General features: G+C 62.8%; 57 protein-coding genes and 1 other RNA gene (2 of these 58 cut by a window edge). 39 read left to right on the top strand and 19 right to left on the bottom strand.

Annotation, left to right across the window (positions count from 1 at the left end; genetic code table 11):
* The 3 genes in view from MUU55_RS19410 to MUU55_RS19400 are tightly spaced (at most 51 nt apart) and all read right to left on the bottom strand, a layout consistent with a single transcriptional unit that may run on beyond the window.
* A protein-coding gene (locus MUU55_RS19410; protein WP_244762417.1) for a 5-(carboxyamino)imidazole ribonucleotide synthase crosses the window boundary here: on the bottom strand, positions 1–188 show its 5' portion. 871 nt of this gene lie to the left of the window's left edge; only the first 188 of its 1,059 coding nucleotides appear in the window; its start codon is at positions 186–188; its stop codon lies beyond the left edge, outside the window.
* Positions 185–652, bottom strand: coding sequence for a 5-(carboxyamino)imidazole ribonucleotide mutase (purE, locus tag MUU55_RS19405; RefSeq protein ID WP_244762686.1), 468 nt, complete (start codon positions 650–652; stop codon positions 185–187). The genes MUU55_RS19410 and purE overlap by 4 nt, the downstream gene beginning before the upstream one ends.
* 51 nt (positions 653–703) lie before the next feature.
* The gene (locus MUU55_RS19400) at positions 704–907 is read right to left on the bottom strand and encodes a YdcH family protein (RefSeq protein ID WP_117370536.1); all 204 of its coding nucleotides are present in this window, start codon (positions 905–907) and stop codon (positions 704–706) included.
* A gap of 214 nt (positions 908–1,121) precedes the next feature.
* On the opposite strand from MUU55_RS19400, the gene MUU55_RS19395 reads away from it, so the two are divergent.
* Positions 1,122–1,295, top strand: coding sequence for a YdcH family protein (locus MUU55_RS19395; RefSeq protein ID WP_244762416.1), 174 nt, complete (start codon positions 1,122–1,124; stop codon positions 1,293–1,295).
* 187 nt (positions 1,296–1,482) lie between these two features.
* On the opposite strand, the gene MUU55_RS19390 is transcribed toward MUU55_RS19395, so the two are convergent.
* Both MUU55_RS19390 and MUU55_RS19385 read right to left on the bottom strand, forming a co-directional pair.
* The gene (locus MUU55_RS19390; RefSeq protein ID WP_117370534.1) at positions 1,483–1,743 is read right to left on the bottom strand and encodes an ArsR/SmtB family transcription factor; all 261 of its coding nucleotides are present in this window, start codon (positions 1,741–1,743) and stop codon (positions 1,483–1,485) included.
* Between the two features lie 60 nt (positions 1,744–1,803).
* Positions 1,804–2,574, bottom strand: coding sequence for a sulfite exporter TauE/SafE family protein (locus tag MUU55_RS19385; protein ID WP_244762415.1), 771 nt, complete (start codon positions 2,572–2,574; stop codon positions 1,804–1,806).
* Positions 2,575–2,665: 91 nt separating this feature from the next.
* On the opposite strand from MUU55_RS19385, the gene MUU55_RS19380 reads away from it, so the two are divergent.
* The 6 genes from MUU55_RS19380 to MUU55_RS19355 all read left to right on the top strand — a co-directional run bounded on the left by MUU55_RS19380 (position 2,666) and on the right by MUU55_RS19355 (position 9,444).
* Positions 2,666–3,319 carry a thiamine phosphate synthase gene (locus MUU55_RS19380; RefSeq protein ID WP_244762414.1) on the top strand — a complete coding sequence of 218 codons (654 nt, stop codon included), beginning with the start codon at positions 2,666–2,668 and terminating at the stop codon, positions 3,317–3,319.
* A gap of 9 nt (positions 3,320–3,328) precedes the next feature.
* A complete protein-coding gene (locus tag MUU55_RS19375; protein ID WP_244762413.1) occupies positions 3,329–4,471 on the top strand; it encodes a tetratricopeptide repeat protein in 1,143 nt (380 codons plus the stop codon).
* Positions 4,472–4,652: 181 nt separating this feature from the next.
* A complete protein-coding gene (locus MUU55_RS19370; protein ID WP_244762412.1) occupies positions 4,653–5,453 on the top strand; it encodes an inositol monophosphatase family protein in 801 nt (266 codons plus the stop codon).
* Between the two features lie 112 nt (positions 5,454–5,565).
* A complete protein-coding gene (locus tag MUU55_RS19365; RefSeq protein WP_244762411.1) occupies positions 5,566–6,648 on the top strand; it encodes a flagellar motor protein MotA in 1,083 nt (360 codons plus the stop codon).
* A 2-nt stretch (positions 6,649–6,650) separates the two neighbouring features.
* Positions 6,651–7,682, top strand: a complete 1,032-nt coding sequence (locus tag MUU55_RS19360; RefSeq protein ID WP_244762410.1) for a peptidoglycan -binding protein — start codon at positions 6,651–6,653, stop codon at positions 7,680–7,682.
* Between the two features lie 118 nt (positions 7,683–7,800).
* The gene (locus MUU55_RS19355) at positions 7,801–9,444 is read left to right on the top strand and encodes an FAD-binding dehydrogenase (protein ID WP_244762409.1); all 1,644 of its coding nucleotides are present in this window, start codon (positions 7,801–7,803) and stop codon (positions 9,442–9,444) included.
* A gap of 19 nt (positions 9,445–9,463) precedes the next feature.
* On the opposite strand, the gene MUU55_RS19350 is transcribed toward MUU55_RS19355, so the two are convergent.
* Together MUU55_RS19350 and MUU55_RS19345 are read right to left on the bottom strand one after the other, a co-directional pair.
* Positions 9,464–10,423, bottom strand: a complete 960-nt coding sequence (locus MUU55_RS19350; protein ID WP_280519044.1) for a Bug family tripartite tricarboxylate transporter substrate binding protein — start codon at positions 10,421–10,423, stop codon at positions 9,464–9,466.
* A gap of 110 nt (positions 10,424–10,533) precedes the next feature.
* Positions 10,534–12,360, bottom strand: coding sequence for an ABC transporter transmembrane domain-containing protein (locus MUU55_RS19345; protein WP_244762407.1), 1,827 nt, complete (start codon positions 12,358–12,360; stop codon positions 10,534–10,536).
* A 190-nt stretch (positions 12,361–12,550) separates the two neighbouring features.
* On the opposite strand from MUU55_RS19345, the gene rpmE reads away from it, so the two are divergent.
* A complete protein-coding gene (rpmE, locus tag MUU55_RS19340; protein WP_117370525.1) occupies positions 12,551–12,772 on the top strand; it encodes a 50S ribosomal protein L31 in 222 nt (73 codons plus the stop codon).
* A gap of 131 nt (positions 12,773–12,903) precedes the next feature.
* Here rpmE and rcdA read toward each other — a convergent pair whose 3' ends face one another.
* The 3 genes from rcdA to MUU55_RS19325 form a co-directional block, all read right to left on the bottom strand.
* Complete coding sequence (gene rcdA / locus MUU55_RS19335) at positions 12,904–13,422, bottom strand: protease adaptor protein RcdA (RefSeq protein ID WP_244762406.1); 519 nt, start codon at positions 13,420–13,422, stop codon at positions 12,904–12,906.
* Positions 13,423–13,852: 430 nt separating this feature from the next.
* On the bottom strand, positions 13,853–14,041 hold the full coding sequence (locus MUU55_RS19330) for a DUF1192 domain-containing protein (RefSeq protein ID WP_244762405.1): 189 nt from the start codon (positions 14,039–14,041) through the stop codon (positions 13,853–13,855).
* Positions 14,038–15,318 carry an MFS transporter gene (locus tag MUU55_RS19325; RefSeq protein ID WP_244762404.1) on the bottom strand — a complete coding sequence of 427 codons (1,281 nt, stop codon included), beginning with the start codon at positions 15,316–15,318 and terminating at the stop codon, positions 14,038–14,040. The genes MUU55_RS19330 and MUU55_RS19325 overlap by 4 nt, the downstream gene beginning before the upstream one ends.
* A gap of 152 nt (positions 15,319–15,470) precedes the next feature.
* Here MUU55_RS19325 and MUU55_RS19320 point away from each other — a divergent pair, with 152 nt between their 5' ends.
* Entirely contained in the window at positions 15,471–15,626 is a 156-nt protein-coding gene (locus MUU55_RS19320; protein ID WP_244762403.1) for a hypothetical protein, read from the top strand.
* Positions 15,627–16,003: 377 nt separating this feature from the next.
* Here the strand turns inward: MUU55_RS19320 and MUU55_RS19315 are convergent, their stop codons facing one another.
* From MUU55_RS19315 to MUU55_RS19300, 4 genes are all read right to left on the bottom strand, one after another.
* Positions 16,004–17,203: a phosphoglycerate kinase gene (locus MUU55_RS19315; RefSeq protein ID WP_244762402.1), complete on the bottom strand. Its 1,200-nt coding sequence runs from the start codon at positions 17,201–17,203 to the stop codon at positions 16,004–16,006.
* Between the two features lie 76 nt (positions 17,204–17,279).
* Positions 17,280–18,281 (bottom strand): type I glyceraldehyde-3-phosphate dehydrogenase, encoded by a 1,002-nt coding sequence (gene gap, locus MUU55_RS19310; protein ID WP_244762401.1) that lies wholly within the window; start codon positions 18,279–18,281, stop codon positions 17,280–17,282.
* 85 nt (positions 18,282–18,366) lie between these two features.
* On the bottom strand, positions 18,367–20,349 hold the full coding sequence (gene tkt, locus MUU55_RS19305) for a transketolase (protein ID WP_244762400.1): 1,983 nt from the start codon (positions 20,347–20,349) through the stop codon (positions 18,367–18,369).
* Complete coding sequence (locus MUU55_RS19300; protein ID WP_244762399.1) at positions 20,346–20,594, bottom strand: hypothetical protein; 249 nt, start codon at positions 20,592–20,594, stop codon at positions 20,346–20,348. Before MUU55_RS19300 ends, tkt begins: the two co-directional genes overlap by 4 nt.
* An 84-nt stretch (positions 20,595–20,678) precedes the next feature.
* Here MUU55_RS19300 and MUU55_RS19295 point away from each other — a divergent pair, with 84 nt between their 5' ends.
* The 4 genes from MUU55_RS19295 (at position 20,679) to MUU55_RS19280 (ending at position 24,982) form a co-directional block, all read left to right on the top strand.
* Entirely contained in the window at positions 20,679–20,951 is a 273-nt protein-coding gene (locus tag MUU55_RS19295) for a DUF4164 domain-containing protein (protein WP_244762398.1), read from the top strand.
* A gap of 18 nt (positions 20,952–20,969) precedes the next feature.
* Positions 20,970–21,341 (top strand): cell division protein ZapA, encoded by a 372-nt coding sequence (locus MUU55_RS19290; protein WP_244762397.1) that lies wholly within the window; start codon positions 20,970–20,972, stop codon positions 21,339–21,341.
* Between the two features lie 98 nt (positions 21,342–21,439).
* Positions 21,440–21,598, top strand: a non-coding RNA gene (gene ssrS, locus MUU55_RS19285) — 6S RNA.
* Between the two features lie 261 nt (positions 21,599–21,859).
* Entirely contained in the window at positions 21,860–24,982 is a 3,123-nt protein-coding gene (locus tag MUU55_RS19280) for a putative Ig domain-containing protein (RefSeq protein WP_244762396.1), read from the top strand.
* 174 nt (positions 24,983–25,156) lie between these two features.
* On the opposite strand, the gene tal is transcribed toward MUU55_RS19280, so the two are convergent.
* The gene (gene tal / locus MUU55_RS19275) at positions 25,157–26,119 is read right to left on the bottom strand and encodes a transaldolase (protein ID WP_244762395.1); all 963 of its coding nucleotides are present in this window, start codon (positions 26,117–26,119) and stop codon (positions 25,157–25,159) included.
* 288 nt (positions 26,120–26,407) lie between these two features.
* Between tal and MUU55_RS19270 the strand changes: the two genes are divergently transcribed.
* A complete protein-coding gene (locus tag MUU55_RS19270; RefSeq protein ID WP_244762394.1) occupies positions 26,408–27,394 on the top strand; it encodes a sugar-binding transcriptional regulator in 987 nt (328 codons plus the stop codon).
* Between the two features lie 6 nt (positions 27,395–27,400).
* On the opposite strand, the gene MUU55_RS19265 is transcribed toward MUU55_RS19270, so the two are convergent.
* Positions 27,401–27,622: a helix-turn-helix domain-containing protein gene (locus tag MUU55_RS19265; RefSeq protein ID WP_244762393.1), complete on the bottom strand. Its 222-nt coding sequence runs from the start codon at positions 27,620–27,622 to the stop codon at positions 27,401–27,403.
* Positions 27,623–27,809: 187 nt separating this feature from the next.
* On the opposite strand from MUU55_RS19265, the gene MUU55_RS19260 reads away from it, so the two are divergent.
* The gene (locus MUU55_RS19260; RefSeq protein WP_244762392.1) at positions 27,810–28,394 is read left to right on the top strand and encodes a 5-formyltetrahydrofolate cyclo-ligase; all 585 of its coding nucleotides are present in this window, start codon (positions 27,810–27,812) and stop codon (positions 28,392–28,394) included.
* A gap of 9 nt (positions 28,395–28,403) precedes the next feature.
* Positions 28,404–29,228 carry a TIGR00282 family metallophosphoesterase gene (locus MUU55_RS19255; protein WP_244762391.1) on the top strand — a complete coding sequence of 275 codons (825 nt, stop codon included), beginning with the start codon at positions 28,404–28,406 and terminating at the stop codon, positions 29,226–29,228.
* Between the two features lie 14 nt (positions 29,229–29,242).
* Here MUU55_RS19255 and MUU55_RS19250 read toward each other — a convergent pair whose 3' ends face one another.
* On the bottom strand, positions 29,243–29,779 hold the full coding sequence (locus tag MUU55_RS19250; RefSeq protein ID WP_244762390.1) for a pyridoxamine 5'-phosphate oxidase family protein: 537 nt from the start codon (positions 29,777–29,779) through the stop codon (positions 29,243–29,245).
* Between the two features lie 168 nt (positions 29,780–29,947).
* On the opposite strand from MUU55_RS19250, the gene MUU55_RS19245 reads away from it, so the two are divergent.
* The 3 genes from MUU55_RS19245 to MUU55_RS19235 all read left to right on the top strand — a co-directional run bounded on the left by MUU55_RS19245 (position 29,948) and on the right by MUU55_RS19235 (position 32,187).
* Positions 29,948–30,784, top strand: a complete 837-nt coding sequence (locus MUU55_RS19245; RefSeq protein ID WP_244762389.1) for an MBL fold metallo-hydrolase — start codon at positions 29,948–29,950, stop codon at positions 30,782–30,784.
* 13 nt (positions 30,785–30,797) lie between these two features.
* A complete protein-coding gene (locus MUU55_RS19240; protein WP_244762388.1) occupies positions 30,798–31,298 on the top strand; it encodes a hypothetical protein in 501 nt (166 codons plus the stop codon).
* A 142-nt stretch (positions 31,299–31,440) separates the two neighbouring features.
* Positions 31,441–32,187, top strand: a complete 747-nt coding sequence (locus MUU55_RS19235) for a YebC/PmpR family DNA-binding transcriptional regulator (protein ID WP_244762387.1) — start codon at positions 31,441–31,443, stop codon at positions 32,185–32,187.
* Positions 32,188–32,247: 60 nt separating this feature from the next.
* Here MUU55_RS19235 and MUU55_RS19230 read toward each other — a convergent pair whose 3' ends face one another.
* On the bottom strand, positions 32,248–33,249 hold the full coding sequence (locus MUU55_RS19230; RefSeq protein WP_244762386.1) for an LLM class flavin-dependent oxidoreductase: 1,002 nt from the start codon (positions 33,247–33,249) through the stop codon (positions 32,248–32,250).
* Between the two features lie 159 nt (positions 33,250–33,408).
* Between MUU55_RS19230 and ruvC the strand changes: the two genes are divergently transcribed.
* The 20 genes from ruvC (at position 33,409) to serA (ending at position 53,557) form a co-directional block, all read left to right on the top strand.
* Positions 33,409–33,921 (top strand): crossover junction endodeoxyribonuclease RuvC, encoded by a 513-nt coding sequence (gene ruvC, locus MUU55_RS19225; protein WP_244762385.1) that lies wholly within the window; start codon positions 33,409–33,411, stop codon positions 33,919–33,921.
* A 55-nt stretch (positions 33,922–33,976) separates the two neighbouring features.
* Complete coding sequence (locus tag MUU55_RS19220) at positions 33,977–34,225, top strand: AbrB/MazE/SpoVT family DNA-binding domain-containing protein (RefSeq protein ID WP_244762384.1); 249 nt, start codon at positions 33,977–33,979, stop codon at positions 34,223–34,225.
* Positions 34,225–34,638, top strand: a complete 414-nt coding sequence (locus MUU55_RS19215) for a type II toxin-antitoxin system VapC family toxin (RefSeq protein WP_244762383.1) — start codon at positions 34,225–34,227, stop codon at positions 34,636–34,638. The genes MUU55_RS19220 and MUU55_RS19215 overlap by 1 nt, the downstream gene beginning before the upstream one ends.
* Positions 34,639–34,649: 11 nt before the next feature.
* Positions 34,650–35,267, top strand: coding sequence for a Holliday junction branch migration protein RuvA (gene ruvA, locus MUU55_RS19210; RefSeq protein ID WP_244762382.1), 618 nt, complete (start codon positions 34,650–34,652; stop codon positions 35,265–35,267).
* Between the two features lie 40 nt (positions 35,268–35,307).
* A complete protein-coding gene (gene ruvB, locus MUU55_RS19205; RefSeq protein WP_244762381.1) occupies positions 35,308–36,348 on the top strand; it encodes a Holliday junction branch migration DNA helicase RuvB in 1,041 nt (346 codons plus the stop codon).
* Between the two features lie 13 nt (positions 36,349–36,361).
* Positions 36,362–36,871 (top strand): NUDIX hydrolase, encoded by a 510-nt coding sequence (locus tag MUU55_RS19200; RefSeq protein ID WP_244762380.1) that lies wholly within the window; start codon positions 36,362–36,364, stop codon positions 36,869–36,871.
* A complete protein-coding gene (ybgC, locus tag MUU55_RS19195; RefSeq protein WP_244762379.1) occupies positions 36,868–37,338 on the top strand; it encodes a tol-pal system-associated acyl-CoA thioesterase in 471 nt (156 codons plus the stop codon). The genes MUU55_RS19200 and ybgC overlap by 4 nt, the downstream gene beginning before the upstream one ends.
* A gap of 313 nt (positions 37,339–37,651) precedes the next feature.
* A complete protein-coding gene (gene tolQ, locus MUU55_RS19190) occupies positions 37,652–38,368 on the top strand; it encodes a protein TolQ (protein WP_244762378.1) in 717 nt (238 codons plus the stop codon).
* Between the two features lie 30 nt (positions 38,369–38,398).
* On the top strand, positions 38,399–38,851 hold the full coding sequence (tolR, locus tag MUU55_RS19185) for a protein TolR (protein WP_244762377.1): 453 nt from the start codon (positions 38,399–38,401) through the stop codon (positions 38,849–38,851).
* 9 nt (positions 38,852–38,860) lie between these two features.
* Entirely contained in the window at positions 38,861–39,973 is a 1,113-nt protein-coding gene (locus tag MUU55_RS19180) for a hypothetical protein (protein WP_244762376.1), read from the top strand.
* Positions 39,974–39,995: 22 nt separating this feature from the next.
* Positions 39,996–41,300 (top strand): Tol-Pal system beta propeller repeat protein TolB, encoded by a 1,305-nt coding sequence (gene tolB, locus MUU55_RS19175; RefSeq protein WP_244762375.1) that lies wholly within the window; start codon positions 39,996–39,998, stop codon positions 41,298–41,300.
* 301 nt (positions 41,301–41,601) lie between these two features.
* A complete protein-coding gene (gene pal, locus MUU55_RS19170; protein ID WP_244762374.1) occupies positions 41,602–42,135 on the top strand; it encodes a peptidoglycan-associated lipoprotein Pal in 534 nt (177 codons plus the stop codon).
* Positions 42,136–42,288: 153 nt separating this feature from the next.
* A complete protein-coding gene (ybgF, locus tag MUU55_RS19165; RefSeq protein WP_244762373.1) occupies positions 42,289–43,302 on the top strand; it encodes a tol-pal system protein YbgF in 1,014 nt (337 codons plus the stop codon).
* A gap of 20 nt (positions 43,303–43,322) precedes the next feature.
* Positions 43,323–44,612, top strand: a complete 1,290-nt coding sequence (tilS, locus tag MUU55_RS19160; RefSeq protein WP_244762372.1) for a tRNA lysidine(34) synthetase TilS — start codon at positions 43,323–43,325, stop codon at positions 44,610–44,612.
* A gap of 199 nt (positions 44,613–44,811) precedes the next feature.
* On the top strand, positions 44,812–46,734 hold the full coding sequence (gene ftsH / locus MUU55_RS19155; protein ID WP_244762371.1) for an ATP-dependent zinc metalloprotease FtsH: 1,923 nt from the start codon (positions 44,812–44,814) through the stop codon (positions 46,732–46,734).
* Between the two features lie 289 nt (positions 46,735–47,023).
* The gene (glmM, locus tag MUU55_RS19150; protein WP_244762370.1) at positions 47,024–48,376 is read left to right on the top strand and encodes a phosphoglucosamine mutase; all 1,353 of its coding nucleotides are present in this window, start codon (positions 47,024–47,026) and stop codon (positions 48,374–48,376) included.
* Positions 48,377–48,638: 262 nt separating this feature from the next.
* The gene (locus tag MUU55_RS19145) at positions 48,639–49,472 is read left to right on the top strand and encodes an outer membrane protein (protein WP_244762369.1); all 834 of its coding nucleotides are present in this window, start codon (positions 48,639–48,641) and stop codon (positions 49,470–49,472) included.
* Positions 49,473–49,683: 211 nt separating this feature from the next.
* Positions 49,684–50,523 (top strand): outer membrane protein, encoded by an 840-nt coding sequence (locus tag MUU55_RS19140; RefSeq protein ID WP_244762368.1) that lies wholly within the window; start codon positions 49,684–49,686, stop codon positions 50,521–50,523.
* Between the two features lie 178 nt (positions 50,524–50,701).
* Positions 50,702–51,883 carry a phosphoserine transaminase gene (locus MUU55_RS19135; protein WP_244762367.1) on the top strand — a complete coding sequence of 394 codons (1,182 nt, stop codon included), beginning with the start codon at positions 50,702–50,704 and terminating at the stop codon, positions 51,881–51,883.
* Positions 51,884–51,961: 78 nt separating this feature from the next.
* A complete protein-coding gene (gene serA, locus MUU55_RS19130) occupies positions 51,962–53,557 on the top strand; it encodes a phosphoglycerate dehydrogenase (protein WP_244762366.1) in 1,596 nt (531 codons plus the stop codon).
* A gap of 85 nt (positions 53,558–53,642) precedes the next feature.
* Here serA and MUU55_RS19125 read toward each other — a convergent pair whose 3' ends face one another.
* Positions 53,643–55,183, bottom strand: partial view of a methyl-accepting chemotaxis protein gene (locus tag MUU55_RS19125; RefSeq protein ID WP_244762365.1) — the 3' portion only. The gene runs 271 nt beyond the window's last position; 1,541 of the gene's 1,812 nt are visible here — the last part of the coding sequence; the start codon falls outside the window, past its right edge — the gene reads right to left on this strand; its stop codon occupies positions 53,643–53,645.

Below are 55,183 nucleotides of genomic sequence, written 5' to 3'. Positions count from 1 at the left end.
CGGGCAAGCTCGGCGAGCGCCTCGGCATCGTCATAGGCGGCGACGATCTGGGCGTTGGCGACCTGGGCTGCCGGACAATCGGCCTGCGGCTCGAGGATGACGGTGCGCAGATTGAGGCGCGCGGCTGCCATGGCGAGCATGCGGCCGAGCTGGCCGCCGCCGATGATGCCGATGGTGCGGGCGCTCATAGCGGGCCGTCCACGGGATATTCGGCAATCGCGTTGGACTGGTTTTCGCGCCATTCATCAAGGCGATGGGCAAGTTCCGGATCGTTGAGCGCCAGCACGGCGACGGCAAGCAGCGCGGCATTGACCGCGCCGGCCCGGCCGATGGCGAGCGTGCCGACGGGAATGCCGGCCGGCATCTGCACGATGGAGAGAAGGCTGTCCTGGCCGGAAAGGGCCTTCGACTGGACCGGCACGCCGAAGACCGGCAGCGGCGTCATGGCCGCGGCCATGCCGGGCAGATGCGCCGCGCCGCCCGCGCCGGCGATGATGATCTTGAACCCTTCCGCCTTGGCGCCACGGGCGAAGCTGTAGAGCCTGTCGGGCGTGCGGTGCGCCGAAATGATGCGGGCCTCGTAGTCGACGCCCAGCGCATCGAGCGTATCGGCGGCGTTCTTCATGGTCTCCCAGTCGGACTGGCTTCCCATGATGATGGCGACGGGGGGCGTTTCTGTGGTGTCCAAGGCGTCTCGTCCGGTTCAGGCGATGATATCGGGAATGATCTGGTCTTCCAGCTTGGAAAGCTTGTCCTTGAGGATCAGCTTCTTCTTCTTCATGCGCTGGATTTTGAGGGCTTCGCAGCCGACCTGGATCATGGCGTTGATCGCGGCATCGTAGTCTTCATGCTCCTGGCGAAGCCGTGCGGCGGCAAGCCGCAATTCAGCCTGTTCCTGATCTGCCATGCTCTATTCCCCGTCGTCGGAAACAGCGGTTCGCCCGCCTGTCCCAGTCTGTATAAGCCTGCTCCTATCACGAAAGCCCCGGTAACGGGAAGTTATCCCTTGCCACGTTTTCGCCTTCGACAAATGAAAAATGACATGGCACACTCGAACTGTTGCAACCTGGATCATCCGGCACGCAAGTGACCGGGTGCAAGCAAAAGGAAGGAACTGTCACATGACGATTGAGGCCCACCTGGCTACGCTGGAAAAGAAGCATTTTGCTCTTGAAGAAGAGCTGCATGCTGCGATCAAAAGGCCCTCTTCGGAGGATGAGACGATTGCAGACATCAAGCGTCGCAAGCTGCGCATCAAGGACGAGATCGAGCGCATTCGCTCCTCAGCTCACTGAAACGACAGGGATTTTTCCAAAGGGATTATAGGGAGGCAAGTCGCGGAACAGCTGGTCCGTATGGGAGGACCGGGTTAGGAGCCCATTTCGCGAAACCGCTTCCGAAAACGAAATCATAGATGTCGTGACGCCCTGGCAAACCGGAAGGTCTGCCGGGGCGTTCTATTTCAAAATGACACAGTGGGGTTCACGACCAGAATTGATCGAGCCAGAGATTGAGCCTGTCGAAACCCTTGGCATTGATGGCATAGATGCGTTTCGTGCCTTCGGCCTTCACGCTGACCAGGTTGGAATCGAGCAGCGCTTTCAGGTGCTGGGAGACCGCCGGGCGGCTGATCGGCAGGCCTTCGGAGAGTTCGTTGACCGTGCGCGGAGCGCGACGCAGCTCCTCCAGCAGGAACCTGCGGTTGGGATCGGCAATCGCAGCAAAGGGGTCCGGGTGCGCCATGGCCGAACGCTAGGGCAAAGCAGCAGGTGCGGCAAGTATTTTGTGCGGTGCGAAGTATCCTCAGAGAAAGGCCAGCACGCCGTCATAGACGAGCTTCATCCCGGCAATCAGCGCCATGGAATACATGAAGGGATAGAAGACATCCGGCTTCATGCGTTTGACCATGAAACCGCCGAAGGCGGTCGCGATGATGGCAAGCGGCACGAGCGTCGCCGAGATGGTGAGGTTCGTCGTGTCCAGCTGTCCCAGCGCGAAATAGGGGCCAAGCTTGATGAAATTGAGAATGGCGAAGAAGCGGACGGCCGCGCCGGTATAGTCGCGCGGCGGCAGCTTCAGCGGCAGGCCGTAGACCTGGAACGGCGCGCCGCCGGCATGGGCCACGAAGCTGCCATAGCCGGACAGCGTGCCGAAAAAGGCGGCGGGAATGAGCCGGTGCGGTTTCGGCTCGATGATATAACCATGCCGGACGCGCCAGCTGTTGTAGAAGTAGCGCAGCACGAAGAGTACGGTAATGAGGCCGATGATGAGGCGCAGCGCATCACGCGGCACATAGGCCGAGGTTGCCCAGCCGATGGCAATGCCGATGAGCGCACCAGGCAGCAGCATTTTCAGGAGGGTGCGGTTGTTGTGTTCGCGCCAGATCCAGAGCGACACGCAGTCCATCACCACCAGGATCGGCAGAAGAATGGCGGCGGCTTGCACCGGCGGCACGGCCATGGCCAGCAGGGGCACGCCCATTAATGCCAGCGCCTCGCCCATGCCGCCCTTTGTCAGGCCGACCAGCAGCACGGCGGGGATCGCGGCGTAATAAATCGAGGGGTCTATGGACATGGAAGACGATTGATCCTGTTCGTCCTTCCGTCTATCCGCTTTGATCTGTTATGACGAGACCAAGTGCCGCAATTCAAGGAAGTGCCCATCCATGTCCAACGCCGATAACCGCTGCCGTCTCGTGCTGATCCTCCCAGAGGGAGAGGACCTGTCCGCGCGGACCGCCATGCTCGAGGGCGCTCTGAAGGGCGGCGATGTCGCCTCGGTGATCATTCCGCAATACGGGCTCGACGACGGCGTGTTCCAGAAGCATGCCGAAGCGCTCGTCCAGATCGTCCAGGATGCCGGCGCTGCAGCTCTTGTCGCCGGCGATACGCGCGTGGCCGGCCGGGCGAAGGCCGACGGTATCCATGTGACCGGCGGGCTTGAGGAATTTGCCGAGGCGGTGGAAAAGTTCACGCCGAAACTCATCGTCGGCGGCGGCAATGCCACGGATCGCCACAAGGCGCTGGAGATCGGCGATATCCAGCCGGACTATATCTTCTTCGGCAAGATCGGCGGCGACATAAAGCCGGAAGCGCATCCGAAGAACCTGGCGCTTGCCGAATGGTGGGCCTCGATGGTGGAAATTCCCTGCATCGTGCTCGGCGGCAGCGATCCGGACTCCGCTCTTGCCGTTGCCGAGACCGGCGCGGAGTTCGTGGCGCTGGACAAGGCGGTGTTTGCCGACCCCGCGCAGGCGCCGCATGTGATTGCTGCGGTCAATGCTCTTCTTGACGAAAAAGCGCCACGGTTTGAGCAATAGTAGGCGCTCATGATCAGGGCCCTTCGTTCACAAGCTTGCCGTATCGCGCCGGTGGCGTTTCTCGCCACGGGCGTTCTCGTCGCCGTGCCGTCTCTTGCCGAGACGGCCAAGAAGGGACCGTCCGTCACCCTCGACGATGCGAAGGTTGATGAAAAGAAACCGGTCGAGGAGGTGAAGCCCGCCGCGCTCGACGAGCAGCCCGACGAGGCCAAGAAGGACGAGAAGAAGCCGGTCGATGGTCCATCCACGGGGCTCTCGGTGCTCGATCGCATGGGGGCCGACCTGCCGGCACTGCCGGCCGAAAAGCCGTTCACCGGCAAGGTGGACGACGCTTACGGCGCCTTCCAGCGCGGCCACTACCTGACGGCGATGGAACTGGCTTTGCCGCGCGCGCAGCTGGGCGATCCCGCCGCGCAGACCCTGGTCGCCGAAATTCTCGACCGTGGCCTCGGCGTGAAGCGCGATCGCAAGCAGGCACTGTTCTGGTATGAGCAGGCCGCCAATGGCGGCGATCCGACCGGCATGTTCAAATATGCGATCCTTCTCATGGAGCGCTCGGCGTCGCCGACGGATCGCAAGAAGGCCGACGAGCTGATGAAGAAATCGGCTGATCTCGGCAATGCCTCCGCGCAGTTCAACTACGCGCAGGTGCTGGTGGCCGATAGCCCGGGCGACAAGGGGCTGCGTGACGCGCTGCCCTATTACGAGAAGTCCGCCGAGCAGGGCATCGCGGATGCGCAATACGCCGTGGCCCAGATCTATGTGAACCTGAAGGACCTGCCGGAAGAAAAGACCAAGCGCGCTCGTGAATGGCTTGTGCGGGCTGCCCGCGCGGGCTTCGATACGGCTCAGCTCGATCTCGGCATGTGGCTGGTGAACGGCACGGCGGGCGATCGTGACTACGATACGGGTTTTAAATGGATGAAGCGCGCCGCCGATGGCGGCAATGTCGTTGCCCAGAGCAAGCTCGCGCAGCTTTATATCCACGCCATCGGCACACGGCCCGATCCGATCGAGGCAGGCAAGTGGTTCGTTCTGGTCCGACGTGCAGGTCTGAATGATCCGTCGCTTGAGGACTTCTACCTCGGCCTGACGGACGAACAGCAGAAGGCGGCGATCACGGCGGCGAACAAGTACCGCTCGGGCTCGTAGGGCGCCGTATTTACCCTGTTGCACGATCGCGGCCCCTGCATTGCAGCCGACGCAGGGGCTGAAGGCTTGAAACTTCGCTGGATTTGTGGTCTTGAAGCCCGCACATCCGGTCCCCGTGCATTTGCGCGCCGCGGCTTTTGCCGTCCCGATGCGCCGGACATTCCCGAAGGACATTCATTTCATGGCTCGTTCAGCTCTTCTCAACGTTATGGTTCAGGCCGCCTTCAAGGCCGGCAAGTCGCTCTCGCGTGATTTCGGCGAAGTGCAGAACCTCCAGGTTTCGCTCAAGGGCCCGGCCGAATATGTCGCGCAGGCCCACCGCAAGGCCGAGAAGATCGTCCGCGAAGAACTGATGAAGGCCCGTCCGACCTATGGCTTCCTCAGCGACGAAGCCGACGAAGTCATCGGCACGGATGGTGCGCACCGCTGGATCGTCAACGCCCTCGACGGCACCACGAATTTCCTGCACGGCATCCCGCTCTTTGCCAGCACCATTGCGCTGGAACGCAACGGCGAGATCGTCGCCGCCGTCGTTCTCAACGCGGCGACGGACGAACTCTTCACCGCCGAGCGTGGCGGTGGCGCCTTCCTCAACGATCGCCGCCTGCGCGTGGCCGCCCGAAAGGCCCTGTCGGATGCCGTCATCGGTTGCAGCGTGCCGCATCTCGGCCGCGGCAACCATGGCAAGTTCCTCATCGAGCTGCGCCATGTGATGGGCGAAGTCGCCGGCATGCGCCGTCTCGGTTCCACCGCGCTCGATCTCGCCTATGTCGCCGCCGGCCGTTTCGACGGTTTCTGGGAGCGTGACCTGGCCGAATGGGACATGGCGACCGGTGTTCTCCTGATTCGCGAAGCCGGCGGTTATGCAACCGACTTCGACGGCGGCAATGACATGTTCAATGCCGGCGAAGTGGTTGCCGGTAACGAATATATCCACAAGGCGTTGCGCGACGTGCTGCACCGCCCGGTTCCGACGCGCTGAGGCAGGCTGAGGATGGCGGCGCATCAAAGCGCCGCTGTTGCTGCTAAGCCCTTCAATTCCTCACAATCTTCCTCTAGTCTCCGCCCCGACGAGAAAGCGGAGATGCGACTACATGGCTAAGCTGGCGCTGTCGGGCTGGGGAGGGTCGTCCGAGACCGGGGACGACTACCCGCACAAACTTTCGAGCCCCATGGCGTTCTTCTGGACGATGGTGATCTTCCTCATCATCGTCGGCTTCGTCGCCGCCATCCTCTTTCGCCAGGCGCAGACGGCGTTTCTCTCCAATCCCGGCCTCAATGGCCTGATCCTCGGTGTGCTATTGATCGGCATACTGCTGGTCTTCAACCATGTTCTGGCGCTGCGGCCCGAAGTGCGCTGGTTCAACTCGTTCCGCGCGGCCGGCAGCGCCGAAAAGGTCGGGCGCGATCCCGTGCTGCTCGCGCCGATGCGCGCGCTGATCGGCCGGCGCCATTCGCTGGCGCTGTCGACCGCGACGCTGCGGTCAATCCTCGATTCCATCGCCACGCGCCTCGACGAATCGCGCGATACATCCCGCTACCTGATCGGCCTCCTGGTCTTTCTCGGCCTGCTGGGCACCTTCTGGGGCCTGCTCGGCACGATCGGTTCGATCAGCGCGGTCATCCAGTCGCTGGATGCCGGCGGCGGCACGGCGAATGATATTCTTACGGCGCTGAAGCAAGGCCTTTACGCCCCGCTGGAAGGTATGGGTACGGCCTTCTCGACCTCGCTGTTCGGTCTCGCCTCCTCGCTCATCCTCGGCTTCCTCGACTTGCAGGCCGGCCGTGCGCAGAACCGCTTCTACACGGAGCTGGAAAACTGGCTGTCTTCCGTGACGGATGTAGGGTCGGAGCTTCAGCCGACCGCGGAACTCGCAACGACATCTTCGGCCGACGTGCAGGCGCTCGCCGAGCAGATCCTGAAACTCGCGCAACATGAAGGTGGCGGCCAACGCTCGACGGCAGCGATGGCGAGCCTTGCAGAAGGTATTCAGGGCCTTGTGAAAAACATGCGCAGCGAGCAGCAGATGCTGCGCGACTGGATCGAGGCGCAGCAGGAGGAGGCCAAGGCGCTTCGCCGCACGCTCGACCGTCTTGCAGCGCGTTCGGGTGAGCGCTCGGTCGAAAAGCTGCCGGAACGCGCGGCCGAGAAGGCCCACAAGGCCGGGGGCGAATAGAGATGGCGCTCGCCCGCAACCGGCGCAGCCAGCGCTCGGTCGATTACTGGCCGGGCTTCGTCGATGCGTTGTCGACGCTGCTGCTTGCGATCATGTTCCTGCTCACGGTCTTCGTGCTGGCGCAGTTCTTTCTGAGCCGCGAAATCTCCGGCAAGGACGACGTGCTGAATCGGCTGACCAGCCAGATCAACGAACTCACGCAATTGCTGGCGCTGGAAAAGAGCGGCAAGCAGGATCTCGAGGACACGCTCGCCAATCTCCAGGCCTCGCTTGCGCAATCCGAAAGCGACCGCACGCGTCTTCAACAGCTACTGGACAGCGGTTCCGGTGCCTCCGATGCCGCCAATGCCCGCGTGACGACGCTGGAAGGCGAACTGGATTCGGAAAAGCAGGTGAGCGCGCGGGCTGCAAGCCAGATCGAGCTGCTCAACCAGCAGATCGCCGCGCTGCGTAGCCAGATCGCCGCCGTGGAAGAGGCGCTCCAGGCCTCCGAGGCCAAGGACAAGTCCTCGCAGACGAAGATCGCCGATCTCGGCCGCCGCCTCAATGTCGCGCTGGCGCAGCGTGTGCAGGAGCTCAACCGCTACCGTTCCGACTTCTTCGGCCGGCTGCGCGAAATCCTGTCCGACCGCGAAAACATCCGCATCGTCGGCGACCGCTTCGTCTTCCAGTCGGAAGTGCTCTTCCCCTCCGGCGGCAACGAGCTGAACGAGGCGGGGCAGGCGGAGATGAAGAAGCTCGCTACAGCCCTGCTCGATCTCGCCAAGGAAATTCCCGCCGAGATCAACTGGGTGCTGCGCGTCGATGGCCATACCGACAATGTGCCGCTGTCCGGCACCGGCCGCTACCGCGACAACTGGGAGCTTTCCTCGGCGCGCGCAACGTCGGTCGTCAAATTCCTTATCGCCAATGGCGTGCCGGCCAACCGGCTCGTCGCAGCCGGCTTCGGCGAATTCCAGCCGATTGCCGAGGGCAATGACGATGCGGCAAAGGCGACTAACCGCCGTATCGAACTGAAGCTGACCGAACGATAGGTTTCGTGACTTGGGGAGCGCGCCAGTGTTGCGCCTTCCCGCCACGGACATTTCTCCATCTATTGATCTGACGTGAACGTCAGCGTAAGTTTTGCAACTTGCGACGGGAGGCGTTGGGATGGATTGCGATCTTCTTGTCATCGGCGCGGGTCTTGCCGGCCTCGTCGCAGCGACGGAGGCGGCCGGGCGCGGGCTCAGGGTGATCGTGCTCGACCAGGAGGGAGAGCAGAGCCTGGGCGGGCAGGCCTTCTGGTCGCTGGGTGGTCTGTTCTTCATCGATAGTCCCGAGCAGCGCCGCATGCGCATCCGTGACAGCCTCGCATTGGCGCGGCAGGACTGGATGGGCTCTGCCGGTTTCGACCGGCCGGAGGACCATTGGCCGCGTTATTGGGCAGAGGCCTATCTCGACTTTGCCAGCGGTGAGAAGCAGGCCTGGCTGCATGCAATGGGTATGCGCTGGTTTCCCGTCGTTGGCTGGGCGGAGCGGGGCGGTGGGCTGGCGACGGGGCATGGCAATTCCGTGCCGCGCTTCCATGTGACATGGGGCACCGGCCCCGGTGTGCTGGCGCCGTTTTTGCGGCGTGCCGAGCAGCTTCGGGCCGAAAACGCGATTGCCTTCCGTTTCCGCCATCGTGTCGATGGGGTGATCGTCGAGAATGGTGTGGTTGTCGGTGCCCATGGCGCGGTGCTGGCGCCGGATCATGCGGCGCGCGGTCGATCGACGTCGCGGGAGATCGTCGGCGATTTCCGGTTTCGCGCGGGTGCAGTTCTGGTGTCGTCGGGCGGCATTGGCGGCAATCAGGACCTGGTGCGTGAAAGCTGGCCGCGCGACCGCCTCGGCGAACCGCCCGCTTTCATGGTGAGCGGCGTGCCCGCCCATGTCGACGGACGCATGCTGGGCATCGCGCAACGAGCTGGCGGTTCGGTCATCAATGGCGACCGCATGTGGCACTACACCGAGGGCCTGCGGAACTGGGATCCGATCTGGCCGGGTCACGGCATCCGGATCCTGCCCGGCCCGTCGTCGCTCTGGCTCGATGCCCACGGCCGCCGCTTTCCCGCGCCGGCCATGCCGGGTTTCGATACGCTGGCGACACTGAAAGCCATTCGCGCGAGCGGCCACGACCACAGCTGGTTCATCCTGACGCGGGCGATCATCAAGAAGGAATTCGCGCTGTCCGGATCCGAGCAGAACCCGGACCTGACGGGCAAGGACATCCCGCTCTTGCTGAGGCGGCTCGGCAAGAACCCGCCCGGCCCGGTGCAGGCTTTCATGGACAAGGGGGCGGATTTCGTCGTTCGCGACACGCTCGACGATCTCGTCGCGGCCATGAATGGGCTGACCGATGCGCCCCTGCTCAATGCGGAGCGCGTGCGTGCCGAGGTGGAGGCGCGCGACCGCGAGATCGACAATCCGTTCTCGAAGGATGCGCAGGTCACGGCCATCCACGGCGCGCGCAACTATCTCGGCGACAAGCTGATGCGCACGGCGCGGCCGCACCGCCTGCTCGATCCCAAGTCCGGGCCGCTGATCGCGGTGCGCCTCAACATCCTCACGCGCAAGACACTCGGTGGCCTCCAGACGGATCCGTCTGGGCGGGTGCTGGAACTGTCAGGCAAGCCGGTGCCGGGCCTCTATGCGGCCGGCGAGGCCGCCGGCTTCGGTGGCGGCGGCCTGCATGGCTACAATGCGCTGGAGGGCACATTCCTCGGTGGCTGCCTGTTTTCCGGGCGCATTGCGGGCAGGGCAATCGGCGCCTGAGGCGCCGGCCTGACGCTGATCAATCCATCTGGATTTTTGCACCCTCGACGACGGGTTTCCATTTGGCGAGTTCTGCCGTCACGTGTTTGCCGAGTTCTTCCGACGTTGAGCCGACGATGGTGGCGCTGAATTCCTTCATGCGCTCCATCACTGCAGGATCCTTCAGGGCGGTGTTGGCGGCTTCATTGAGTTTATCGACAACCTCCTTCGGCGTGCCGGCCGGCGCGAAGAGCGCGTTCCACGTATAGGTCTCGTAGCCGGGAATGCCGGATTCGGCGATCGTCGGCACATCCGGGAAGGACGCGGCGCGTTCCTTGGTGGTGACGGCAAGCGCGCGCAGCGTGCCGGCCTTGATGTGGCCGGAGGAGGAGGGCAGGTTGTCGAACATGATCGGGATCTGGTTGCCAATCACGTCGTTGAGTGCCGGGCCGGAGCCCTTGTAGGGCACATGCTGCATGCTGACGCCGGCCATCGACTTGAAGAGTTCGCCGGAGAGGTGCAGCGGCGTGCCATTGCCGGACGAGGCATAGCTGTAGCCTTCCGGATCGGCCTTCAGCAAGGCGAGCAGCTCCTCGACACTTTTGGCGGGCAGCTCGGGATTGACCACCAGCACGTTCGGCACGATCACCAGCAGCGAAACCGGCGCAAAATCCTTTTCCGCATCATAGGGCTTCGTCTTCAGGATGAGCGGGTTGAGCGCATGGGTGGCGACGGTCGCCATCAGGATCGTGTAGCCGTCCGGTTCCGCCCGCGCCACGCGATCTGCGCCCAGGCTGCCGCCGGCCCCGCCGACATTCTCGACGATGATCTGCTGGCCGATATTCTCCGACATCTTCTGCGCGATGATGCGGGCCACCACATCCGTCGAGCCGCCGGCCGCGAAGGGCACAACGAGCGTGATGGTGCGGTCGGGAAACTGCTGGGCGCTGGCGGACGTGCCCAGCGTCAGCGCTGCAAGCGCTGTAGCGCCGAGCGCCATCAGGGTCCGGCGGGTGATCGTCGAAAATGCCACGGTGGTCTCCTCCCAGAGTGACGTTGGTTACGACACTCAGGATAGGGCGCTACCTCCTCATGACAAGGGCGAACCCGTCAGCCCGCAGCCCGGTTTTCACCGAGGAAAGCCTGGCCGCCATGGTCGAACTGCAGCCGGGCGAGGCGGGCATAGAGACCGCCCTGCTGGATCAGCGACTGGTGAGTGCCTTCCTCAACGATCCGCCCAGCTTCCATGACAAGGATACGGTCTGCCTTCAGCACGGTCGCAAGCCGGTGGGCGATGACGATCGTCGTGCGTTTGCCCATCTGGCCATCCAGCGCCGTCTGCACCAGCGTTTCGCTCTCGGCATCGAGGGCCGAGGTCGCCTCGTCGAGCAGCAGCAGCGGCGCATCCTTGAGGATGGCGCGTGCGATGGCGATGCGCTGGCGCTGGCCGCCGGAGAGCGTCACGCCACGCTCGCCGACCATGGTGTCATAGCCCTTGTCGAGGCGCGCGATGAATTCTTCCGCCTGCGCGGCGCGGGCGGCGGCGCGGATCGCCTCGTCGCTGACACCAGCCATGCCGAAGGCGATGTTGTCGCGGATCGTCGCGGCGAAGATGGTGACATCCTGCGGCACCAGCGCGATGCGGCGGCGAAGCTCTTCAGGATCCGTGGTGCGCAGATCGACGCCATCGAGCCGCACGGTGCCGGCATCGGGATCGTAGAAGCGCTCGACCAGCGACAGGATCGTGCTCTTGCCGGCACCCGACGGGCCGACGACAGCGACCGTTTCTCCCTGCTTCACGGCAAAGGACAGGCCGTTGATGCTGCGATAGCCGGGGCGGGCGGGATAGGAGAAGTGCACATCCTCGAAGGTCAGCTCGCCGCGCGACGGTACGGGTAATGCGACCGGATTGGCAGGGGGGGGGGCGATGGCGGGCTTTTCGGCCAGTAGCTCGGTGAGGCGTTCGGCGGCACCGGCGGCCTGCGAGAGTTCGCCCCAGACCTCGGAGAGCGCACCGAGGCTGCCGGCGGCAAAGACGGCATAGAGCAGGAACTGGCCGAGCGTTCCGGCTGAGATCGTGCCCGACAGCACGTCCTGCGCGCCGAACCAGAGCACGGCGACGACCGAACCGAAGATCATGGCGATGGCGAAACCGGTCAGCAGCGAGCGGGCGCGAATGGCGGAGCGCGCGGCCTCATAGGCGCTTTCGACTGCGCCGAAGAAGCGGGCGCGGGCGGCCTCTTCCGCATTGAAGGCCTGAAGCGTGCGTGTGGCGCCGATCGCCTCGCCGGCATAGGCGGACGCCGCCGCGAGCGTATCCTGCGCCTCGCGCGAGCGACGGCGCACGGAGCGGCCGAAGGCGACGAGCGGAAAGACGATGATCGGGATGGCACCGATGACGAGGCTGGAGAGCTTGGGGCTGGTATAGACCATCATGACGATGGCGCCGAGACACAGGATAAGGTTGCGCAGCGCCACGGAGGCGGTGGCGCCGACGGCGGACTTGATCTGCGTCGTATCGGCCGTCAGCCGCGAGACGATCTCGCCGGATTGGTTGACGTCGAAGAACGCCGGCGACAACCGCGTCACATGGGCGAAGACCTCGCGCCTGATATCCGCGACGATGCGCTCGCCGAGCGTGATGACGAAGTAGTAGCGCATGGCGCTCGCCAGCGCGAGCAGGCCGGCCAACACGAAGAGCATGGTGAAATAGGTGTTGATGAAGCCGGCATCGGCACCGGAGAAGCCGTGGTCGATCATGCGGCGCACGGCGATAGGCAGAACGAGCGTTGTGACGGCGGCCATGATGAGCGCCACGAGCGCGCCGCAGACGAGACCTCGATAGCGGCTTACATAGGGAGTGAGCTTGCCGAGCGGGCGAATGGTCCTGCGTGCGGGCTTTTCCTGCGCGGCTTGTTCTCTGTCTGTGGACACCATACCCCCGTTTCCAGCGCCTTGCGGCACGATTTGTCTTTCGGCTCTTGTTATCCAGACGGCCTTCATGTATAGGCTCGCCATCGAATTGGGAAGCCGCAGGTCCGACCGGCCGCGGCTTCATTTACGTCTTTGGCCTCGCTGCCGCAATGCGTTGCGACAAATGGCCCCCGGAACAAGCAGGAAGAGTGTCATGAAGGCTGATATCCATCCCGACTACCACGTCATCAAGGTCGTCATGACCGACGGCACCGAGTACGAAACCCGCTCGACCTGGGGTTCGGAAGGCGCAACGATGAACCTCGAAATCGATCCGAAGTCGCACCCGGCCTGGACCGGCGGCAACCAGCAGATGCTGGACCGTGGCGGCCGCGTTTCGAAGTTCAAGAAGCGCTTCGAAGGCCTCGGCCTCTAATCTGCCTTTCGCAGACAGTTTTGAAGAACCCGGCTTCGGCCGGGTTTTTTATTGCCTTGATTTCCCTTGAGAGCAGATAACAAAAAACCCGGCCGGAGCCGGGTTGGTGTCGTCATGGTCCTGCGTGCCGTTCAGTTGTTGCCAAAGGCGGTCTGCAGCAGGTTGATCTGGGCCTGGACGCTGTTCTGATTGTCGGGCGCAAATGTCTGGACGTCCTGCGGGCGATAGATTTCGCGGTCGAGCAAGGCGATGCGGTTCTGCAGGCGCAGCGACCGTTCGATGAGGTCGCGGAAGGCTTCCGGCAGGTCGTTCCAGCCGGGCGCGGTCTTGTCGACGTTGAAGCTGTCGAGGCGGACCTTGTTCTTTTCCGACAGCACCTGATCGCGGCTCATTTCGCCATTGTTGACAGCGCGCTGCAGGAGAAGCCAGGAGGCCATCTGCATCAGGCGGGTGGTGAGGCGCATCGATTCTGCTGCGTAAAGCACCGAGGCCATGCGCGGCAGGACCTTGGAAGCCTGGCGGCCGACGCCATCGAGATAGCTCGCGGTCTCCTCAACGAGACCCATGCCCTCAGCGTACAGGGCCTTGAATTGCGCCGACGACGCAACGTGGCCAGCGAAGCTGACGGTATTCAATCCTCTTTCGGACATGGTTTGATCCCTGTTGAACGCGCGACTTGCAGGTAACGGAGGGTCGGCTCATTCGGTTCCAGCCGCCTTCTATGTCTTGAGGATGATCCCATAACCTAATTCGCGCAAGGGCATTCTTAATAAAGGGTTAATCTCCACAATTCTTTCGGGACAGTGCACAGGAGGATGGGGGCGCAAATAAAAAAAGAGCCGCGGAAAGCGGCTCTCAAGGTAAAACAGGGAGAAAAATCAGACCGATACCCCGGAGGGAGAAAATGTCTGAATCCGGAAGGACCGGATAGGCAAGTAATAACGTGTAAGGCTTAATGGCCGGTTAACTCTATTGTCGTTTCGCCGGCTCCTGTGTTTTTTTGGCAAGGCTGCGACAATAGGCGCTGGTTGTTTTCGCATTATCCGACGCCGAAGCGATTCCGCTTCGGCTGGAAATGCCCTAGCGGAATAGGCTTTCCGCAGCCGAGCGGCTGGCGCCCTTTTGTGCCTTCTCCGATTCGAGACGTGCGATTTCGGCCTTGAGGAGGTCGATTCGCGCGGAAAGCTCATCCACGGACAGCAGGGAGAGGTCGCTGCCGATGTCATGGACCGTCTTCTTCTGCGTGCGATCATCATCGAAAAGGCTCATGCGGTTTCCCCCTCCTGTTGCTCGTCGGCAGTGGCCTGTTGCTGGGGCAGGGCACGCGGAGAAAGCTGAAGGCTTTCCGGCGTCATCAGCGTGCCGGGGTTGATCGTCGTATAGGCATCGCGCATCTCGGCCGGCTTAGCGGCGCGGCGCTGACTGCGGAAGATCGCGTAGGCGGTGATCAGGATATGCGCCCAGCAGGTGACGAGGAACAGCGCATAGGGGCCGATAGCCGACATGATCGGGCCGCCGAGCGTGGGGCCGATGATCGTGCCGATGCCGTACAGGAGAAGCAGGCCGCCGGACACCTTCACGAAGTCCTCGGGACTTGCGAAGTCATTGGCATGCGACACGGCGATCGGGTAGAGGGCATTGGCCATCGCGCCATAGAGGGCGGTCAGCACCAGAAGCACGGTCACGTTAGCCGGCTGAAAGACGAAGAGGGCAAGGCCGGCGGCGGCGGCCACCGCCGAGAGCGCGGCAAGCACGATGCGCCGGTCGATGCGGTCGGACATGCGGCCGGCCGGCAGCTGCATGACGGCGCCGGCGAAGATCGCCACGCTCATCATGGTGGCAATCATGCTGGACGTAAGCCCCACCTGCGCGCCGAAGACGGCGCCGAGCGTTCCGAAGGCGCCGTTGGAAATGCCGATCAGCACGATGCCGACGCAGGCGATCGGCGAGGTGCGGAAGAGGGCGGGAATATCGAGGCGCACCTGCTTCAGCGGTTGCGGCGAGGCGGCCGTGGAGAGTGTGGTCGGCAGCATGGCGAAGCAGTAGAGGATGCCGGCGAACATGAACAGGATCGGTGTCGTCACATCGCCGAGCGCCACCGTCATCTGGCCACCGACGGTGCCGATCAGCGTGATGGCGATGTAAAGGGAAAAGATCAGGCCGCGGCTCTCGTTGGTGGCGCGTTCGTTCAGCCAGCTTTCGATGATCATCGATGTGCCGGCGATCGAAAAACCGGTGACGGCACGCAGCACGATCCACCAGATGGGATCGACGAGGATGCCGGTCAAAAGCGCGATGATGGCGATGAGCGAGGCGAAGCCCGAGAAGGCACGCACATGGCCGATGCGCTTGACGATAGCAGGCGCCAGTAGGCAGCCGAGCACGAAGCCCGACGCCCAGGACGTGCCGAGCAAGCCGAGCATCGTCGTCTCATAACCTTCGAAGGCGCCGCGCATGGGAAGCAGCAGGCCGTGCAGGCCATTCCCGAGGAACAGGAACAGCGTGCCCATGAGCAGCGCGAAGACGGATATGAGATTATTGCGCATGTGATTTCCGCAGGTTCGCCGATGCAATAGGAATAGCGCGCCGCACGACGATTGCCAGATGCAAAGGCGACATGGCGCAGGATTTTCACCCCTTGCGCTGATCGCTTGGAAAAATGTCCCGGGTGTGACAGGAAGGGCGAGGAAAGGCCATCATGTCGAAAATCCTCCCCGTCCTCCTGCTTGCCGTCATGCTGCTGCATCTGATCCGGCCCATTGGCCTGCCGGGACTGCGCCGGCGCGCGGATTTCTGGAAGATCGCTGTCGTCGCCATCGCGCTGATGATGCTGACGGTGCTGATACGGCCGTAGTGGAGGAACAACAACCTCCTCCGTCATGCTCGGGCTTGACCCGAGCATCCATCCACACGGTACGTCCTCGCTTGCGGCTGTGGATCCTCGGGTCAAGCCCGAGGATGACCTTGGAGAGGAGGCGGGCTGCTTACTGTCACCTCAAACGCAAAAGGGCCACCCGAAGGTGGCCCCCATGAGGTTTGGTCCGGTGCGGACCCGGGTCTTAGGACCCGAAGGAAGGCGGGGTCAGAACGAGGGCTGCCTCGTTTCATTCACCACAATTCCCATGCCCGAAGCCAAGACCGAAATCTCATTAGACATTGGATCACCTTCCTTTCCGTTGTTGACGTTACAGAGAATGTAGGCGATCCCGCGCCAAGCGCAAGGGGCGGCCGTTATTTCTGCTGATGCAGGATATCGACGCCCGGCAGCGGCTTGCCTTCCATCCATTCGAGGAACGCGCCGCCGGCGGTCGAGACATAGGTGAAATCGTCGGCGACACCGGCATGGTTGAGGGCCGCGACCGTATCGCCGCCACCGGCGACGGAGACGAGCTTGCCGGCTTTGGTCTGTTCGGCCGCATGCTTGGCAGCCGCGACCGTCGCGGTGTCGAAGGGGGCGATTTCGAAGGCGCCGAGCGGGCCGTTCCAGACGAGCGTCGAAGCGCGCGAAATCCAGGCATTCACGGCCTCGATGGTCTTCGGACCGACGTCGAGCATCATGGCGTCGGCCGGAATGGCGTTGACATCGACCACTTCGTTTTCGGCATTGGCCTTGAACTCACGGGCGACGACGCCGTCTTCCGGCAGCACGATGGCGCAGGTCGCGGTGGCGGCCTCGATCATGATCTGCTTGGCGGTGTCGGCGAGGTCATGTTCGCAGAGCGACTTTCCGACATTGGTGCCGCGGGCGGCAAGGAAGGTGTTCGCCATGCCGCCGCCGATGACCAGCGCGTCTACCTTTTTCACGAGGTTCATGAGCAGGTCGATCTTGGTGGAGACTTTTGCGCCGCCGACGATGGCGACGACCGGGCGGTTCGGATTGCCGAGGCCCTTTTCCAGCGCTTCGAGTTCCGCCTGCATGGTGCGGCCGGCATAGGCGGGCAGGAGATGGGCGAGGCCTTCGGTCGAGGCGTGTGCGCGGTGCGCGGCCGAGAAGGCGTCGTTGACATAGAGGTCGCCGTTTGCGGCGAGCGCTGCGGTGAAGTCCGGGTTGTTCTTCTCTTCGCCTTTGTGGAAGCGGGTGTTTTCGAGAAGCAGGATGCCGCCATTGTCGAGCGCGGCGATGGCGGCAGCGGCGGTATCGCCGATGCAATCGGCGGCGAAATGCACCTTCGTGCCGAGAACGTCGTTCACCGCGGGCAGAATCTGCTCCAGCGACATGTCGGCGACGACCTCACCCTTCGGGCGGCCGAAATGGGCGAGCAGGATGACCTTGGCGCCCTTCTTGGAGAGTTCCTGGATGGTCGGGGCGACGCGCTCGATGCGTGTCGCATCGGTGACCTTGCCGTCCTTGACGGGCACGTTGAGATCGACGCGGACGAGCACGCGCTTGCCGGCGATGTCGGTGAGATTGTCGAGGGTCTTGAAGGTCATGGCACGGCTCCTGAAAGTGTCGTCTGGTCAAGAAAAAACACCCGGACATCGCTGCCCGGGTGTTTCGTGTTGCTGCTTAGATCAGCTTGCCGAAGGCCACAGCCGTGTCGGACATGCGGTTCGAGAAGCCCCATTCGTTGTCGTACCAGGACAGGATGCGAACGAGGTTGCCGTCGAGAACCTTGGTCTGGTCGGCGGCGAAGTTCGACGAGTTGCTGTCGTGGTTGAAGTCGATCGAGACGAGCGGGCCCGTGACGTAGTCGAGGATGCCCTTGAGTTCGCCTTCCGCGGCTTCCTTGATGGCAGCGTTGACTTCTTCAGCCGTGACGTTGCGCGACGGTACGAACTTCAGGTCGACGACCGAGACGTTCGGGGTCGGCACGCGGATGGCCGAACCGTCGAGCTTGCCCTTGAGCTGCGGCAGCACGAGGCCGACGGCCTTTGCAGCACCCGTCGAGGTCGGGATCATGGAGAGCGCTGCCGCGCGGGCGCGGTAGAGGTCCTTGTGCATCGTGTCGAGCGTCGGCTGATCACCCGTGTAGGAGTGGATCGTCGTCATGTAGCCCTTCTCGATGCCGAAGGCCTTGTCGAGAATGTAGGCGACGGGCGCCAGGCAGTTCGTCGTGCACGATGCGTTCGAAATGACGCGGTCGTCCTTGGTCAGCGTGTTGTGGTTCACGCCATAGACGATGGTCTTATCGGCATTGTCGCACGGTGCGGAGACGATGACGCGCTTGGAGCCGTTGGCGAGATGCGCGCCGGCCTTTTCCTTCGTCGTGAACAGGCCGGTGCATTCCAGCGCGATGTCGACGTCGCCCCAGGGCAGTTCCTTCGGGTCGCGGATGGCGGTGACGCGGATCGGGCCGCGGCCGACGTCGATCGTGTCGCCGGAAACGGTGACGGTGCCCGGGAACTTGCCGTGGACGGAATCGTAGCGAACGAGATGCGCATTGGTCTCGACCGGGCCGAGGTCGTTGACGGCGACAACTTCGATGTCGGTGCGGCCGGATTCGACGATGGCGCGAAGCACGTTACGGCCGATGCGGCCAAAACCGTTGATGGCAACTTTCACAGTCATGTGGGGTCTCTCCCTATGGATAAACTGGGCCCTATGGATAAACTTTGGGCGGTGTGAGGCGCGGCCGGGGCCGCGCCGTCAGGCATTAACCGAGCTTTGCTTCCGCAGCGGCGACGACAGCCTCCGGCGTGATGCCGAAATGCTTGTAGAGTTCCTTGTACGGGCCGGAGGCGCCGAACGAGGACATGCCGACGAAGATGCCGTCCGAACCGATGAAGTGGTCCCAGCCCTGGCGGATGCCGGCTTCGACGGCGATCTTGACCGGCGAGTTGCCGATGACGGCCTTCTGGTAGGCTTCCGGCTGTTCGGCGAAGAGTTCGACGCAGGGTACGGAAACGACGCGGGTCGAGATGCCCTTGGCCGACAGCGCCTGCTGGGCCTTCACGGCGATTTCGATTTCCGAGCCGGAGGCGAAGATCGTGACCTTGGCGTCGCTGGCCGAAACCAGATCGTAGGCGCCGCGAGCCGAGAGGTTTTCTTCCTCGTATTCCAGGCGAACCGGCATCAGGTTCTGGCGGGTCAGCGCGATGGCCGACGGACGGTTGTGGCTTTCGAGCGCCAGCTGCCAGACTTCTGCGGTTTCCGTGGCGTCGGCCGGGCGGAAGACGAGCAGGTTCGGAATGGCGCGGAGCGCCGCCATGTGTTCGACCGGCTGGTGCGTCGGGCCGTCTTCACCAAGACCGATGGAATCGTGCGTCAGGACATGGATGACGCGGATACCCATCAGTGCGGCAAGGCGGATCGACGGACGGCAATAGTCCGAGAAGATCAGGAAGCCGCCGGAATAGGGGATCAGGCCGCCATGCAGTGCGATACCGTTCATGGCGGCGGCCATGCCGTGCTCGCGCACGCCGTAATGGACGTAACGGCCGGAGAAGTCCGTCGGGGTGATCGACTTGGTCTGGCTCGTCTTGGTGTTGTTCGAACCGGTCAGGTCGGCCGAGCCGCCGAGCGTTTCCAGGAGAACGCCGTTGATCACTTCAAGCGCGTCTTCCGAAGCCTTGCGGGTTGCCGGGTTCGGCTTGGTTTCGGCGAGCTTCTTCTTGTAGGTGGCGATGGCGGAGTCGAGGCTGCTTTCGAGATCGCCGGCGAAGCGGCGGACGAACTGCGCCTTCTTCTCGGCTTCCGTCTTCTCGAGACGGGCTTCCCATTCCTTGTGGGTCTTGGCGGAGCGAAGACCGGCCAGACGCCAGGCGTCGAGCACGTCGGAGGGAACGACGAAGGCTTCCGATTCCCAGTTCAGCGCCTTGCGGGTGGCGGCGATTTCTTCGGCACCGAGCGGCGAACCGTGCACCTTGTGCGTGCCGGCCTTGTTCGGGGCGCCGAAACCGATCGTCGTCTTGCAGGCGATCATGGTCGGCTTGTCGGACTTCTGGGCTTCCTCGATGGCAGCGGCGATCGCATCCGGATCATGGCCGTCGACGGCGATCGTATGCCACTGGCTGGCGCGGAAGCGGGCGTGCTGGTCGGTCGAGTCGGCAATCGAGATCGGGCCGTCGATCGAGATGTTGTTGTCGTCCCAGAAGACGATGAGCTTGTTCAGCTTCAGGTGCCCGGCAAGCGCGATGGCCTCCTGGCTGATGCCTTCCATGAGGCAGCCGTCACCCGCGATCACGTAGGTGAAGTGCTCCATGAGGTCGGCGCCGAACTCGTCGCGCAGCTTGCGTTCGGCAAGCGCCATGCCGACGGCATTGGCAATGCCCTGGCCGAGCGGACCGGTGGTCGTCTCGATGCCGGCGGCGTGGCCGTATTCCGGGTGGCCGGCGGTCTTGGCGCCGAGCTGGCGGAAATTCTTGATCTCGTCGATCGTGATGTCTTCGTAGCCCGTCAAATAGAGCAGCGAGTAGAGCAGCATCGAGCCGTGACCGGCCGACAGCACGAAACGGTCACGGTTCGGCCAGGACGGGGTCTTCGGATCGAAGGAAAGAAAGCGGGTGAAAAGAACCGTTGCGATATCTGCTGCGCCCATGGGCAGGCCGGGGTGACCGGAGTTCGCCTTTTCCACGGCATCCATGGAAAGGAAGCGAATTGCGTTCGCCATCCGGTCGTGTTTTTCGCGAGAGATCATGACTGTTCCGTCTTCTTCGGAGTGTTGGGCCCGGTGCCTTTCTGGGCATCGGTTAGGAAGCGGGAGACACATAGCAGGTGCATCGTCGGAGTCAACGAATTCGGCGGTTTTTCCGGCATTTGAGGGCCATTTCCGCCGCCTTTTTCAGCCTTTGCGAAAAGCTGCCGCAGGCGCTCATTGCAACCGGCCGAACGGCTGATCCACAGCGGGTTTATGGCGTCGTCGGCCGCGCTGTTGACGCTCATGCCCGCAGTTGAATACTGTCGAAGCGAGAGAACCGGCGCTGGCGGCGGCGATTCGCGTTTTTTGAGAGTGCCGGTGAAGGCTTTATGACCAACGGGGAAACAGTTCGGACAGCGATCGAGGAGCTTCGCAAGGCGCTCAGCAGTCTGGACAATGCGCTCGACATGCGCTTCGAGCGCGAGCGTGATCGCGGCGACGTGGAGAGTGAAGTGCGGCGTGTCAACACCGACCGCTCGCGGCTCGCCCAGGAGCTCGACCAATCCGAATTCCGCGCCAACCGGCTGGAGGAGGTCAACCGCGAGGTTTCCCGCCGTCTCGTCACGGCCATGGAAACGATCCGGGCCGTGCTCGACCGCTAATCAGCAGAAAGAATCCGCATGGCACAGGTAACCGTACAGATTGATGGCAAGGCCTATCGCATGGCCTGCGAAGAGGGGCAGGAGGCGCATCTCGAAGAGCTCGCCGCCGGCTTCGATCAATATGTCGGGCACCTGAAGAGCCAGTTCGGTGAGATCGGCGACCTGCGCCTGACCGTCATGGCCGGCATCATGGTCATGGACGAGCTGAACGATGTGAAGCGCCGGCTCGGCAAGCTCGAAAAGGAAGCCGAGGATCTGCGCAAGGGCCGCGAAGGCGTGATGGGCGAGGTTTCGCGCAGCGAGGAGGCGATCGCCCAGGCGCTCGGCGAGCTGACCAGCCAGATCCAGGGCATGGCGGCTAAACTCAACGGGAAGCCGCAGGCGAACTGATCCGGCGCATCTGCGGGCGCACGACCGTTCGCATATTTGCTGGACATGCTTCGACGATTGCCACTGGCGAAACGCCCGCTTTCATCCTATATCTCGGTTGCGATCTGCGCTTCCCGACAGGAACCACAATCCCTGGGGCCATACTCGATCCAAAGGGAGCTGTCCCTGACCAGGCCCGTGGGCTTGGACATATGGCGCCCACCTACGTTTGTAGGCACCCAGGATCGTAAATCTCCATCGGTCGCCGTGGATCGCACTTTTCCTGCTTCGTCTGTCGCGGCGGACCGCAAGCGCTCCGGCGCACCTTCCCATTTTCACGTCGATGCGGGCTGGGCGCGGCGATTTTTTGCGCGAACCGGCTGGCCACTCACGACTGGACTTTTCTCGAAAATCCGCGTTCCTTTCGTAAATGGGGAATAACGGGTCCTCAAGGCCCGTATAGCGTGTGGTTGAGGGACGATTTGCGCGCGGTGGCGGACGGTGATCCTGTCGCCGTGCCTGTCATGGGGGACGCGACAATGGCAATCACGAGCGGCACGATCAGCCGGGTCAATACCGGGGAAGCCTTCTCAAGGCAGTTTCCACAAATCACGGGACTTTCGGATGGCGGCTGGGTCGTCACCTGGGAATCCTATGCGCCGGGTGCGTCGAACCTCGACATTTCCCAGCAGGTCTACAATGCCGACGGCACGAAGCAGGGCGGCGAAACCAGGGTCAACACCTACACGGCGAGCGGCCAGTACGGGCCGCTGGTGACGGCGCTTTCCGATGGCGGTTGGGTCGTTTCCTGGTTCGGCGCCGGTGGCGTTCGGCAGCAGGCCTATCGTGCGGATGGTGCCGCCAGGGGTCCGGAAACCACGCTCGATACTTCGAGCCTGCGCGGTGCCCAGACCACGGCGCTTTCTGACGGCGGCTGGGTTGTCACCTGGGAGGGGCCTTCCGGGGGAACCTCGTCCGACTATGATGTCTACCAGCAGGCCTTCCGTGCCGATGGCACGGCGCAGGGCGGCAAGATCAGGGTGAACACGGCAGCGACCGGCGATCAGCTGGCGCCGCAGATCACGGCGCTTTCGGACGGCGGCTGGGTCGTCATGTGGTCGTCCGCAGATGGTTCGATCAACGCTGACCCGCTCGACACGGATGTCTACCAGCGGGCTTTCCATGCCGACGGCACGGCGCGCGGCGCGGCGGTGCGGGTCAATACCTATACGACGAGCTTCCAGGTCGGCACGCAGATCACGGCGCTTTCGGACGGCGGCTGGGTCGTGACCTGGATGTCGTCCGAACAGGACGCCGGTGAAGATGGCATCTACCAGCAGGTCTACAACGCCAACGGCAGCAGGCAGGGTGGCGAAGCCCAGGTCAATTCCCAATCCGTGGCGATCAGCCTGCCCGAGGTGGTGGCGCTGCCGGACGGTGGCTGGGTCGTGGCCTGGCTGGGATGGGAGGGCCTGCGGCAGCAAGCCTACCATGCCAACGGCACCAAGCAGGGCGCAGAGACCGGCATCAGCGCCACGGGCATCGACCCCCAGATCACGGTGCTTTCGGACGGCGGATGGGTGGTCACCTGGATCGACTTTTCGACAGAAGGAAACAGGTCCGACATCTACCAGCGGGCCTACAATGCCGACGGCACGGCAAACGGTGGCAAGATGCAGGTCAGTGCCGGCGGGTTGGACGACGACTATAGTCCTGAAATCACCGCGCTTTCGGACGGTGGCTGGGTGGTCACCTGGACAGTCTACGGAGCGCATGGCGAGGGCATCTATCAGCGAACCTTCTGGCTGAATGACGCACCGACCAGCAAGGACATTGCCCTGCAGACGGCGCAGGAGGCTAAACCCTTTTCTTTCAGCGTGCCCGCAGGCATCTTTGCCGATCCCGATGCACTTGACACGCTCACCTACAAGGCCACGCTTGCCGGCGGTGGCGCGTTGCCGGATTGGCTGCATTTCAACGCGGCCACGCGCACTTTCTCCGGCACACCGCAAAAAGGCGACGTCGGTGGGCTGTCCGTGCGCATCACCGCGACCGACAAGGGCGGTCTTTCCGTCAGCGAGGTCTTCACGCTGACGGTCAAGAACCTCAATGACGCGCCAGAACTTCCGGCAAATATCGCTGCCCGGACGTTCGAGAATGCGGCGGTTTCCATCGATGTGCTGTCCGCCGCCCATGACGATGACGGCGACAAACTCTCCATCCTCTCCGCATCCGTCCGGTCCGGTTTCGGCAGCGTTTCGATCCGGGCGGACGGCCGGCTGGTCTATGATCCTACAAAAGCGCCCAACCAGAACATCGCAGCCGACGAGACACGTACCGTGATCATCCGCTACACCGTTTCCGACGGTCATGGCGGCAAAACGACGGCTGACGTAACGGTGACGGTCAGGGGCATCGAACCTGACATCTTCAAGGGCACGCCCGGCAATGACAGCCTGAAGGGCAGCATTCATCGCGATATCCTCTACGGCTATGCCGGCACCGATCTGCTCAACGGCAGGACGGGCGCCGACCGGATGCTCGGCGGCAAGGGAAACGACACCTATTTCGTTGAAAATGCCGGGGATATTGTGGTCGAGGCGGCGGGAGAGGGCACGGATCTCGTCAGGTCTTCCCTCACCTACACACTTGGCGCGAATGTCGAAAATCTGAAGCTGACGGGGCTGGCAAAGATCAACGGCACGGGCAACGGCCTCGCAAATCTCATCAGCGGCAACGCCGCCGGAAACACGCTCGACGGCAGGGCAGGGGCCGACCGCATGTCGGGCGGCAAGGGCAACGACATCTATGTGGTCGACAATGCAAGGGACAAGGTCGTCGAATGGACGGGGGCCGGGACCGATCTCGTCAAGGCTTCGGTCAGCTATGCGCTTTCCGCCAATGTCGAGCATCTGACGCTCCTGGGAACGGCGACTTCCGGCACGGGCAACGGCCTTGCCAATGTCATCATCGGCAATGCCGCCGATAATGTGATCAATGGCAGGGCAGGAGCCGACCGCATGGTCGGCGGCACGGGCAACGATACCTATGGCGTCGACAATGCAAGGGACAAGGTCGTCGAAAAAGCCGGAGAGGGGACCGATCTCGTGAGGGCGTCGGTTTCATACGCCCTCTCGGCCAATGTCGAGAACCTGACGCTTTCAGGTTCTGCGCAGATCAACGGGACCGGCAATGGCCTCAACAACGTCATTGTCGGCAACCGTGCGGACAACACGCTGAACGGCAGGGGCGGCGTCGACACGCTGAAGGGCGGTGCCGGCGACGATACGCTGATCGGCGGCAACGGCGGTGGTCGGGACAAGCTTTACGGCGGGTCGGGCGCCGATACATTCGTCTTTCTGGCGGTGCAGGGGGCCAGCGTTGTCGCTGCCGGCAGCCGTGACGCCATCTACGATTTCTCGCGCAAGCAGGGCGACAAGATCGATCTTGACGGTATCGATGCCAATACGAGGACGCAGGCGGACGATGCCTTTACCTTCATCGAGACGGACGCGTTCCACAAGAAGGCGGGCGAACTTCGCTATGTGCTGAAGTCCGGGGACACAATCATCCTGGGCGACACCAACGGCGACGGCAAAGCCGACTTTGCCATCAGGCTCGATCTCAGCCTGGCGATGAAGGCGAGCGATTTCATTCTGTAGCGCGAACCTGAAGGGTGCGTTCCGGCTTTCGCGAGGTTTCGCTTTGGTGAATGGCGAGGCGGCGAGCTTGCACACTCGCGAGTCTCGTCGGAGTGTTGATTTGCTTTGGCTAAACCATGAAAGACAAAGGCCGCCCCGAGGGCGGCCTTCTTGTTTTCGGGGCTGTCGGTTGCCTTATGCGGCGGCCTTCAGTTCCTTGTCGATCATGGCGCGCAGGCTGCCGAGGTCCTTCGCGAAGGCGCGGATGCCTTCGGAGAGCTTTTCGGTGGCCATGGCATCTTCGTTCAGCATCCAGCGGAAGGCCTTTTCGTCGACCTTGACAGGCGCGACCTTGGAGAAGGTCTCCGGCGAGAGCTTGCGCTCCAGCGTACCCTCTGCCGCGTCGAGCTCTTCGAGCAGGGCCGGGCTGATGGTCAGGCGATCGCAGCCGGCCAGCGCTTCGATCTCGCCCGTGTTGCGGAACGAGGCGCCCATGACGATCGTGTTGATGCCGTTGGACTTGTAGTAGTCATAGATTGCGCGGACCGAGAGCACGCCCGGATCTTCTTCCGCCGAAAACGTCTTGCCGCTCGCCTTGACGTGCCAGTCGAGGATGCGGCCGACGAAGGGCGAGATGAGAAAGACGCCGGCATCGGCGCAAGCGATCGCCTGGGCCTTGTTGAAGAGCAGCGTCAGGTTGCAGTCGATGCCGTCCTTCTGCAGGACTTCCGCGGCGCGGATGCCTTCCCAGGTGGAGGCGAGCTTGATGAGGATGCGATCGCGGGCAATGCCACGCGCCTCATAGGCCTTGATGATCTCGCGGCCCTTGGCGATGGAGGCCTCGGTGTCGAAGGAGAGGTCGGCGTCGACTTCGGTCGAGACGCGGCCCGGCACCAGCTCGGAAAGCGCTGCGCCGACAGAAATCGCCAGGCGGTCGGCAACGGCCGAGACGACGCCTTCGCGGCTGCCGCCCTGCGACTGGCCCCAGCGGATGGCCTCGGTGACGGTATCGGCAAACATCGGCGTGCCGAGCGCCTTTAGAACGATGGTGGGGTTGGTGGTGCAATCGACCGGCTTCAGACGGCGCACGGCTTCGATGTCGCCGGTATCTGCCACGACGGTGGTCATGGCGCGGAGTTGTTCAAGCTTGGACGTCATATCCGAAATCCCGAATGGTTGTTGCGGGCCGGTTTCCCTTGGAAACGTCAAGCCCTCCTCCATGTTCCCTGTGAAAGCGCACCCGGCGACCGTGCTTCCTGTTTCAGCCGCCGTGTGCGCTGGCACAACCAATCTTCCGGCGGAGTTCCGCCAGCTGATCCGAGGCGACTATCATCGTTTCCGGGGACGAAAGTCAAGCACTTTTGCCAAATCTTCTGAACATATGTCGCATTTTTCATTCGCTGTGCTAAGCTGTGCGCAGAACGCTTGCAGACACAGGGAGGCGACGTGGCCAGGCTCCGGCGCGACACACATACGGCCTATTCGGAATCGACGGCTCTGAGGCTGAGAGCCGCGTGGCTCTACTACAATCAGGGTCTCACCCAGAAGGATGTGGCGGAGAAGATCGGCGTCAGTCGCACCACGGTCGTGCGCATGCTCGATGAGGCGCTGAAACGTTCCGAAGTGCAGATATGGATCAACGAAGGGGTCGGCGATTGCGTCGAACTCGCCGTGCGGCTGGAAAAAGCCTATGGCCTCGATGAGGCGGTCGTCGTGCCGGCCGCCGCAAGCGCGGAGGCCACGGCCAAGGGCGTCGGTCTGGCGCTTGGCCAGTTCCTCACGGAAGCCATTCCGGACGATTGCACGGTCGGTGTCGGCTGGGGGCGGACGCTGACGGCCTCGCTCGCCAGCTTTCGCCCGGCGCGGCGCGAGCGGGTGAAGGTGGTGTCGCTGCTCGGCGGGGTCGTCGAGGCGCACCACATCAATCCGATCGAATATACCTGGCGACTGGCGAGCCAGCTCGGGGCGGAGTGTTATCTCTTTCTCGCGCCGCTGCTTGTCGATTCCCGCGAGACCAAGCGCAGCCTCATCGAGAAATGCGGTCTGAGGACCCTGTTCGATCTGGCGGAAAACATGGATATCGCCGTGGTGAGCTGTGGTGATATCGGGCCGCGAGCGAGTTCGCTCTCCCGTGATTTCATCGCCCGGCACGAGCTGGACGAACTGATCGCGGCGGGCTGCGTCTGCGATACGATGTGCAATTTTCTCGATGCCGAAGGCCACACGATCGACCATCCGATCCGCCACCGCGTCATGTCGATCGACCTGGATACGGTCAAGAAGGCGCGTCACATCGTGCTGGTCTCGGGGGGCGCGCACCGGGCGCCGGCCATCCGCGCCACGATCCGCCGTATCGGCTGCAACACGCTGATCACCGACGAGGGGGCGGCAACGGCGATGCTGCGGCTGGCGGAGGCCTCTGCCGCGGCGTGATCACCTTCATAGCAGATTGAGACGGACGGCGCGGGTGACGGCGCCCGTCACGTTGCGCGCGCCCAATTTGTCGATTGCACCGCGCATGGCTTCCGCGACACGCGGCATCGTCAGGTCGGTTTCGAGCACGATCTCGGACGGCGTCCTGCCATGGGCGGCGAGGAAAAGACACCGTCTTTCAAGTTCGGTCAGTTCAGGCGGAGGGGAAAGATCATTTTCCGAAGACATGCCCCCCGCTTAGGGGCTCGGTCGGCCGTGGCAAAGCACAAGCTGTTCCAATGCTTAACGAGCGCAGGCCGTTTTTCGCCACTTTGTATCATTGCGGGGCATGTCTTGCCGTGTCGCAAAAGGAAGGGAATTTGCCTTCCGCCGCTGCTAGCTGGTAAGCCACGCTGAAATCAGGCCGGAGACAACAGTGACATCCAGGGAGAAGAAGGCGGCGATCCGCAACGAGCGGCTGGCACTGCGCGATGCGATGACGCCACAAGCGCGTATCGAGGGCAGCCTTGCCATGGTGGAGCATGCGGGAGACCGCCTGGAGTTTGTGCCCGGCACGGTGATCTCGGGTTTTTGGCCGATCCGTTCGGAAGCCGACATTCGCCCGCTGATGGCGCATTTCCGCACCCGCGGAGCACGGCTCTGCCTGCCTGTGGTGCTCGACCGCGAGACCATCATCTTTCGCGAACTCGTCGTGGGCGCGCCGGTCGTCAAGACCGGCTTCGGCACGACGGGGCCTGGAGAGGAGGCCGCGGTGCTCGATCCGGATATCCTGCTGGTGCCGCTTTCGGCTTTCGACAAGGCAGGCCACCGCATCGGCTACGGTGCCGGGCATTACGACCGCGCCATCGACCGGCTGAAGGCGAAAGGCCATGCACCAAAACTCATCGGCATTGCCTTCGACTGCCAGGAAGTGGCATCAGTACCCGCGGAACCGCATGACGTCGCGCTGGACGCGATCCTCACCGAAAGCGGTTTCCGTATGTTCCAACCGGTTTCGTAAGGCAATCAGATGCGTTTTCTTTTTCTTGGCGACATGGTGGGCAAGACCGGACGGACAGCCGTCTGGGAGCGCTTGCCGGGGCTGATCAGCGACTTCAAGCTGGATTTCGTCGTCGTCAACGGGGAAAATGCCGCCGGCGGCTTCGGCATCACCGAGGAGATTTTCCTCGAGACGATCAATGCAGGCGCCGACGTTGTGACGACTGGCAACCATGTCTGGGACCAGAAGGAGGCCGTCGGCTTCGCCGGCCGGCACGACCAGTTCCTGCGTCCCGCCAATTATCCCGTCGGCACGCCCGGCCGCGGCGCGAACCTTTTCATCGCGCGCAACGGTGCGCGCGTTCTCGTGGCCAATGTCATGGGCCGCGTGTTCATGCATCCTGAACTCGACGATCCCTTTACCGCCGGCGAGACGATCCTCGCCTCCTGCCCGCTCGGCGAGCAGGCGGACGCCGTCATCTTCGACTTCCATGCGGAGGCGACGAGCGAGAAGCAGTGCTTCGGCCATTTCGTCGATGGCCGCGCCAGCGTCGTCGTCGGCACGCATACCCATGTGCCGACGGCCGATTGCCAGATATTGAACGGGGGCACCGCCTATATGTCCGACGCCGGCATGTGCGGTGACTACGATTCCTCGCTCGGCATGGACAAGGAAGAGCCGCTCAACCGCTTCATCTCGAAAATGCCGAAAGGCCGCTTCGAAGCGGCTTCCGGGCCGGCGACGATCTGCGGCCTCGCGGTCGAGATTTCCGACCGCACGGGCCTTGCCGAAAAGGTCGCGCCCCTCCGGCTCGGCCCGCGTCTGGCAGAGGCCTTGCCGGAGTTCTGGCGCTAGGCGCTTCTGCGACGTCAGAGCATGTGACGCAGGTGATCGGCGGATCCGCCGGTCAGGTTGAGATGCGTGCGAACGCCGACGTCGGGCTCGTCTTCCGGATTGAAGTTGGCCTTGGCGATCTCCCAGCCGAATTTCAGCTTGCTGCCGGTCGAGGCCCAGATTTCGACGTCCTCGATCTCCAGCGCCAGCATGGTCAGATACGGATCGTCCTTGCCATGATCGAACCAGGCTTCGACCACTGAGCTCCAGTATTCATCGATTTTTGCCGGATCCCTGCGCACCATGATCCGGCCTGCTATGCAGGCATGATAGTCGTGGTCCTTGCCGACGACGCAGAAATGCGCGCGAGAGCCGGGTACGACAGCTTCGGCGATCTCCGCATCCGTCTTGGTGAAGAACCAGATCGTTGCAGCCTGCCGGTCGAGTTGCGGCGCCATCGGCTGCATATGCATATGGGCACCCTCGATGCCGAGCATGCCGGCATGGATGCGGTCGATCTCGTCGAAAAGCTGCTCCTTGGGATTTTCTCGGGCACGGGTGAGACTGGACATGGATATTCCTCTCAAGCGTTGACGTTGATGGTCGGGCTAACGTGAGAGGGCGGGCAAGGTTCCAATCACAGCCGCTCAACCGATCGTGATCGCCTCGTGCCGTGGCGTGCCTCGACCCGTCAGGGGCATGGGTGCATAGTCGCGGCCGACCGATGAACGGAGCCGCAGATGCCGCATCTCCTCTTCATTCCGTTGCTGCTTGCCGTTCTTGCGGCCGTCACCGCGCCGCGACCCGCCTTCGCGCAGACCGAAACGCCGGTCAGCCAGTGCCAGATGATCGCCCGTTCGCTGCCCTCGGTCACCTTCGCTGCCCTTTCGGCGCTACCGGCTCTTCGGGTGCAGGCGAAGGGGGACGAGGAGGTTCGCATCACCTATATCGGCCATTCCACCTTTTTCATCGAGACGCCTGCGGGCGTAACGATCGCCACGGACTACAACGGATGGTTCAAGCCGCCGGCGCTGCCGACCGTCGTGACGATGAACAAGGCTCATGCCAGCCATTATACGCTCAGTCCCGATCCCGGCATCGACCATGTCCTGCACGGTTGGGAGGATGGTTCTGCGGAGGGAGCAGACCACGACGTCGTGGTCGGCGATACCTATATCCGCAACGTGCCGACGGATATTCGCGGGTGGGGCGGGGCGATGGAGCCGAACGGAAATTCCATCTTCATCTTCGAGGTGGCGGGCCTTTGCATTGGTCACCTCGGTCATCTGCATCATGAACTCACCGAAAAACAATATGCGCAGATCGGCCGGCTCGACGTTCTGATGGTGCCGGTCGATGGCGGACTGACCATGGGAGCCGAGAGCATGAGCCGCGTGGTGCAGCGGCTGCGCTCGGCCCTCATTCTGCCCATGCACCGGCGCGGCCCGCCGATCAGCCATTTCCTGTCGATGTTCGGCAAGGGGTTCGATGCGGTGACGAGCGATAGCGCGACGATCACGGTTTCCATCCGCAACTTGCCGAAACGGCCGACGGTTCATATTCTCTCCGGCGTCTGATCCGGAGTTTTCGATGCGATTTCCTGTTGCCGCCTGTGCCATCCTGTTCTCCTGCGCCGTGGCTTTCGCCAGCAGTGCGCCGACGCCGGGCGGCCCGGGAGCCGAGACCGGAAAGCCGCAGCAGAAACAGACGGAAACCAAGCCCATCGAAAAGCTGCCCGTGCGCACCCTCGGCGTTGCGGAAACCTTCGTCATGCCGTCGGGCAACATCGGGTGCATCTATATTCCGCCGGGCGGGACGGCCGTGTACCAGCCCGCCGATGGCGGACCTGAGCTCTCCTGTGATCGCATCGAGCCGAAATATGTGCGCGCGACGCTCGGGCGCAGCGGCAAGGCGGTGATCCTTTCCAATGTCGGTGATCAGGGCTGCTGCGGCGGCGACCGGACCGTCGATTACGGTGAAACCTGGTCGGCAGGCCCCTTCACCTGCTATTCGGAACGGACAGGACTGACCTGCGAGCGCGATGACGGCCATTCCTTCCTGCTTAGCCGTGCGCGCATTCGAGCCGATTGAAGGTGCTGGACGCCGCGCGACAATGAAATTATAAGGCGGCATTCCAAAAATCGGGGCAGCAGGCTGGTGCGTTCCGCGCTCGCAGGCCTCATGAAGTGAACGGCGACCCGAAAAGGGGCGCCAAAATCGAGACAGGGGTGCCATGGCTGGCCATTCACAGTTCAAGAATATCATGCACCGCAAGGGAAAACAGGATTCCGTGCGGTCGAAAATGTTCTCCAAGCTCGCCCGTGAAATCACGGTTGCGGCCAAGACCGGTCTGCCCGACCCGGCCATGAATGCCCGCCTGCGTCTGGCGATCCAGAACGCCAAGGCGCAGTCCATGCCCAAGGACAATATCGAGCGCGCCGTCAAGAAGGCGTCCGGCGCCGATGGCGAGAACTACGAAGAAGTCCGCTACGAGGGTTACGGTCCGGGCGGCGTCGCCGTCATCGTCGAGGCGCTGACCGACAATCGCAACCGCACCGCGTCCTCCGTCCGCTCGACCTTCTCCAAGGCTGGTGGCGCGCTGGGTGAAACCGGTTCGGTGTCATTCTCCTTCGACCGCGTCGGCGAGATCACCTACAAGCTGTCGGTCGGCTCCGCCGATGCCGTCATGGAAGCCGCCATCGATGCCGGCGCCGAAGACGTGACGACGGACGAGGACGGCCACACGATCATCTGCGGTTTCGAGGATATCGGCGACGTGTCCAAGGCGCTCGAAGACAAGCTCGGTGAAGCCGAGACCGTCAAGGCGATCTGGAAGGCGCAGAACACCGTGCCGGTCGACGAGGAAAAGGCACAGTCGCTGATGAAGCTCATCGACACGCTGGAAGACGATGACGACGTGCAGAACGTCTATTCGAACTTCGAAGTCTCCGACGAGGTCATGGCCAAGCTTTCGGCCTGATCGGCCGGGTCATCTGCATTGAAAAGGCCGGGCGTCCCATGGGCGCCCGGCCTTTTTCATTCAGGCGGCGAACGAGAGGCTCTGCTGCGCCTCTGCGAAAAGCTGCACGGATTTCAGCCTTGCGTCCATGTCGTAGATCGGCATGGAGATGATCAGTTCGTCGGCCTTGGTGAGGTCGAGGAAATCGGCGATGCGGGCCTGGATCGTCTGCAGACCGCCGACCACGGCATATTGCAGCGTATGTTCGACCATGATCCGCTCCTGCTCGTTCCAGAAGCCATCCATGTTGTCGACCGGCGGCGGAAACGCATCCGGCGTGCCGCGGCGCAGGCGCACGAAGGATTGCTGCATGGAGGTGAAGATGTGGTTGGCCTCCGCATCCGTATCGGCCGCGGCCCCCATGACGCCGACCATGGCATGCGGCCTGTCGAGATATTGCGAGGGCGTGAAGCGTTCGCGGTAGATCTCAAGCGCCGAGAGCAGCATGTCGGGTGCAAAATGCGAGGCGAAGGCGAAGGGCAGGCCGAGCATGCCGGCCAGATGCGCGGAATAGTGGCTCGAGCCGAGCAGCCAGACCGGAACGTTGCTGTTGGTGCCGGGGACCGCGACGACCTTTTGCTGCGGGCTTGGCGGGCCCATCAACTGCATCAGCTCGATGACATCCTGCGGGAAGTTTTCGGCACCGCTGTCGAGATTGCGGCGCAGCGCCTGCGCGGTGCGCATGTCGGTGCCGGGTGCACGGCCGAGGCCGAGATCGATGCGGTCAGGGAAAAGCGCCGCCAGCGTGCCGAACTGCTCGGCAATGACCAGCGGCGAATGGTTCGGCAGCATGATGCCGCCGGAGCCGACGCGGATCTTCTCCGTGCCGGCGGCGACATGCTGGATGACGAGTGAGGTGGCGGCGCTGGCAATGCCGCGCATACCATGATGTTCGGCAAGCCAGAAACGCTTGTAGCCGAGGGCTTCCGCTTCCTGCGCGAGGCGGCGGGAATTGGCCAGCGACTGGGCGACGGTGCCGCCTTCGATGACCGGGGACAGATCGAGGATGGAGAAGGGCACCATTGGAGCGGCCTTTGTAAGGGAATTTGATCGTCCTCCCATGTAGGTTCAATTTTGCGAAATCCAATAAAGCCGCAATGGGTTTTCTCGCGCCGTTGTCGATGTTTTTGTTTTGTTCACATTTCGCTGGCAGGGTCCGCTGGACAGGGTTAGGATTTTTGCATGCAGGAAACGATTCGCATCATCGGCATCGACCCGGGGCTTCGCCGCACCGGCTGGGGCATCATCGAGACGCTTGGCAACTCGCTGCGCTTCGTCGCCTCAGGCACCGTGACGTCAGATGGCGACATGGATCTCGCCTCGCGGCTCTGCCAACTGCATGATGGCCTTGCCGACATCATGCACAGCTACCAGCCGCAGGAAGCGGCTGTCGAGCAGACCTTCGTCAACAAGGATGCGACTGCTACGCTGAAGCTCGGCCAGGCCCGCGGCATCGCGATGCTTGTGCCCGCTCGTGCCGGCCTTCGTGTCGCCGAATATGCGCCGAATGCCGTGAAGAAGGCCGTCATCGGTGTCGGCCATGGTGAGAAGCAGCAGATCCACATGATGCTGAAGGTGCTGATGCCGAAGGCGACATTCGTGGGCAACGACGCCGCCGATGCGCTCGCCATCGCCATCTGCCACGCCCATAACCGCCAAGGCCTCTCCGGCCGTCTCGCCAAGCTCGTGGGCTGATTTGTTCTTGACTTGTTCTGATCGTGGCGATAAGTAATACTGCAGAGGTATTACCATGCGTGTGACGGAAAAAGGTCAGGTGACGATCCCGCGAAATGTGCGGAACAATCTCGGTATTGTGCCGGGATCGGACGTGGAGTTCGTTCTTCAGGGCGATACGGCCGTGCTGCGCCGGATCGAGCCCTCGGCAGATGAGCGCGAGCGGGATGTGCAGGCGCTGATGGAGCATCTTCGCCGCCACAAAGGCTCGATGGCCCTCGGCGATCTTGACGGAGACGCCTTCTACAAGCTGTTGCGCGACTGATGGCGACGCTCGTCGATACCAATATCCTGATCGATGTTTTCCACTCCGGCAGTGCGTTCGAGGAGTGGTCATTGCTTGCGATCGCCGGTGCGCGACGGGAGGGTGACGTTCTGATCAATCCGTTGATCTACGCGGAGATGGCCGCTGGTTTTGCAACGGTCGGCGCACTCGATGCGGCTCTCTCGCCGACATCGTTCGTCCGCGAGGACTTGCCTTGGGATGCGGCTCATGCCGCAGGCCTGGCTTTTCTGCAATACAAGCGTGGCGGTGGCGACAAGCGATCGCCTTTGCCGGATTTCTATATCGGAGCGCATGCGCTCGTGCGGGGCCATGCTCTGCTGACGCGCGATCCCGCGCGCTACAAAACGTATTTTCCGATGATCCGTTTGATCACTCCCGAAACTCATCCCTGACGGACCCCACCATGATCGGCAAACTCAAAGGCACCATAGACGAGATCGGCGACGACCATGTGGTGCTGGACGTGCACGGAGTCGGCTATGTCGCCCATTGTTCGGCGCGCACGCTCGGCAAGCTCGGCTCGTCCGGCGAGGCGGCGGTGCTGTTCATCGAGACCTATGTGCGCGAGGACCAGTTCCGCCTGTTCGGCTTCCTGACGGCGCTGGAGCGGGAATGGTTCCGGCTGTTGCAGAGCGTGCAGGGCGTCGGCTCCAAGGTGGCGCTGGCCGTGTTGTCGACGCTGACGCCGGGGGAGCTCGCCAATGCCATCGCGCTGCAGGACAAGACGGCGGTGTCGCGGGCGCCGGGCGTCGGGCCGAAGGTCGCCGTGCGCATCATCACGGAACTGCGCAACAAGGCGCCGGCCTTCGCGGGCGAGGCCTCCGCTTCCATCGGGCTCAAGCAGGAGCTCGGCGAGGGCGTGGCCTCCGCCCCGGTTTCCGATGCCGTGTCGGCACTCACGAACCTCGGCTATTCGCGCGATCAGGCGGCCAACGCCATCGCGGCGGCGTTGAAGAACGGCGGGGAGGGAGCCGACAGCGCCAAGCTGATCCGGCTCGGCCTCAAGGAATTGTCGCGGTGATGCGGTTGCCTTCCTTGGCCGGGAATGGGATTAGGGCGCGATGAGCGACGAGAACAGACTGCTGGCGCCGGAAAAGCGCGGCGAGGACATCGATACCGCCCTGCGGCCGCAGACGCTGGACGATTTCACCGGCCAGGCGGAAGCGCGCGCGAACCTGAAGATCTTCATCGAGGCCGCGAAGAACCGCGGCGAGGCGCTCGACCATGTGCTCTTCGTCGGTCCGCCGGGTCTCGGCAAGACGACGCTCGCCCAGATCATGGCGAAGGAACTCGGCGTCAATTTCCGCTCCACATCAGGCCCTGTTATCGCCAAGGCCGGCGATCTCGCCGCACTGCTCACCAATCTCGAAGAGCGCGACGTGCTTTTCATCGACGAAATCCACCGCCTCAACCCGGCCGTCGAGGAAATCCTCTATCCGGCCATGGAGGATTTCCAGCTCGATCTGATCATCGGCGAAGGTCCGGCCGCGCGCTCGGTCAAGATCGACCTGTCGAAGTTCACCCTCGTCGCCGCGACCACCCGCCTCGGCCTGCTCACCACGCCGCTGCGTGACCGTTTCGGCATTCCGGTACGACTGAATTTCTACACCGTCGAGGAGCTGGAATCGATCGTGCGTCGCGGCGCACGGCTGATGGGCCTCGGGATGACGGACGAGGGTGCGCGCGAGATTGCGCGGCGTGCCCGCGGTACGCCGCGCATCGCCGGACGTCTCCTGCGCCGTGTCCGCGACTTTGCCGAAGTGGCGCGGGCGGAAGCGGTGACGCAGAAGATCGCGGACGAGGCCCTGACGCGACTGCTCGTAGACAATATGGGTCTCGATCAGCTCGACCGGCGTTATCTCTCGATGATCGCGCACAATTTTGGCGGCGGTCCCGTGGGTATCGAAACCATTGCTGCGGGGCTTTCCGAGCCGCGCGACGCCATCGAAGACATTATCGAGCCCTACATGATCCAGCAGGGCTTCATCCAGCGCACGCCGCGCGGTCGTGTGCTGACGGTCAATGCCTGGAAGCATATGGGTTTGACGCCGCCGAAGGATCTGGAAGCAACGCAATTCCGGCTGGGCCTTGAGGATGAGTGAGCCGGGCCGCCACATGATCCGGATCGATCGCAGGCCGCAGCTCTTCAGCTTTCGCGTGGCCGGCCTGATCTTCCGCGACGGCTACATCCTCGCCCAGCGCGGTGCGAAGGATGACTACTGGGCGCTGCCCGGCGGGCGTGCGGAGATCGGGGAGAGTTCCGAGGAGACGGTTCTGCGCGAAATGCGCGAAGAACTGCATCGGGAAGCGCGTATCGAGCGTCTTGTGTGGACGGTCGAAAATTTCTTCACCTACGAGGGCTATGCCGCGCACGAACTCGGCTTCTACTACCTGCTCTCGCTGGACGGGGCCTTTCCGTTCCACGAGACGGACATCGTCCACCGGGTCGTCGATGGTGTGGAGGTGGAGTTCCGCTGGTTGCGGGCGACGCCGGAGACGCTGACCGAAAATCGGCTGAAACCGCAATTCATCGCAGGCCGCATCGACCGGCTGCCGGCATCGGCCGAACATCTCATCGTTCGGGAAGGCCTGCCTTTGCTGGCTGTGAAGGAGACCGTGTCTTGACGAATGTCCCCCATCACCTTTCTGGCGAATTGACCGAAGCAGGACACCGGCTCGTGCAGCGGGTTTACTACGAGGACACGGATTTTTCCGGTGTGGTCTATCACGCCCGCTACCTGCATTTCCTGGAACGCGGCCGGACGGACTATCTGCGTCTTCTCGGCGTGGAGCAGGGCAGTCTTGTTCTGGAAGAGGATCGCGAGGGATTGGTTTTCGTCGTGCACCGCATGGAGATCGACTTCAAGGCGCCCGCGCGCATGGACGATATCCTGACCATCCAGACGTTCACTGAAAAGGCGGGCGGGGCGAAGATGATCCTCAACCAGGACATCCGGCGCGGCGAGCAATTGCTGATCGCTGCGCGTGTCATCATCGCGGTCATCAATTCCGCAGGCCGGCCGCGGCGCCTGCCGGACGGACTTGCGGCGCGTTTTCTTGCCAAGGCGCAAGAAGTTTCAGGCGCGCATTAGCGGTAACACTCCCTTAACCATAATGATGTCTTACTCGGTTGGTGAGGATTTTGTGCACTGCACGTCATCCTTTAACCAAAATTGCCGTGAAGAAGGCAGGTTGTAAGCGTTTGACCGGCATGGCTGCCGGCGGCATCAACCGGACATTCTTGACGGATATGCGAAGCGGGTGGGGCACAATCCTGGTCTGCAACGCGCGTTTCTGTGAATGCCGATGCGGGTTCGACCTCCCAGGAGACCGTGCGGCGTGAATGTTACCCGGTTCGAGCCGCAAAGGCCCGTGCCGGGTGTTTGGATTCGGGGACATAGGTCTATGGAACAAGTCGGTTTGGATGCCGCGCACAGTGTAACCCTCTGGGGTCTCTTCATGCAGGCCGGGTTCGTCGTGAAGCTGGTCATGCTCGGCCTGATCGCCGCGTCCGTCTGGACCTGGGGCATCGTGGTCGACAAGACGGTGAGCTACGGCAAGGCCCGTCGCCAGCTCGACAGCTTCGAGCAGGTTTTCTGGTCGGGCCAGTCGCTGGAAGAACTCTACCGCACGCTCTCCGATCGCCAGACATCGGGCATGAGCGCCATCTTCGTGGCGGCGATGCGCGAATGGAAGAAGAGCTTCGAGCGCGGCGCACGCTCGCCGATTGGTCTGCAGATGCGTATCGACCGGGCGATGGACGTCACGCTGTCGCGCGAATCCGAAACGCTGGAAGCCCGCCTCGGCTCGCTTGCCACCATCGGCTCGGCCGCACCCTTCGTCGGCCTGTTCGGTACCGTCGTCGGCATCATGACCTCGTTCCAGGCGATCGCCGGCTCCAAGCAGACGAGCCTCGCAGTCGTCGCCCCCGGTATCGCCGAAGCGCTTCTCGCCACGGCCATCGGCCTGCTTGCCGCAATTCCGGCGGTTATTGCCTACAACAAGTTCTCTGCCGATGCCGGCAAGCTGACGGCGCGCATGGAAGGTTTCGCGGACGAATTCTCCGCCATCCTCTCGCGCCAGATCGACGAGAAGCTGCAGCCGCGCGCCGCGGCGCAGTGACCGGCGTTTAGAAGAGACGGAGACGACGCCATGGGCATGTCAGTCGGAGCGAAGAATTCTGGTGGCGGACGCCGCCGTCGCGGGGGCGGCAAGCGTACCCCGATGAGCGAGATCAACGTGACGCCGTTCGTCGACGTCATGCTCGTTCTGCTCATTATCTTCATGGTGGCAGCCCCCTTGATGACGGTCGGCGTGCCGCTCGATCTGCCGAAGACGCAGGCGAAGGCGCTCAATGCCGATACGCAGCCGATCACCATTTCGGTCAAGGCCGATGGCCAGGTGTACCTGCAGGAGACCCCCATTCCGATCGACGAAGTTGCTGCCAAACTGCAGGCCGTCGCGACGACCGGCTATACGGAACGCGTTTTCGTGCGTGGTGACGGCACGGCACCTTATGGCGTGATCGCCGATGTCATGTCGCGCATCCAGGCCGGCGGCTTCACCAATATCGGTCTCGTCACCGAGCAGAAACCGGACAGGTAATCGCACGCCATGAAGGGCAGCCTTGCCACATCCTCCGCGCTCCACGCCCTGGTCCTGACCTGGGCGCTGGTTTCGCTCGGCAGTCCTGAAAGCTTCGACGTCGCCGACGTCGAGGCGCTGCCGGTCGATATCGTGTCGATCGAGGAACTGACGCAGATCCAGCAGGGCGACAAAAAAGCCGAGCTTAAGGAAAAGGCAGCGCCCGTTCCGACCAAGAAGGAAACCCCGGTCGAGAATGCGGAAAATGCCGGTGACAACGACGTCGACCTGAAGAACCTGCCGACGCCGGAGGAAAAGCCGCGCGACATCGAGACCGCCGCCGCGCCGGAAAAGGCCGAGAAGGTCGTCCAGACGTCTGACAGCAAGCCCGCCGAAGAGGTGAAGCAGGAAGAGCCTGCAAGCGAACCCTCGACGGAGGTTGCCGCCGTCGCCGAAGCCAAGCAAGAGGTGAAGCCGGACCCGAAGGCCGAGGCGACACCATCAGAGGAAAAGCCGACGGCGGACCCGGAAGCCGAGGCGCTGCCGGACAAGATTCCGCTTCCCGAGATGAAGCCGAAGCTCGAGACGAAGAAGTCCGAGACGGCGGAAAAGCCGGCCGAGAAGAAGGTAGAGACGGCCAAGGCCGAGACCGCCAAGACGCCCGACCGTAAGAAGGACGAGAAGAAGAAGCAGGAAAAAGCGTCGTCGATGAACGAAACCGAATTCAATTCGGACGAGATTTCCGCGCTTCTCAACAAGGAAAAGGCGGCCGGCGGCGGCGCCAAGCGCTCGAAGGAGCAGGCGGCGCTCGGCGGCAAAAAGACGACGGCCGGCACCAAGCTGACGATGAGCGAGATGGATGCACTGCGCGGTCAGATCCAGAACAACTGGTCGATCATTCCGGGCATGGCCGACGCGCAGGACGTGCGTATCAAGGTGACGATGCAGCTCGACCAGAATGGCGACATCATCGGCGAGCCGGAAGTGACGGCGGAGGGTGGTTCGGAAGCCGCCCGTCGTGCGCTTGCCGGCGGTGCCCGCCGCGCCATCATGAAATCGCGGCCCTTCAAGGGGCTGCCGCCCGAAAAATATGACGCCTGGAGTGAAGTTGTCGTGAACTTCGACCCCAGCCAGATGATGTAAGAACTAGGAAGGCCTAGAAAAGATGTTCAGACGCACTCTTCTCCGTTTGCTGGTCGTGCTGACCGGCCTTGCGGCGTCCCTGCCGCAGGCCTGGGCGCTTGTCGAAATCAACATCAACAAGGGCAACGTCGAACCGTTGCCGATTGCCGTGACGGATTTCGTCGCCAGCGGCGACCTCGGCCAGCGTATCTCCGATGTGATTGCGGCGGACCTGAAGCGCTCGGGCCTTTTCGCCCCCGTCAACAAGCAGGCCTTCATCGAAAAGATCTCGAACCCCGACCAGGCACCGCGCTTTGATGACTGGAAGGTCATCAATGCGCAGGCCCTCGTCACGGGTCGCGTGACGCAGGAAAGCGATGGCCGCCTGCGTGCCGAATTCCGCCTCTGGGACACCTTTGCCGGCCAGCAGCTGACGGGCCAGCAATTCTACACCCAACCGGAAAACTGGCGCCGTGTCGCCCATATCATCGCAGACGCCATTTATGAGCGCCTGACCGGTGAAAAGGGTTACTTCGATACCCGCATCGTCTATGTCGCCGAAAGCGGCCCGAAGACGGCCCGCAAGCGCCAACTCGCCATCATGGATCAGGACGGCTTCAACGCCCGCGCGCTCACCAATTCCAACGAACTGGTTCTGACGCCGCGCTTCTCGCCGAACCGCCAGGAAATCACCTACATGTCCTTCGAGGGCAACCAGCCGCGCGTCTATCTGCTCCAGCTCGAGACCGGACAGCGCGAAGTGGTCGGCAACTTCCCCGGCATGACCTTCTCGCCGCGTTTCTCGCCGGATGGTCAGAAGGTCATCATGAGCCTGCAGCAGGAAGGCAATTCCAACATCTACACGATGGACCTGCGCTCACGCACCACGACCCGTCTCACCTCGACGGCCGCCATCGACACCTCGCCCTCCTATTCGCCCGACGGGTCGCAGATCGTCTTCGAAAGCGACCGTGGCGGCAAGCCGCAGCTCTACGTGATGGGCGCCGACGGCTCCGGCCAGCGCCGCATCTCCTTCGGTGACGGTTCCTATTCCACGCCGGTCTGGTCTCCGCGCGGTGACCTCATCGCCTTCACCAAGCAGTCGGGCGGCAAGTTCTCGATCGGCGTGATGAAGACGGACGGCTCGGGCGAGCGCATCCTGACCTCGGGCTTCCACAATGAAGGCCCGACCTGGGCACCCAACGGTCGCGTGCTGATGTTCTTCCGTCAGGGCGCCGGCGCCGGCGGTCCGCAGATCTACTCGATCGACCTTTCGGGCTACAACGAGCAGCTGGTCCAGACGAAGGGCTTCGCTTCCGACCCGGCCTGGTCGCCGCTTCTCGAGTAGGCATGTGTCACATATACGGCGGGTCTGCCGCGTTCTTGCCGCAAAGTCCTGTAAATCAGGCTTCACGGCGAGACGCGGCAGACCCGTTTTCGCATGACGCCCATCCGGCGATAGCGACGAGAATTCGTGGCCGGAGCGGTGAGTAACAAAGAATGCAAGGGGCCGGGGACGGTCTTACAAGCAATCGTTAACCATAATCGTTGAGCGCGGATTAACCGACCGCGGTTACAGTCTGGCAACCCTGATTGAAAACCGCGTTTCAACGAACTTGACGCAAAAACTGATGCAAGGAGACCGGCTCATGAGCCGCATTCATTCCCCGGCCGCTGGCCGCATGCAGACCATCGCTCGCAATCCGGTGATGATCGCGCTCGTCATGACGCTGGCTCTCGCAGGCTGCGCCTCCAAGAAGAACCTGCCGAACAGCGCCGGCGATCTCGGCCTCGGTGGCGCCGGTGCGGCGACCCCGGGCTCGCAGCAGGACTTCACCGTGAATGTCGGCGACCGCATCTTCTTCGATACGGACTCCTCGTCGGTCCGTGCAGATGCCGCCGCGACGCTCGACCGTCAGGCCCAGTGGCTGCAGAAGTATCCGAACTACGCCATCACGGTCGAAGGCCACGCCGACGAACGCGGCACGCGTGAATACAACCTCGCGCTCGGCGCACGCCGCGCTGCCGCGACCCGCCAGTACCTCGTTTCGCGCGGCGTTCCGGCAAACCGCATGAAGACGATCTCCTTCGGCAAGGAAAAGCCGGTCGCCGTCTGCGACGACATTTCCTGCTGGTCGCAGAACCGCCGCGCCGTCACCGTTCTCGGTGGTGCAGGCATGTAATTCCTCACCATGAGGAACCAGCGGAAAGGCGGCCGAGAGGCCGCCTTTCTTTTTTCAACACACTTTGGCCGAACTCCGTTGCTTTTTAAGAGCATTTGGAAAACTCTTGCGCCTGCGCTTCGGCGTACAACGACACCAACAGGACGAAGATAGATGAAGAAACTTGTCGCGGCAGGCGTTTTCAGTCTCGCAGCGGTAGCAGTCATGGTCGGGCCGATCAGCGCATCGCCGCTCTCGACGCTGACAAACGGCTTCCTGCCGGCGCAGAACGAGCGTGCGGCGAAGGGCGATGTGGTTCTGGCGCAGGCCATGGACCCGCGTGTCGGTGAGCTCGAAGAGCAGATCCGCAGCCTTAATGGCCGGATCGAGGAAATGAGCTACCAGCTGCTGCAAATGCAAGAGCAGCTCCGCAAGACGCAGGAAGACAACGAATACCGCTTCCAGGATCTGGAGAGCGGCAAGGGTGGTGCCAGCGGCAAAAGCGGCGCGCTCGACAAACCGGTGAATGGCGGCTCGGCCGACCAACAGACCGCAACGAACCAGGTGCCGGCGGATGATACCGCCGGGACCGACACCCAGAGCGCTGCTTCCGATGCGGGCACCGGCGCACAGCCGCAGGAGCTGGGGTCGATCCGTTTTGATGAAAACGGCAACCCGATCGGTGCAGCCGCCAATCCGGACCTCGACAACCAGAGTGCTTCACTCGGCAATGACAACAATCTTCCGGGTGTGGATGGTGGCGGCAACCTTCCGGCGGCTTCGCAGTCATCGACGGCCTCGCTCGACAATCCCGATGATCTCTACAATGTCGCCTATGGCCATGTGCTGACCGGCGATTACCAGATGGCCGAGCGCGAATTCCGCGACTATCTCGATATCTTCCCGAAGGGCGAGAAGGCGGCGGATGCCAATTTCTGGCTCGGCGAGGCCCAGTATTCCCAGGGCAATTTCAATGACGCGGCCAAGACGTTCCTGAATGCGCACCAGACCTTCAGCAAGTCGAAGAAGGCGCCGGAAATGCTTCTGAAGCTCGGCATGTCGCTTGCTGCCCTCGACAACCGCGAAACCGCCTGCGCGACGCTGCGCGAAGTCGGCAAGCGCTATCCGAATGCCTCCAAGGCCGTGAAGAGCAAGGTCACGTCCGAACAGAGCCGCCTGTCCTGCTGAGTGCGGGCGAATCCGAGGCCGTGGCCCGGACGGATACTTCCGTCGTCGAGGCAACCGGCCGTTTCCTGGAAAGTTTCAAGCGCCCGGCGCGCCTGCTGATCGCCATTTCCGGCGGCAGCGACTCGACCGGACTGCTCGTGGCGCTGGCCACGCTTTGCGCCACCGGGCGCTATCCCGGTATCACCCTTTGCGCCTGTACCATCGACCACGCGCTGCGCCCCGGTTCCGCCGAAGAGGCCAAGGCGGTCGCAGCACTCTGCGCCCGATTCGGCATTTGTCACACCATCCGCCGATGGGATGGCGACAAGCCTGCAACTGCCCTTCAGGCGGCAGCCCGCGCCAGGCGGTACGAATTGCTTGCCGAGGCTGCCGTCGCGGCAGGTGCCGACGCCATCCTTTCGGCCCACACGCGTGACGACCAGAACGAGACGGTGGCGATGCGCGCCGAGCGTTCGACCGGCGGCGTCGGGCTTTCGGGCATGGCAGACGCCGTTCTGTTGCAGGGTTCGGTGTGGTTGTTGCGGCCATTCCTCGCGGTGGGCCGGGCGTCCGTCCGGGCCTTTCTCTCCGAACGAGGCGAGACGTGGCTTGAAGACCCCAGCAATGCGAACATCCGCTTCGAGCGTGTCCGTATCCGACAGCGTGCGAGCGTGAACAAGCAGGGCCATGGCGTCGGCGACAGGCTGGCGCTTTCGAAAGAGGCTGCCGACTTCCTGATCCGGAATGCGCGTATGGAGAACGGCGCCTTCACGCTGGTGCCGACGGCGATGGACGCCGTTCTCGCCGGGGCCGCTGCATGGCGGGGGCTTCTCATGCTCGGGGCGACCGCAGGTGGCCGGGTTCATGCGCTCGAAACCACGTCGGCCGAGCGTTTGCATCTGTTTCTCGCCAGCGGCACACTGTCGCGGCTGACCGCCGGTCGCGTGGTTTTCGACCGGCGGCGCGAGGGGTTGTTTCTCTACCGGGAGTGCCGCGGGATCGAGCGTCTCGTGGTGCCGGCGAGGGAGGTCGCAGTCTGGGACGGGCGCTACCGCGTGACCAACGGCAGCAGCCGGCCGATCGTGATCGGCGCGCTCGGCACCCACGCGGATACGGATGCGCTGGAGTTGCGCGGACCCGTTCTGCGCGCCCGCAAGGCCATGCCGTGCCTGAAATTCGAGGACGGCGCGGCGGTGAGTGGCGATGCGGTCTCTCTCGACGCCATCATTGCGCCATACGCAAGGTTTCTTCCCCGTTTCGATCTGCCGCTTGCCGATGCGCTCGCCCACATTCTAGGGAAGCCGGCTTTTTCGTCCCCGCCGAACGAATGAAGGCGCGGGCCTGCGCGTTGTGCTAGAATTGCGTCTGAGATCGATGAGGGGGGACCGAAGACAACCCTTCTCGTTGACGATAGCGTGAGAAATGCCCGCTGTCCGTGCGCTTTGCCTTGGCAAGGCCGCATGGCAACCCTATGTTAGGCGCAAAGAAGCGGCCGGGAGAGCCCGGCCGGGAAAGTACCTGGAACGCTCGATGAATCCCAATTTTCGCAACTTCGCACTCTGGGCGATCATCGCCCTCCTGCTGATCGCGCTGTTCAGCATGTTCCAGACGAGCCCGGCACAGACCGGCTCGCGGGAAATCCCTTATTCGCAGTTCCTCAAGGAAGTGGACTCGAGCCGGGTGAAGGAAGTGGTGATCACCGGGGAGAAGATCGTCGGCAGCTATGTCGAGACCGGTGCGACCTTCCAGACCTATGCGCCGGCCGGTGACAATTCGCTTGTTCAGCGCCTCGAGGCTAAGAACGTCGTTGTCAGCGCGCGTCCGGAAACGGATGGTTCCTCCGGCTTCCTCAGCTATATCGGCACGCTCCTGCCCATGCTCCTGATCCTCGGCGTCTGGCTGTTCTTCATGCGCCAGATGCAGGGCGGTTCGCGCGGTGCCATGGGTTTTGGAAAGTCCAAGGCCAAGCTTCTCACCGAAGCACACGGCCGCGTCACCTTCGCCGACGTAGCCGGCGTCGATGAGGCCAAGCAGGATCTGGAAGAAATTGTCGAGTTCCTGCGCGATCCGCAGAAATTCCAGCGCCTCGGTGGCCGTATTCCGCGCGGCGTGCTGCTCGTCGGCCCGCCCGGTACCGGTAAGACGCTGCTGGCGCGCTCCGTCGCGGGCGAAGCGAACGTGCCGTTCTTCACTATCTCGGGTTCGGACTTCGTCGAAATGTTCGTCGGTGTCGGTGCCAGCCGCGTGCGCGACATGTTCGAGCAGGCCAAGAAGAATGCGCCCTGCATCATCTTCATCGACGAAATCGATGCCGTCGGTCGTCACCGTGGCGCAGGTCTCGGCGGCGGCAATGACGAGCGCGAACAGACGCTGAACCAGTTGCTCGTCGAGATGGACGGTTTCGAGGCCAATGAAGGCATCATCCTGATCGCCGCGACCAACCGCCCCGACGTTCTCGACCCGGCGCTGCTGCGTCCGGGCCGCTTCGACCGTCAGGTCGTCGTGCCGAACCCCGACATCGTCGGCCGCGAGCGCATCCTCAAGGTCCATGTCCGCAACGTGCCGCTGGCACCGAATGTCGACCTCAAGGTTCTGGCTCGCGGTACGCCCGGTTTCTCCGGCGCCGATCTCATGAACCTCGTCAACGAGGCTGCCCTGATGGCCGCGCGCCGCAACAAGCGCCTCGTCACCATGCAGGAATTCGAGGACGCCAAGGACAAGATCATGATGGGCGCCGAGCGCCGTTCCTCGGCCATGACCGAGGCGGAAAAGAAGCTCACCGCCTATCACGAAGCAGGCCACGCCATCGTCGCGCTGAAAGTTCCGCTTGCCGATCCCCTGCACAAGGCGACGATTATTCCGCGTGGCCGTGCGCTCGGCATGGTCATGCAGCTTCCCGAGGGTGACCGCTACTCGATGAGCTACAAGTGGATGGTCTCGCGCCTCGCCATCATGATGGGTGGCCGTGTCGCCGAAGAGATCACCTTCGGCAAGGACAACATCACCTCGGGCGCCTCCTCGGATATCGAGCAGGCGACGAAGCTTGCCCGTGCCATGGTGACCCAGTGGGGCTTCTCCGACCAGCTTGGCCAGGTCGCTTATGGCGAAAACCAGCAGGAGGTCTTCCTCGGTCATTCGGTGGCGCAGCAGAAGAACGTCTCGGAAGCCACTGCTCAGAAGATCGACAACGAGATCCGCCGTCTGATCGACGAAGCCTATTCCGAAGCCAAGCGCATCATCACCGAGCAGAACCATGAATTCGTGGCGCTCGCTGAAGGCCTGCTCGAATACGAAACGCTGACGGGCGACGAGATCAAGGCGCTCATCCGCGGTGAAAAGCCGGCGCGCGACCTGGGCGATGACACGCCGCCGAGCCGTGGCTCGGCCGTTCCGAAGGCCGGCCACAAAAAGGGCGGCGAGGCAGAAGGCGGTCTTGAACCGCAGCCGCAGTAAGATCCAGCGAAAGCTATGAGAAAGTACGGTCGGGACATTGTTCCCGGCCGTTTTCTTTCGGTAACGGCCTGTAATCATTCCTGATCTGCGGGCTGATGCTATTTCCCGGCTTTTGTGGCAAAGAAACGACATGGTCGTGCCGCGCCTTAAGGTTAAAACAGGGTTACGGATTTAAACTATTCCGCCTGTTCGCGGCTTGATGTATGACGCCGCCGGGCTTGGTGAGTAAAAACTCCCGAGCTGAGCGCATCAGAGAATGCCGCCAGAGCTGGCGATTTCAGGAGCACATATGAAACGTCGTTATTTCGGCACGGATGGTATCCGGGGACAGTCCAATACTTTTCCCATGACGCCGGACCTCGCCATGCGCGTCGGCATTGCGGTCGGCACCATCTTCCGTCGTGGTGCGCATCGCCACCGGGTCGTTATCGGCAAGGATACGCGGCTTTCCGGCTACATGCTGGAAAATGCCATGGTTGCCGGCTTCACCGCGGCGGGTATCGACGCCTTCGTTCTCGGCCCGATCCCGACGCCGGCCGTCGCCATGCTGACGCGCTCGCTGCGTGCCGATATCGGCGTGATGATCTCGGCCTCGCACAATCCGTTCTACGACAACGGCATCAAGCTTTTCGGCCCCGATGGCTACAAGCTCTCCGACGAGATTGAGATGGAGATCGAGGAGCTGCTTGAAAAGGACCTGATGGCCCAGCTGGCCAAGTCCGCGGAAATCGGCCGGGCCAAGCGTATCGATGGTGTGCACGACCGCTATATCGAGCATGCCAAGCGCACGCTGCCGCGCGATGTCACACTGCAGGGCCTGCGCGTCGCCATCGACTGCGCCAACGGTGCGGCCTATCGGGTGGCTCCGGCTGCGCTTTGGGAACTCGGCGCCGATGTCGTGACGATCGGCAACGAACCTGACGGCCTCAACATCAATCTCGAATGCGGCTCGACCCATCCCGAAACGCTGCTGCGCAAGGTCCACGAAGTGCGCGCCGATATCGGCATTGCGCTGGATGGCGATGCGGATCGCGTCCAGATCATCGACGAGACCGGCAAGACCATCGACGGCGACCAGCTGATGGCGGTGATTGCAGAAAGCTGGGCTGCGGACGGCATCCTGCGCGGCAACGGCCTTGTCGCAACCGTCATGTCCAATCTCGGTCTGGAGCGGTTCCTCACCGACAAGGGCCTGGGTCTCGAGCGCACCAAGGTCGGCGACCGCTATGTCGTTGAGCACATGCGCAACCACGACTACAATGTCGGCGGCGAACAGTCCGGCCATATCGTCCTGTCGGATTTCGGCACGACGGGCGACGGGCTCGTCGCGGCGCTGCAGGTGCTCGCCTGCGTCAAGCGCAGCGGCAAGTCTGTGAGCGAGGTTTGCAACCGGTTCGAGCCGGTGCCGCAGGTGCTGAAGAACGTCCGCATCAAGGCCGGCAAGCCGCTGGAAGACGCAAGCGTACGCCAGGCGATCGCCGACGCGGAAAGCGAACTGGCCAAGAACGGCCGTCTGCTGATCCGTCCTTCCGGCACGGAGCCGCTGATCCGCGTCATGGCCGAAGGTGATGATCGCGGCCAGGTGGAGCGCATAGTGGACGAACTGGTCGGTGTCATCGGATCGGTGCGCAGCGCCGCCTGATCCTGACATTCTTTGCTGTTTCAAAAAGCCGGGGCTTCGCTCCGGCTTTTTCTTTGTGCAGTAAGTAGGTCTTGAAGCTTTGGTGTCGTCGGTGTGCGTTTTATTTAAAATTTACCGAGTGTGTGAACGCTTGTTAACAAATAAGGTAAATCTTTGTAGTTAATCGCCCCTTAACCTTTCCTCTCCATTATCCATCCCTGATCGAGGGACTTGGGGACCGGCGCACCGGCCGCGCCAAGTTGAAGCCTATTGGAGCAAGGCCATGAGGAAAGTTTTGAGTGGCGTCGTAGCCGTCCTGCTGACAGGCACGTCCGGTTATGCGGCCGACATCTACCAGCCGGAAGTCATTGAGGCGCCGGTTCAGCAAACCATCGTGGAGACGGGCGGCTGGTACCTGCGCGGCGACATGGGCTGGTCCTACAACAAGATCCGCGGCGCGAAGTATTTCCAGGGTTCGAACGGCAATGTCCGTGAATTCGACTCGGCGACGCTGAAGAGCGGCTTCACGCTCGGCGGCGGCGTCGGCTACCAGATCAATGATCACTTCCGTACGGACGTGACGCTCGACTACATGTTCAAGTCGAATTTCCGTGGCTCGACGTCTGGCGGCTGCGGCGTGGCGGTCAGCTGCACATCCACCGACGTTGCGTCCCTGACGGCCCTTAGCCTGCTCGCCAACGCCTATGTCGACATCGGCCACTACGGTGCTTTCACGCCTTATGTCGGTGCCGGTATCGGCGGCACCTATGTGCGCTGGAACGACCTCAACAACACGTCGTGCGAAGATGGCGATCCGACGAACTGCGACCCGACCTTCGTGCACCGCGGCAAGAAGAGCTGGCGCTTTACCTACGCCCTCATGGCCGGCGCTTCGATCGACATGACCTGCAACCTGAAGGCCGATGTCGGCTACCGCTTCCGCCATGTCACCAAGGGCGGCATGTTCGGCTACAACGCGGGCGGCGGCCCGGGCTACGACAAGGGCTTCTACAGCCATGAAGCCCGCGCGGGTCTGCGCTACTCCTTCAACGGTTGCGACCAGCAGGCTTACATCCCGCCGGCAGAAATCCCGATCGAGCAGCCGGTCTACAAATAATCCCGTATCCCGGGACTGATATTCAGGGCCGCCCTTTGGGCGGCCCTTTGCGTTCCAGCCGTCCCGCATCCGTCGTCGTGGCCGCAGGGACTTAACCGTTTTTTCACCCCTTAACAGTTATGGTTAATCAACGGTATAGGCAGCTACGTCCTCGTTTGCGCCCGCGCCGAAAGCAACCGCCGGCAGGTCCGGGTTTCAGGGGAACGAAGCTATGTTTCGACGTATCGCACCGCTTGGTTTCGCCATTTTTGCCGGCCTCGTCGCGACCGGCGCCATGGCGAGTGACCTCGACATCATTAACGCGCCGGAGATCGATGTGTCCGGCAGCGCGGTTGCCGAGGGCTGGTATCTGCGTGGCGACCTCGGCTATTCGGGCTGGATGAAGGGCGGCAAGCCGCAATACACGGTCTATCAGCCGGGCGGCACGGTCTTCTCGAACGAAAGCTTCGACAGCGCGCGCTTCTCCAAGCCGATGTCCTACGGTGTCGGCATGGGCTACCAGTTCAACAACTTCCTGCGCACCGACCTGACGACCGATTTCTTCAATGGCAGCCTCAGCGGTGGATCGAATGTCAACCTGCCCTGCAGCGACGATGAGCCGGCGGGGACGAGCTGCGGCTTTGGCCACAAGGGCGACTACAACGCTGTCAACGTCCTGGCCAACGGATATCTCGATCTCGGCACCTATGCCGGCATCACGCCCTATATCGGCGCGGGTGCGGGGGTAACCTACCTTCGCTGGAATAACATGAACCAGAAGCCGTTCTGCGAAGACGGCACGGCCAGCTGCTCGGGCAGGGTCTATGCAAACGAGCGTCTCAGCGGCGAGGACAGCTGGCGTTTCACCTACGCCCTCATGGCGGGTGCATCCGTGGATTTGACGAACCGCATCAAGCTCGACCTCGGCTATCGCTATTCCGATACGGCTGGCGGCAAGATGTACAAGTACGGCGCCACCGAAGCGGGTTGGGGCGGTGCGGGCACGAAGGGCCGCGACGACGGTTTCCAGAAGCACGAGATCCGCGCCGGTATCCGCGTCACCACCTGGTAGGCCATTTCTCATCGACCTTTTCAACGGCGCGCCGGACAACCGGCGCGCCGTTTCCATTGCGCCGGATTATTCTTCGTTCGCGACATATTCCTCTTGACGAAAGCAGGTCTGTTCCATATTCACGGCGGCGGGACACCCTTCCCCAACGAAGGGCTATCTATCTGGAAGGATAGCGATCATGACGAAGACCGTCACACCGCCGGACGTGCGTCCGAACAATACCCATTTTTCTTCTGGCCCGTGCTCGAAGCGCCCCAACTGGTCGCTCGAAGCGCTTTCCGATGCACCGCTCGGTCGTTCGCACCGCGCCAAGATCGGCAAGACCAAGCTCAAGCAGGCCATCGACCTTACCCGTGAAGTCCTCGAAGTCCCGGCGGATTACCGCATAGGCATCGTGCCCGCTTCGGATACCGGCGCCGTCGAAATGGCGCTGTGGTCGCTGCTCGGCCCGCGCGGCGTCGATATGGTTGCCTGGGAAAGCTTCGGTTCGGGCTGGGTTTCCGACGTCGTCAAGGAGCTGAAGCTTCCCGACACGCGCAAGATCACGGCCGACTACGGCCTGCTGCCCGACCTTTCCACGATCGATTTCGACCGTGACGTGGTCTTCACCTGGAACGGCACGACCTCCGGCGTGCGCGTTGCCAATGCCGACTTCATCCCGGCCGACCGCAAGGGCCTGACGATCTGCGACGCGACCTCGGCCGCTTTCGCGCAGAACCTCGATTTCGCCAAGCTCGATGTCGTCACCTTCTCCTGGCAGAAGGTTCTCGGCGGCGAGGGCGCGCATGGTGTCATCATCCTGTCGCCGCGTGCCGTCGAGCGTCTGGAAAGCTATACGCCGGCCTGGCCGATGCCGAAGATTTTCCGCATGACCAAGGGCGGTAAGATCATCGAGGGCATCTTCCAGGGCGAGACGATCAACACGCCCTCCATGCTCTGCGTCGAGGATTACATCGATGCGCTGCTCTGGGCCAAGGAAGTCGGCGGCCTTAAGGGCCTGATGGCCCGCGCCGACGCCAATGCCAAGGTCATCTTCGATTTCGTCGAGAAGAACGACTGGATCGCCAACCTTGCCAAGGACCCGGCGACCCGCTCGAACACCTCGGTGTGCCTGACGATTGCCGATAAGGACGTGCTGGCGCTCGACGCCGATGCACAGGCAGCTTTCGCCAAGGGCCTCGTGTCCCTTCTCGACAAGCAGGGTGTCGCCTATGACATCGGTGCCTACCGCGATGCCCCCTCGGGCCTGCGCATCTGGGCCGGTGCCACCATCGACACTGCCGACCTCGAGGCATTGATGCCCTGGATGATCTGGGCCTTCGAGACCCAGAAGGCGGCGCTTTCCAAGGCTGCGGCCTGATTTTTTCGCGACCGGCTTCGTCCCATGGGCGAAGCCACCTTTATCTCATCTCCCTAGACCGATTTAAGGAGGCCTCTCATGGCACCTCGCGTACTCGTATCTGACGAACTGTCGGAAACCGCCGTCCAGATTTTCCGCGATCGCGGCGTCGAAGTCGATTTCCAGCCGAAGCTCGGCAAGGACAAGGAAAAGCTCGCCGAGATCATCGGTAACTATGACGGTCTCGCCATCCGCTCGGCCACCAAGGCGACGGAAAAGCTGATCGCCGCCGCGACCAATCTGAAGGTCATCGGCCGCGCCGGCATCGGCGTCGACAATGTCGATATTCCGGCCGCCTCGCGCCGCGGCATCATCGTCATGAACACGCCCTTCGGCAACTCGATCACCACGGCAGAACACGCCATCGCGCTGATGTTCGCCGTCGCTCGCCAGCTGCCCGCGGCTGACACCTCCACGCAGGCCGGCAAGTGGGAAAAGTCGAAGTTCATGGGTGTCGAAATCACCGGCAAGGCGCTCGGCGTCATCGGTGCCGGTAACATCGGCGGCATCGTTTGCCGCAAGGCCATCGGCCTCGGCATGCATGTCATCGCCTACGATCCCTTCCTCTCGGCCGAACGTGCCCGGGAAATGGGCGTCGAGAAGGTGGAACTGGATGACCTGCTCGCCCGTGCCGATTTCATCACGCTGCATGTGCCGATGACGGACAAGACCCGCGGCATCCTGAACAAGGAAGCCCTCGCCAAGACCAAGAAGGGCGTTCGCATCATCAACTGCGCCCGCGGTGGCCTGGTCGATGAAGCAGCGCTTGCCGAAGCCATCAAGTCCGGCCATGTCGCCGGTGCCGGTTTCGACGTGTTCGAAGTCGAGCCCGCGACCGAAAGCCCGCTCTTCGGCCTGGAAAACGTCGTCTGCACGCCGCATCTCGGCGCCTCGACCACGGAAGCGCAGGAAAACGTCGCCCTGCAGGTCGCCGAGCAGATGTCGGACTATCTCGTCAAGGGTGCCGTCTCGAACGCCATCAACATGCCGTCGATCACCGCCGAGGAAGCGCCGATCCTGAAACCCTTCATCCGCCTTGCGGACGTGCTCGGTGCCTTCGTCGGTCAGGTCACGGAAAGCGCGATCAAGGAAATCGAAATCCTTTATGACGGCGCGACCGCCTCGATGAATACCAAGGCGCTGACCAGCGCGGTTCTCGCCGGCCTCATCCGCCCGCAGGTCGCCGACGTCAACATGGTCTCGGCTCCGGTCATGATCAAGGAAAAGGGCGTCATCCTCTCGGAAGTGAAGCGTGACAAGTCGGGCGTCTTCGACGGCTATATCCGTCTTACTGTCAAGACCGAGAACCAGACCCGCTCGATCGCCGGCACGGTCTTCTCCGACGGCAAGCCGCGCTTCATCCAGATCAAGGGCATCAACCTCGATGCCGACGTGGGCAACCACATGGTCTACATCACCAACACCGACGTCCCCGGCATGATCGGCTTCATCGGCACGACGCTCGGCGAAGCCGGCGTGAACATTGCGAACTTCCAGCTTGGCCGCGACAAGCAGGGCGGCGATGCCATCGCGCTGCTCTATGTCGATGCCGCTGTCTCGGAAGACGTGCTGAACAAGCTGCGCGCCAACCCGGCGATCCGACAGATCAAGCCGCTGGTCTTCAACGTCGACTGATCTTCGTCCTCCCAAGACGAGTATAGGAAAGGCCCGCCGGATTGTTCCGGCGGGCCTTTTCGGTTTGCGGCGGAAGTTTTTAAGATCAGGCCGCGCGGCGCATCTGGCCGCTGCCGTGACCGGCGAGCTGGAAGTGCGCGATGCGGCTGGCGAGCTGACCGCTTTCCTGGGCCAGCGTCTGGCTGGCGGCCGAGGTCTCTTCCACCATGGCGGCGTTCTGCTGGGTCATCTGGTCCATCTGGTTGACGGCCGTGTTGATTTCCCGGAGGCCGACGGCCTGCTCCTGCGCGGCGGTGGCAATCGAGACGATGCGATCGTTGATCTCGTTGACGCGGCGTTCGATATCGCCAAGCGACGTGCCGGTCTCCTCGACCAGCGAGACACCGGCGGAGACTTCGGTCGACGAGGCATTGATCAGCGTCTTGATTTCCTTGGCCGCATTGGCGGAGCGCTGGGCAAGCTCGCGCACTTCCTGGGCGACGACGGCAAAGCCCTTGCCGGCTTCACCGGCACGCGCCGCTTCCACGCCGGCATTCAGCGCCAGCAGGTTGGTCTGGAAGGCGATGTCGTCGATCACGCCAATGATCTCGCCGATCTTCGAGGACGAACTTTCGATGCGGCCCATCGCGTCGATGGCATTGCGTACCACTTCGCTCGACTTTGCAGCACCCGCACGGGCATCGGAGACCATGCGCTTTGCTTCCTCGGCGCGGGTGGTGGAGTTCTGCACGGCGGCGGTGATCTCGTCGAGGGCGGCGGCGGTTTCCTCCAGCGAGGCCGCCTGCTGTTCGGTGCGCTGCGAGAGGTCGTTCGCCGCGCGGCTGATCTCGCCGGCGCTGCCGTTGACGACGGCAGTGGATTCGGCAATCGCCGCGATGGTGGATTTCAGCGACGCGACGGCGCCGTTGAAGTCACGACGCAGCTTCTCATATTCGGCGCCGAGTTCCGGCACGGAGACGGTGAGGTCGCCCTGGGCGAGGCGCTCCAGTGCGGAACCGATCGTATCGACGACACGTGACTGGCCACGGGCGACGGAGGCCTGGCGCTCTTCGTTGGCGCTGCGCTCGTCGTCGAGAATACCCTGCTGCTCACGTTGGCGGATTTCCAGCGCATTGCGCTCGATGACCGAGTTGCGCAGGAGAACGAGGGCATCGGCCATGTTGCCGATTTCGTCCTTGCGATCCGTATCCGGCACGGTGGACTGCGTCTCGTTGCGCGAGACTTCGAGCATCACGTCCTTCAGGCGGTTGATCGGGCGGCTGATGGAGCGGCCGATGAGGAGGGCGGCAGCCAGCGTCGCGATACCGGCAATCAGCGTGATGACGATCGTCGTCGCCATGGAAGTGTAGTACTGCGCGGCGAGGTCATCGGCATAAACGCCTGTGCCGACGCCCCAGCCCCAGGGCTTGAAACCCTGGATATAGGAGAATTTTTCGACCGGCTCGCTCTGGCCAGGCTTGTCCCAGACATAGTCGACGAAGCCGTTGCCGGGGGTCTGGGCGAGGGCGATGAGCTCGACGTTGAACGCCTTGCCATTGGGATCCTTGAGGCCGCGCACATCCGTGCCGATCAGCTTGGCGTTCAGGGGATGGGCAATCATCATGCCGTCGAAGCCGTTGATGAAGA

The sequence above is a fragment of the Shinella curvata genome, assembly GCF_022899935.1.
Classification (GTDB): domain Bacteria; phylum Pseudomonadota; class Alphaproteobacteria; order Rhizobiales; family Rhizobiaceae; genus Shinella; species Shinella curvata.
This window is presented reverse-complemented; position numbering and strand designations above follow the sequence as displayed.

Excerpts from the sequence above, each read along its gene's own strand:
- purE (WP_244762686.1), bottom strand. The coding sequence starts at position 652 with ATGGGAAGCCAGTCCGACTGGGAGACCATGAAGAACGCCGCCGATACG.
- MUU55_RS19400 (WP_117370536.1), bottom strand. The coding sequence starts at position 907 with ATGGCAGATCAGGAACAGGCTGAATTGCGGCTTGCCGCCGCACGGCTT.
- MUU55_RS19395 (WP_244762416.1), top strand. The coding sequence starts at position 1,122 with ATGACGATTGAGGCCCACCTGGCTACGCTGGAAAAGAAGCATTTTGCT.
- MUU55_RS19390 (WP_117370534.1), bottom strand. The coding sequence starts at position 1,743 with ATGGCGCACCCGGACCCCTTTGCTGCGATTGCCGATCCCAACCGCAGG.
- MUU55_RS19385 (WP_244762415.1), bottom strand. The coding sequence starts at position 2,574 with ATGTCCATAGACCCCTCGATTTATTACGCCGCGATCCCCGCCGTGCTG.
- MUU55_RS19380 (WP_244762414.1), top strand. The coding sequence starts at position 2,666 with ATGTCCAACGCCGATAACCGCTGCCGTCTCGTGCTGATCCTCCCAGAG.
- MUU55_RS19375 (WP_244762413.1), top strand. The coding sequence starts at position 3,329 with ATGATCAGGGCCCTTCGTTCACAAGCTTGCCGTATCGCGCCGGTGGCG.
- MUU55_RS19370 (WP_244762412.1), top strand. The coding sequence starts at position 4,653 with ATGGCTCGTTCAGCTCTTCTCAACGTTATGGTTCAGGCCGCCTTCAAG.
- MUU55_RS19365 (WP_244762411.1), top strand. The coding sequence starts at position 5,566 with ATGGCTAAGCTGGCGCTGTCGGGCTGGGGAGGGTCGTCCGAGACCGGG.
- MUU55_RS19360 (WP_244762410.1), top strand. The coding sequence starts at position 6,651 with ATGGCGCTCGCCCGCAACCGGCGCAGCCAGCGCTCGGTCGATTACTGG.
- MUU55_RS19355 (WP_244762409.1), top strand. The coding sequence starts at position 7,801 with ATGGATTGCGATCTTCTTGTCATCGGCGCGGGTCTTGCCGGCCTCGTC.
- MUU55_RS19350 (WP_280519044.1), bottom strand. The coding sequence starts at position 10,423 with ATGGCGCTCGGCGCTACAGCGCTTGCAGCGCTGACGCTGGGCACGTCC.
- MUU55_RS19345 (WP_244762407.1), bottom strand. The coding sequence starts at position 12,360 with ATGGTGTCCACAGACAGAGAACAAGCCGCGCAGGAAAAGCCCGCACGC.
- rpmE (WP_117370525.1), top strand. The coding sequence starts at position 12,551 with ATGAAGGCTGATATCCATCCCGACTACCACGTCATCAAGGTCGTCATG.
- rcdA (WP_244762406.1), bottom strand. The coding sequence starts at position 13,422 with ATGTCCGAAAGAGGATTGAATACCGTCAGCTTCGCTGGCCACGTTGCG.
- MUU55_RS19330 (WP_244762405.1), bottom strand. The coding sequence starts at position 14,041 with ATGAGCCTTTTCGATGATGATCGCACGCAGAAGAAGACGGTCCATGAC.
- MUU55_RS19325 (WP_244762404.1), bottom strand. The coding sequence starts at position 15,318 with ATGCGCAATAATCTCATATCCGTCTTCGCGCTGCTCATGGGCACGCTG.
- MUU55_RS19320 (WP_244762403.1), top strand. The coding sequence starts at position 15,471 with ATGTCGAAAATCCTCCCCGTCCTCCTGCTTGCCGTCATGCTGCTGCAT.
- MUU55_RS19315 (WP_244762402.1), bottom strand. The coding sequence starts at position 17,203 with ATGACCTTCAAGACCCTCGACAATCTCACCGACATCGCCGGCAAGCGC.
- gap (WP_244762401.1), bottom strand. The coding sequence starts at position 18,281 with ATGACTGTGAAAGTTGCCATCAACGGTTTTGGCCGCATCGGCCGTAAC.
- tkt (WP_244762400.1), bottom strand. The coding sequence starts at position 20,349 with ATGATCTCTCGCGAAAAACACGACCGGATGGCGAACGCAATTCGCTTC.
- MUU55_RS19300 (WP_244762399.1), bottom strand. The coding sequence starts at position 20,594 with ATGAGCGTCAACAGCGCGGCCGACGACGCCATAAACCCGCTGTGGATC.
- MUU55_RS19295 (WP_244762398.1), top strand. The coding sequence starts at position 20,679 with ATGACCAACGGGGAAACAGTTCGGACAGCGATCGAGGAGCTTCGCAAG.
- MUU55_RS19290 (WP_244762397.1), top strand. The coding sequence starts at position 20,970 with ATGGCACAGGTAACCGTACAGATTGATGGCAAGGCCTATCGCATGGCC.
- MUU55_RS19280 (WP_244762396.1), top strand. The coding sequence starts at position 21,860 with ATGGCAATCACGAGCGGCACGATCAGCCGGGTCAATACCGGGGAAGCC.
- tal (WP_244762395.1), bottom strand. The coding sequence starts at position 26,119 with ATGACGTCCAAGCTTGAACAACTCCGCGCCATGACCACCGTCGTGGCA.
- MUU55_RS19265 (WP_244762393.1), bottom strand. The coding sequence starts at position 27,622 with ATGTCTTCGGAAAATGATCTTTCCCCTCCGCCTGAACTGACCGAACTT.
- MUU55_RS19255 (WP_244762391.1), top strand. The coding sequence starts at position 28,404 with ATGCGTTTTCTTTTTCTTGGCGACATGGTGGGCAAGACCGGACGGACA.
- MUU55_RS19250 (WP_244762390.1), bottom strand. The coding sequence starts at position 29,779 with ATGTCCAGTCTCACCCGTGCCCGAGAAAATCCCAAGGAGCAGCTTTTC.
- MUU55_RS19245 (WP_244762389.1), top strand. The coding sequence starts at position 29,948 with ATGCCGCATCTCCTCTTCATTCCGTTGCTGCTTGCCGTTCTTGCGGCC.
- MUU55_RS19240 (WP_244762388.1), top strand. The coding sequence starts at position 30,798 with ATGCGATTTCCTGTTGCCGCCTGTGCCATCCTGTTCTCCTGCGCCGTG.
- MUU55_RS19235 (WP_244762387.1), top strand. The coding sequence starts at position 31,441 with ATGGCTGGCCATTCACAGTTCAAGAATATCATGCACCGCAAGGGAAAA.
- MUU55_RS19230 (WP_244762386.1), bottom strand. The coding sequence starts at position 33,249 with ATGGTGCCCTTCTCCATCCTCGATCTGTCCCCGGTCATCGAAGGCGGC.
- ruvC (WP_244762385.1), top strand. The coding sequence starts at position 33,409 with ATGCAGGAAACGATTCGCATCATCGGCATCGACCCGGGGCTTCGCCGC.
- MUU55_RS19220 (WP_244762384.1), top strand. The coding sequence starts at position 33,977 with ATGCGTGTGACGGAAAAAGGTCAGGTGACGATCCCGCGAAATGTGCGG.
- MUU55_RS19215 (WP_244762383.1), top strand. The coding sequence starts at position 34,225 with ATGGCGACGCTCGTCGATACCAATATCCTGATCGATGTTTTCCACTCC.
- ruvA (WP_244762382.1), top strand. The coding sequence starts at position 34,650 with ATGATCGGCAAACTCAAAGGCACCATAGACGAGATCGGCGACGACCAT.
- ruvB (WP_244762381.1), top strand. The coding sequence starts at position 35,308 with ATGAGCGACGAGAACAGACTGCTGGCGCCGGAAAAGCGCGGCGAGGAC.
- MUU55_RS19200 (WP_244762380.1), top strand. The coding sequence starts at position 36,362 with ATGATCCGGATCGATCGCAGGCCGCAGCTCTTCAGCTTTCGCGTGGCC.
- tolQ (WP_244762378.1), top strand. The coding sequence starts at position 37,652 with ATGGAACAAGTCGGTTTGGATGCCGCGCACAGTGTAACCCTCTGGGGT.
- tolR (WP_244762377.1), top strand. The coding sequence starts at position 38,399 with ATGGGCATGTCAGTCGGAGCGAAGAATTCTGGTGGCGGACGCCGCCGT.
- MUU55_RS19180 (WP_244762376.1), top strand. The coding sequence starts at position 38,861 with ATGAAGGGCAGCCTTGCCACATCCTCCGCGCTCCACGCCCTGGTCCTG.
- tolB (WP_244762375.1), top strand. The coding sequence starts at position 39,996 with ATGTTCAGACGCACTCTTCTCCGTTTGCTGGTCGTGCTGACCGGCCTT.
- pal (WP_244762374.1), top strand. The coding sequence starts at position 41,602 with ATGAGCCGCATTCATTCCCCGGCCGCTGGCCGCATGCAGACCATCGCT.
- ybgF (WP_244762373.1), top strand. The coding sequence starts at position 42,289 with ATGAAGAAACTTGTCGCGGCAGGCGTTTTCAGTCTCGCAGCGGTAGCA.
- ftsH (WP_244762371.1), top strand. The coding sequence starts at position 44,812 with ATGAATCCCAATTTTCGCAACTTCGCACTCTGGGCGATCATCGCCCTC.
- glmM (WP_244762370.1), top strand. The coding sequence starts at position 47,024 with ATGAAACGTCGTTATTTCGGCACGGATGGTATCCGGGGACAGTCCAAT.
- MUU55_RS19145 (WP_244762369.1), top strand. The coding sequence starts at position 48,639 with ATGAGGAAAGTTTTGAGTGGCGTCGTAGCCGTCCTGCTGACAGGCACG.
- MUU55_RS19140 (WP_244762368.1), top strand. The coding sequence starts at position 49,684 with ATGTTTCGACGTATCGCACCGCTTGGTTTCGCCATTTTTGCCGGCCTC.
- MUU55_RS19135 (WP_244762367.1), top strand. The coding sequence starts at position 50,702 with ATGACGAAGACCGTCACACCGCCGGACGTGCGTCCGAACAATACCCAT.
- serA (WP_244762366.1), top strand. The coding sequence starts at position 51,962 with ATGGCACCTCGCGTACTCGTATCTGACGAACTGTCGGAAACCGCCGTC.